The organism is Streptomyces sp. NPDC088553 (assembly GCF_044752965.1).
In the GTDB taxonomy this organism is placed as follows: Bacteria; Actinomycetota; Actinomycetes; order Streptomycetales; family Streptomycetaceae; genus Streptomyces.
Window position 1 is genome coordinate 155,239 of the sequence record NZ_JBIVMG010000009.1, and the last position, 57,221, is coordinate 212,459.

The following is a 57,221-nucleotide window of genomic DNA, read 5'->3' on the forward strand; positions in this document are numbered from 1 at the left end:
AGGCGCGGGAGGCGCGGGAGGCGCGGGAGGCGCGGGAGGCGCGGGAGGCGCGGGAGGCGCGGGAGGCGCGGGAGGCGCGGGAGGCGCGGGAGGCGCCGAGGCGGCCTACCGGGACTATCTGTTCGCCCTGGACTCCTGGCGCCGGCTGCCGTACGCGGACCCGGTGCTCCCGCCCGAACTCCTGCCCGACGACTGGCCGGGCCGGCGCTCGGCCGAGGTCTTCACGGCCCTGCACGAGCTGCTGCGGGACCGTGGCGCGGAATTCGTCCGCCCGTTCGTGTCCGGGGCGGCGTCGGGGGACTAACCCCGAGGCCGGGACCGTACCGCCAGGGCCCGGAGCAGGCAGGCGAAGCCCACCGTGGTGAGGATCGCGCGGACCAGGTTCCACGCCACCCAGGGGCCCTCGAAGGCCGCCCGGGCGGCCGTGGGGTCCTCGGCCGCGGCGAGCGCGTCGTTGAGGGGCACGTTCGCCGCCGAGGTGACCAGGAAGACCGCCACGGAGAGCACGAGCGCCGCGAGCGTCCAGATCCGCGCCCGGCCGGCGCGGTGCTGCCAGGCGGCCACCGCCGCGAGGATCGTCGCGCCGAAGAACGAGGTGAAGAAGAGCGGGTTCTGGATCACCTCGTTGATGTCCCGCATCACGTCGACATAGACCCGGTCGTCGCTGCGCGCCAGTGCCGGCATCACCGAGCACACGTACGCGAACCACACCCCCGCGACCAGTCCGGTCGCCACCGTCGCCGCGCCGAGGACCGCCCCGGCACCCTTCCCACCCCGCTGCTCTGTCATGTCCCCATTCAAGAGCAGGGGGTGGTGCGCCGACCATGCTCGCGCGTCGCCCCCGCATGCGCGGGCGTCCACGGACACCGCCCCGGGGCGCCCCTCATCCCCGACGGCCGGTCGGGGGCGGGCGGTTGCCCGCGCGGTACGGGGCGGGCCAGGGGGCGGCCGGGCCCTCGTAGCCCTGTTCGGCGGCGGCGTGCAGGGTCCAGTTCGGGTCGTAGAGGTGCGGGCGGGCGAGTGCGCACAGGTCGGCGCGGCCCGCCAGGAGCAGGGAGTTGACGTCGTCCCAGGAGGAGATCGCGCCGACCGCGATCACGGGGACGCCGGTCGCGTTGCGGATCCGGTCGGCGTACGGGGTCTGGTACGAGCGGCCGTAGGCGGGGGTCTCGTCGGGGACGACCTGGCCGGTGGAGACGTCGATCGCGTCGGCGCCGTGCTCCGCGAAGGCGCGGGCGACGGCGATCGCGTCCTCGTCGCTGGTCCCGCCCTCGGCCCAGTCGGTGGCCGAGACGCGGACGGTCATGGGGCGGTCCTCGGGCCACACCTCCCGTACGGCGTCGAAGACTTCGAGCGGGAAGCGGAGCCGGCCGGTCAGGTCGCCGCCGTAGCCGTCGGTGCGGTGGTTGGTGAGCGGGGAGAGGAAGCCGGAGAGCAGGTAGCCGTGGGCGCAGTGCAGTTCGAGGAGGTCGAAGCCGGCGCCCGCGGCGCGGCGGGCGGCGGCCGTGAACTCCTCGCGCACGGCGGTGAGTCCGGCGCGGTCGAGGGCGTGTGGGGTCTGGTTGACGCCGGGGCGGTACGGGAGGGGCGAGGCGGCGACGAGCGGCCAGTTGCCCTCGGGCAGGGGCTGGTCGATGCCCTCCCACATGCGCCGGGTGGAGCCCTTGCGGCCGGAGTGGCCGAGCTGGACACCGATCGCGGCCCCGGGTGCCCGCCCGTGGACGAAGGCCGTGATCCGGCTCCAGGCGGCGGCCTGTTCGTCGGTCCACAGACCGGTGCAGCCGGGGGTGATCCGGCCCTCCGGGCTCACGCAGACCATCTCGGTCATGACGAGTCCGGGGCCGCCGAGGGCCCTGGACCCCAGGTGGACGAGGTGGAAGTCGCCGGGGACGCCGTCCTCGGCGACGTACATGTCCATCGGGGAGACGACGATCCGGTTGCGCAGGGTCAGTCCGCGGAGCCGGAAGGGCGTGAACATCGGCGGGGTGCCGGGCGGGCAGCCGAAGTCGCGTTCGACGGTGGCGGTGAAGGCCGGGTCGCGGAGCCGCAGGTTGGCGTGGGTGACGCGGCGGCTGCGGGTGAGCAGGTCGAAGGCGAAGCGGCGGGGCGGCCGGTCGACGTGGCCCGCGAGCTCCTCGAACCACTGGAGGCTGGCGGTGGCCGCGCGCTGGGTGGACTCGACGACGGGCCGGCGCTCGGCCTCGTAGGCGGCGAGGGCCTCGGCGGGGGTGGGGTGGTCGCGGAGGCTGTGGGCCAGGGTCAGGGCGTCCTCGACGGCCAGTTTGGTGCCGGAGCCGATGGAGAAGTGCGCGGTGTGGGCGGCGTCGCCGATGAGCACGGTGGAGCCGTACGACCAGCGCTCGTTGACGACGGTACGGAAGGCGGTCCAGGCGGAGCGGTGGGAGCGCAGCTCCCGGCCGCCGAGCGCCTCGGCGAAGATCTTCGCGCAGCGGACGGTGGACTCCGCCTCGTCGAGTTCGTCGAAGCCGGCGGCCCGCCACACCTCCTCGCGCATCTCGACGATGGCGGTGGAGGCGCCGGCCTCGTAGGGGTAGGCGTGCAGCTGCATCACGCCGTACTCGGTCTCGGCGGTCTCGAAGCGGAAGGCGTCGAAGGCGAAGTCGGCGGCGAGCCAGATGTAGCGGCAGCGGTGGGTGGTGATCCGGGGACGGAAGTGGGCGGCGTGGGCCTCGCGGGTGCGGCTGTGGACGCCGTCGGCGGCGATGACCAGGTCGTGGCCGGCGGCGAGGACGTCGGCGGGCGGGGCCTCGGTGCGGAAGCGGAGCCGTACGCCCAGGTCGGTGCAGCGGGCGTGCAGGATCTCCAGGAGCCGGCGGCGGCCGAGGGCGGCGAAGCCGTGGCCGGTGGAGGTGGTGCGGTGGCCCCGGTGGACGACGACGATGTCGTCCCAGCGGACCATGTCGCGGCCGAGGGCCTCATGGACGACGGGGTCGGCCTCCCGGATGCCGCCGAGGGTCTCGTCGGAGAGGACGACGCCGAAGCCGAAGGTGTCGGAGGGAGCGTTCCGCTCCCAGACGGTGACCTCACGGGCGGGGTCGAGCCGCTTGAGGAGCGCGGCGGCGTAGAGCCCGCCGGGCCCGCCACCGACGACGGCGATACGGGAGAGGGCGGGGCCGCCGCGGGCGGGGCGGGGGCCGGGGCTCGGGCTCGCGGCGGGGCCCGGGTCCCGCCCGGGAGCCGGGTCCCGCCCGGGAGCCGGCATCTTCAGCACCCCCGCCATTGGGGAGGGCGTTTCTCCGTGAAGGCGGCGTGGAACTCGGCGTAGTCCTCGCCGGTCATCAGGAGGGCCTGGGTGGCCGCGTCCAGTTCGATCGAGGCGGCCAGGGGCATGTCGAGTTCCGAGGTGAGCAGCGCCTTCGTCTGGGCGAGGGCCAGTGCCGGGCCGTCGGCCAGGCGGCGGGCGAGTTCGGCGGCCCGCTCCCCCGCCCCGCCCTCCTCGGTGAGCTCGGAGAGCAGGCCGATGCGCTCGGCCTCGGGGGCCAGGACGGGCTCGCCCAGCATGAGGAGCCGGGTGGCGTGGCCGAGGCCGACGACCCGGGGCAGCAGATACGCCGCGCCCATGTCGCCGCCGGAGAGCCCGACCCGGGTGAAGAGGAAGGAGAAACGGGTCGTGGGGTCGGCGATCCGGAAGTCGGCGGCGAGGGCGAGGACGGCCCCGGCGCCCGCCGCGACGCCGTGGAGGGCGGCGACGACCGGGAAGGGGCACTCGCGGAGGGCCCGGACGACCTGGCCGGTCATCCGGTTGAAGTCGAGGAGCTGGGCGGTGTCGAGCGCGAGCGTGGCGCCGATGATCTCGTCGACGTCACCGCCGGAGCAGAAGCCGCGGCCCTCGCCGTCGAGGACGAGCGCGCGGACGGACCGCTCGCGGGAGAGCTCGGCGAGGAGGTCGCGCAGATCGGCGTAGGCGCCGAAGGTGAGGGCGTTGAGTTTCGCGGGTCGGGCCAGCGTGACGGTGGCGACACCCCGGTCGATGTCGACGCGCAGATGGTGCCAGCGTGCCGTGCGGGGCGTGGAGCCGATAAAGGGGCTCATCCGGAACGGCCTCCTTCCTCCGTTCGGAGGGTATCACTCTCCTGTGACCATCGTCACGAGTACGCGATAAAGGAGGGATGAGGATGCCCCGCAGAAGGTCCTCGGCAGCCGATGACGGAGGTCCCCGCCCATCAGGGAGGGGCGCCTCTGGAGAAATAAATTGCGCCTCGTAAGGTTGAAACCAGGACGTCTCGGGATGCCTCCACCCCACTCGCCCACCCCCACTCGGTGAAGGGAGCCTGCCCCCATGCCCGAAGCCACCGGACCCCCAGCCGGCCCACCCGCCGGACCGACCGGGCCCGCCAGAACCGCCGGACCCAGCGGACCCACCGGACCCACCGGACACGGACCCGCCGTCTCCTGGCGTGTCCGGCTGCCCCACACCACCGCCGCCGTGCCGATCGCCCGTGCCCTGATCCGTACCGTTCTCACCGACGTCGACCCCGAGACCGCCGGCCGCCCCGACAGCGACACCGCCGAGCTGCTCACCGCCGAGCTCGTCGCCAACGCCGTCGAGCACACCGCCGGCCTCGGCCCCATCGAGCTGGTCGTCGAGCTGCTCGCCACACCCGGCGGCTGTCAGATCGAGGTCCACGACGCCGAGCCCGCCCGTCCGGACGAGCTCGTCTGTCCCGCGCCGGGGGAGGTGGACCCCTGGCAGGAGCACGGCCGGGGCCTGCTCCTCATCCGGGCCCTCAGCAGCGACTGCGGCCACCGCCCCACCGCGCAGGGCAAGGCGGTCTGGTTCACCCTGCCGGGGATACCGGCGCAGCGCCCCCGCTCGGAGCGGTGACAAGACGCGAGTGGCGGCGCCCGTAGACCGCGTACACCAGCGTCCCGACGACCAGGAATCCGGCGAACTGCAGCCAGGTCGTCCAGCCCGTGCCCCACATCAGGTAGAGGCAGAACCCGATGCCGAGGATCGGGCTCAGGGGGAAGAGCGGCACCCGGAACGAGCGCGGCAGCTCGGGGTTCCGGCGCCGCAGCACCATCACCGCGAGGTTGACGACCGCCATGACGGCGAGCGTGCCGATGGTGGTCAGGTTGACGACCACGTCGAGCGAGGCGAACGCCGCCGGTACGGCGAAGACCGCTGCCACGATCCACGTGTTGGCCACCGGAGTGGCGGACTTCGGCGAGACCCGCTCGAAGACGCGGGGCACGAGACCGTCGCGGGACATCGACATCAGGACGCGGGTCTGCCCGTACATCACCGCGAGGACGACGGACGCGATGGCGACGACCGCGCCGAACGCGATGACCCCGCCGCCGACCGACGATCCGGTGACCTGGTCGACGACCAGCGAGAGCGCCGCCGGCTGACCGGCCACGGCGTCGGCGCCGAGGGCGCCGATCGCGGAGAGCGCGACGGCGCAGTAGAGCAGCGTGACGAGCCCGATGCAGATGAGGATGGCGACCGGGATGTTCCGGCGGGGGTTCTTGACCTCCTCGCCGGCCGTGGTGATCGCGTCGAAGCCGATGTACGAGAAGAAGGCCACCGAGGCGCCCGCGGTGATCCCGCTCATGCCGTGCTCGGCGAACGGCGAGAGGTGACCGGCCTGGAAGGCCGAGAAACCGATGGCGCAGAAGACGACCAGGATCCCGATCTTGAGGATCGCCATGGCGGCGGTCGCCCGCGCGCTCTCCCGGACCCCGCGCACCAGCAGGGTGGCGGCGAGCGCGATCACGACCACGGCGGGCACGTTGACGACCCCGCCCTCGCCGGGCCCGGCGGACAGCGCGGCCGGCAGCTGCCAGCCGGTGAGGCTCTCCAGCAGTTCGTTGAGGTACTGGCTCCAGCCGACGGCGACCGCGGAGACCGAGACGCCGTACTCCAGGAGCAGGCACCAGCCGACGAGGAAGGCGGCCCGCTCGCCGAGGCTCGCGTACGCGAAGGAGTACGAGGAGCCCGAGACCGGGATCGCGCCGCCCAGCTCCGCGAAGGAGAAGGCGGTGAAGATGCAGGTGATCGCGGCGAGGACGAAGGAGATCACCACCGCGGGCCCCGCCTCGGCGACGCTGTCGGAGAGGCCGACGAAGATTCCGGTGCCGACGATCGCGCCGACGCCGAAGCACACGAGCTGGAAGAGGCCCATGGTGCGCTTGAGGCCGTGACCTTCGAGGTCGGCGCCGGACTCGGCGAGGAGCTGCTGCGGGGTCTTGATCCGCGAGGCGGACGGGGTCATGCGGTGGTTCTCATCTCTCATGGGCACGCGTCAGGGGGTTCGGACACGTATGCCCGAACCCCCTGTAAGGGTGCGATCGTAAACCGCACCACGCATATTGACCCAATCGGGCGTAAAGCTATGCCTTCGGGAGCACCGCGGGGATCACCGTGGGGATCGCCGTGGGAAGCGGGCCGCCGGCCATCGTCGCGACCAGGACCGCCTTGATCGTGTGCATCCGGTTCTCCGCCTCGTCGAAGACGACCGAGTGCGCCGACTCGAAGACCTCGTCGGAGACCTCCAGCTCGGTGAGGCCGTGCCGGGCGTGGATGTCGCGCCCCACGTCCGTACCCAGGTCGTGGAAGGCCGGCAGACAGTGCAGGAACCTGACGTCGGGGTTCCCGGTGGCGCGGAGCACGTCCATCGTCACGGAGTACGGGGCGAGGGCGGCGATCCGCTCGTCCCAGACCTCCTTGGGCTCGCCCATGGAGACCCAGACGTCGGTGGCGACGAAGTCGGCGCCCCGGACCCCCTCGGCCACGTCCTCGGTGAGGGTGACCGTGGCCCCACTGGTCTCGGCGAGCTCGCGGGCGGCGGCGACGACCTCCTCGGCCGGCCAGTACGCCCGCGGGGCGACGATCCGGACGTCCATGCCGAGCAGGGCGCCGGTGACCAGGTAGGAGTTGCCCATGTTGAAGCGGGCGTCGCCGAGGTAGGCGAAGGAGACCGCGTCCAGCGGCTTGTCCGTGTGCTCGGTCATGGTGAGCACGTCGGCGAGCATCTGGGTGGGGTGCCAGTCGTCGGTGAGGCCGTTGAAGACGGGGACGCCGGCGAAGGCGGCGAGCTCCTCGACGACGTCCTGGCCGTCACCCCGGTACTCGATGCCGTCGAACATCCGGCCGAGGACGCGGGCGGTGTCCTTGACCGACTCCTTGTGGCCCATCTGGGAGCCGGCCGGGTCCAGGTAGGTGGTGGCGGCGCCCTGGTCGGCGGCGGCGACCTCGAAGGCGCAGCGGGTGCGGGTCGAGGTCTTCTCGAAGATCAGCGCGATGTTCCGGCCGCGCAGCCGCTGGACCTCGGCGCCGGCCTTCTTGGCGGCCTTGAGTTCGGCGGAGAGCGCGATCAGGCCGCGGAACTCCTCGGCGGTGAAGTCCAGCTCCTTGAGGAAGTGGCGGCCGATGAGGTCAGTGGCCATGGGACGCGCTCCTGTGGGTACGGTCGAGGGGTCGGCGATCGGGGACGACGATCAGGGACCCTGGAAGTGTATACGCACTTCAACATTTATATACAGCCCGGCCCTGCCTGTTCATATGCAGACCCAACCGGTTCCGGGGCCGGCGCTGGGAGACGTCAGGCGGCGTCCCGCTCCACCGGGCAGCTCATGCAGCGCGGGCCGCCCCGCCCCCGGCCCAGTTCGCTGCCGGGGATCTCGATCACCTCGATGCCCTGCTTCCGCAGGTGCGTGTTGGTCGTGACGTTCCGCTCGTACGCCACGACCACCCCCGGCTCCACCGCGAGCACGTTGCAGCCGTCGTCCCACTGCTCGCGCTCGGCCGCGTGCACGTCCTGCGTGGCCGTCAGGACCCGGATGTCCTGGAGGCCGAGCGCCGCGGCGATGGCGCTGTGCATCTGCTCCGGCGGATGGTCGGTCACCCGCAGGGACTGCCCCGCGTCCCCCGGTTCGATGGTGTACGAGCGGAGCATCCCGAGCCCCGCGTACTGCGTGAACGTGTCCTGGTCGACCATCGTCATCACCGTGTCCAGGTGCATGAACGCGCGCCGCTTCGGCATGTCGAGCGCGATGATCGTGCGCGCCGAACCCGCCGCGAACATGCCCCGGGCCAGCATCTCCACCGCCTGCGGCGTCGTCCGCTCGCTCATCCCGATCAGCACGGCGCCGTTGCCGATGACGAGCACGTCCCCGCCCTCGATCGTCGAGGGGTAGTCGGTCTGCCCCTCCGACCAGTGGTGGAAGGCGCCCGCGTCGGCCCCCGTGAACAGGGGATGGTGCTTGTAGATCGCCTCGAAGTGCACGGTCTCGCGCTGCCGGGCTGGCCAGCGCATCGCGTTGATCGAGACGCCGTCGTAGATCCAGGCCGAGGTGTCCCGGGTGAAGATGTGGTTCGGCAGCGGGCCGAGGACGAAGTCGTCCAGGTCCATGGCGTGGAAACGGACCGAGGTCGGCTCCCGGTGCGCCGCCAGGAACTCCCGCTTCGTCATCCCGCCGATGAGCGCCTCGGCCAGCGCGCCCGCGTCCAGCGAGTCGAACGCGGCACGGAGGTGGTCGGCGGCGAGCGGACCGTACTCCTTCTCGTCGAAGACCCGGTCGAGCACCAGCGCGCGTGCGGTGGGCACGTCGAGGGACTCGCTCAGGAGGTCCCCGAAGAGGTGCACCTCCACGCCCCGGTCGCGCAGTACGTCCGCGAAGCCGTCGTGCTCCTGACGGGCCCTGCGCACCCAGAGCACGTCGTCGAAGAGCAGGGCGTCCTTGTTGGTCGGGGTGAGCCGCTTCAGCTCCAGATCGGGCCGGTGCAGGATGACGCGGCGCAGCCGCCCGGTCTCGGAATCGACGTGGAATCCCATGCGCCCATCCTGACGGAGCGGGGCGCCCGTGGCCTGTGTTTCGGGACAGGCGGGGCCGGGACGCGTCGCGTGGCGGGCGGAGTTCCCGCGCCTCGCGGCGGTCCCGGCCTCGGTCCCGGCCCTGTTCTCGGTCCCGGCCTTGTTCTCGGTCCCGGTCTTGGCCTCGGTCAGCCGAACCACCCCCGCACGCCGACGAGCAGGAGGATCGCCGCCACCATGCCGCCGATCAGCAGCCCGGCGCGGCGCAGGAAGCGACGGGTGTAGCCGTTGCCGGGATCGTCCGGGTCGCCGGTGACCGCCCCGGGTGCGGGCGGCCCCGGGCGGCGCGCCGTACGCGGCAGGCCGTACGCGTCCTTGAGGAGGGTGAGCCAGACGGCTTCCGGCAGGCCGGGGCGCTCGTCGTCGACGATCAGCCAGAAGGTCTCGCGGGCGGACGGCACCGGGCTCATGCGGAGCCGGGCGAGCAGCTCCCCCACGGTGCCGACCGGGGCGTCGCCGCCGGCGAGGAGCGGGCGGACGGCCCAGCGGTGCAGCTCGGCGGCGTTCGCCGCGCGCTGCTCCTCCGGCGGGTCGGACGGGTCGGCGGAGGCGCCCGCCGGTGCGACGGCCCAGAACTCCTGGCCGATGGCCACCTCGCACAGCTCCCGGCGCAGCGGATGCTCCCAGGACGGCAGGCGCCGGGCGGCCTCGCCGAGGAGGAGGGTGAGGACGACGTACGCCTGCGGGCGGCGCAGCGAGTCGAGCAGCTCGCGGTTGCCACCGCGCTCGACGAGCTCGCGCGCCTCGTCCACGGTGCGCGCGGCGGGCAGCTTGTGCACGAGTCCGGTCTCCGCCTCCCGCTCCCGCCCACGGCCCCGGACGGCACCCCAGGCCCGCCCCGAGGCCGCCCCCGGCCCGGTCCACGCGGGCGCGACGACGGGGAGAACGGGACGGGGGTACGCGTCGGCACCCGCGGCCGGGGACGGGCGGACGCCGGACTCGAAGGGCCCCTTGGAGAGATCGTGGCGGTACGGGGGGAAGTCGGGGGGCCGGGACTGCTCCTGGGCCGGTGGGGCGGTGGAGGAGACGGGGCGGGGCTCACGATCGGCGGCGTCGCGGCCGTCCGGGCCCGGCTCCGGGGTCGGGTGGGACGGGCGGGGCGGGGCGGGCTGTTGCTCCACCGAGGGTCGGCGGTACGGGTCGGCCTCGGCCGCCGGACGGGAGGAGCGGTACGGGTCGGGGCCAGGGTCCGGTTCGGACGAACGGCGGTACGGGTCGGGGCCAGGGTCCGGTTCGGACGAACGGCGGTACGCGTCGGGCTCGGGGGTCGGGTGAGACGGGCGGTACGCGTCGGGCTCGGGGGTCGGCTGGGACGAACGGCGGTACGCGTCGGGCTCGGGGGTCGGCTGGGACGAACGGCGGTACGCGTCGGGCTCCGGGGTCGGCTGAGGCGGGCGGTACGCGTCGGGCTCCGGAGCAGGGCGCGGTGGGTTGTACGGGGTGGGATCCGGGGCCGGGTGAGGCTGGTCGTTCTGGGTGGGCGGGTGGGAAGGGTCCGGGCGGCGGGGCGGTCCTGTCCGCGGGCCGTCCTGGGGTGTCGCCAGGGCGCCGGGGCGGGCCGGCTCCGGCCGGTCCGGGCGGAACCAGTCGTCCGGGCTCTCGTACGGACCGGGGCCGCCCGCCCCTCGGGGGTCTCCCCCGGCGGGGGCCGCGTCACGGGCCCCCTGGCGGTCGGCCGTGGTGTCGTCCCTCGGCGGTGGGGCGTCGTCGCCGGTCCGGCCCCCCAGGCCCCATCCCCGGTTCCGGCCCGACGTCCTCCGGGTCTCCGGTGCCGACGGCGCCGGCGGCGCCGGGGTGCGGGACTCCATCGGGGCCGGGGGCCGTGACGCCTGGCCCGTGGGCGCCGGGGCGGGCGCCGCGTACCCGCCGGGGTGGCGGCGGTCGAGGACGTCCAGTGCCCGCGCGGCCGTGTCCAGGAGGGAGCCGCCACGCGCGGAGGAGGCCCCGTGCAGGGCGCTGCCGACCGCGTACTCCTGGCCCTCCCCCTCCGCGACGCCCGTCAGGTGGTGGCGGACGAGCCGGGCCGCGATCTCCTCCGCCCGGTCGCCGAAGCGCTCGCGCGGGTCGACGCGGCGCCGGTCGGTGTTGCGGCTCGCCGCGCCCGACCACCGGCCGACGAACACGAAGCGGAGCGCGGTGAGTTCGACGGTGTCATGGGTGGCGAAGGTCCACCGGCGGCCGGTGAGCGCGCCGAACATGCTGTGCAGCCCCCAGAGCACGGGCCCCGCGGTGTCGCCGCTTTCGTCCAGGACGGTGAAGCGCTCGTCCGGGTGGCGCAGCAACTCCGCGACCATCCCGGTGAGTTCATCGACCGCGTGCTCCAGGGCGCTGTCGAGTTCCCCCTGCCCGCGGCCGGTCGCGGGGACGAGGACCCGTTCCGGGATCACCGGCAGCTGCCCGCGCACCCGGGCGCCGTCCATGGCCGCGCCCTCCCAGTTCCAGGCGTGGAGCCCGAGGCAGGTGGCGGGTTCGAGGAGTTCGGGCGAGCCGACGAGGGCGTGGCAGAGCACGGACGTCCCGCCGTCGGCGTCGGTGAACGGCGTGCGGTGGATCAGCATCACCTCCGAGCGTCGCTGGAGCCGGATCAGCGCGGGCCGGGTCTCCTCGCCGCTGGCGCGCAGCACGGGCCCGGAGGTCCGGAAGAGGTTCTCGGCCTCTTCGCGGGGCCCGGACCAGGCCACCGGTCCGAAGCCGGTGCTGCCGGTGAGGTTCTCGCTGTCCCACCGGAACACGATCTGGTCGACCTCGTTCTCCGACCGTGTCATCGGCCGATCCCCTCCATAGGTCCCGCGGGTTCCGCCCCGGGCAGCAGCCCGCACAGGGCGAAGAGCGACAGCAGTGGCGCGAGGACCCGGCGTGGCCGGGCCCCGTGCGGAAATCGGTCGCCGCGCGCCTGCCCACCGGTGGCGGCGACGAAGTGCAGGGTGCAGTCGGCGCAGTCGTCGAACGGCTTGAGCCAGGCGGGGCTGGCCCCCTGGGCCAGGAAGGCGTACGCGTCCCGGCTCTCGGCCCGTACCGCGGCGGGGTCGTGGCGGCCCGGCAGGGCGCGGCCGAGCCAGCGGTCGACGACCGGTTCGAAGCGCACCAGGTCGCTCTTGTTGACGGCGAGCGCGGCGGGGGCGGCGACGAGTCCGCCGCGCTGCCGGGGGATCCGGTTGAGCACGGTGGCGAAGGCCTCGTCGCCGAGTTCGCGCAACCGCAGTCCGCTCTGTTCCCGTACCGGTTCGAGGGAGGGCAGCCGGAGCGCGCGCAGCGGGTCGAGGACGAAGATGAAGGCGTCGACGCCCATGAGGAAGCGGCCGACCTCGCTGTCCTGGGCGAGGTCCTCGCCCGCGAGGTCGAAGAAGACGACGGGCCGGGGTGTGGCGCCGCCCGCCGAGACGAGCAGGCCGTCGGCGAAGCGGGCGAACGTCTGCTGTCCTGTGCGCCCCAACTGCCGTCCCTGCTGCAGGCTCTGGACGCGTTCGCGCAGATAGGCGCGGTGTGCCTCGGGGTTGAGCGGCAGGCACTTCAGTCCGTACGGTTCGAGGCCGCCGAGTTCGACCTCGCCCAGCATGGCGGCGAGCAGGTGGGTCTTGCCGACGGAGGAGCTGCCGACCAGGGCGATGGAGAGCGGCTCGCCGTTGACGAGGTAGGGCAGGGGCAGTTCGTGCCCCTCGTCGCCGTCCACCGTGTGCGGACACAGGTGGTAGGCCTTGCGCAGGGCGTCCGCGCGGTGGGCGGGCCGGCGTTCGGCGCTGAGGTCCAGCGGGATGCGGTTGCCCTTGGGGTCGATGGTGACGAGCAGGCGTTCGTCGTACTCGACGGGGAGCAGGCAGTGCGGGCACATCCGGCTGCGTGACGGCGGGGCCTGGACGAGTTCGGAGGGCGGGGCGGACGCGCGGGGGGGTTCGGCGGCGCGGGGTGCGGCGGGGCGGGGTGGTTCCCCGCCGCCGAAGATCTTGCTGATCAGGGAGGGGCGGGACGGGCGGGAATCCCGGGCGGGAGCCTCCGGGGCCTCACCGGCCGGACCCGAACCGGGTCGGCTCCGCCCGGACAGTGCGTGTTTCCGGGCGAGCTGGGCGTCGTACTGGGCGCGGAACGGTTCGAGCACATCGGCCGCGTCGGCCCCGGCCGCCGCGAGCGGGTCGGGCACGTACAGGAGCCTCAACAGCTCGGCCGGGTGAGGTCGTTCCGCCGCGATCGGGGAGAAGAGACCGCTGTGCTGGAGAGCGGCGAGGCGCCGGTAGTCGGCGAGGTCCGCGGGAGGGCCCTCCCCACGGTCGGGGCGGCCGGAAAGCAGGTAGTAGGCGAGTTCGGCGACGGACCACAGGTCGTCGCGGGGGTCGACGGTGCCGCGCCCCGCGCGCTGCTCGGGCGAGGCCCAGGGGGCCGCCCCGAAGGGTTCGCGCGCCTCTCCCGCGCGCAGCGACGCGTACGGCTCGCAGAGCCGCACGCGGGCACCGTCCCACCGGACGTTCTCGGGTGTGATCGCCCGGTGGACGAGGCCGAGATCACCCAGGAGGCGTACGGCCATGGCGAGTTGGCCGGTGATCCGCTCCTGGTCCTCGGCGCCGAGCCGGCCCGCCCAGTCGGAGAGCGGACGCCCGCTCGGCGGTCGGTAGAGCACGAAGGGTTCGGCGGCGGTCAGGTCGAAGCCGACGATCCGGGTGAGGATGCCGACGAACTTGTCGCCGCCGTACCGCCGTTCGATGGCGACGGAGGCCGCCACCTCCCGTTCCAGGAGGCCGTACGCCTGGGGGTCGCCCTGCGCGGACGAGGCGAGCCGGTACTGCACGACGGGCACGCCGCCGGACCCGAGGTCCGCCCGGCGGGCGAGGAACCCGGGGCGCCCGGGAGGCCTGTGGTCCTCCCCGTACCGCACGACGAAGCGGCTCAGTGCCTCCCTCGGCGTGAGGAACTCCAGTTCCTGGTAGTACGGATGGGGCGGCGGGCTCGGTTCGCTCAGGTGGTCGGGATGGTCCGGGCCGATGGGCCCGCTCGGGCCGGCGGCGTGGTTCCGGTCGTCGGGACGGCCCGGGTCGCGCCGGTCGCCCGGATGGTCCGCGTGGTTCGGGTCGCGCCGGTCGTTCGGATGGTTCGGGTCGGTCACGGTTCTCCCGCCTCCTCGGCGCGGACGGTGTGCACGACGTCCGCGCGCAGTGGTACGAGGCGGAGGATTCCGGCGTGGCGTCCCGCGCCGGTCCATACGACGTCCTCGGCGATGCCCCGCCAGATGTCGTCCCCGGCGGCCCCGCGCCGCATCGCCTCCGGCACGAACCGGACCTGCCGGGCGGCGACCGGGTCGTGGGAGAGCAGGCGCATGTGCTCCGGGCCGCAGAGCGCGACCGTGCGGGCGGGGTCGTCCTCGGCCAGGACCAGCCGGGCCACCGCGTCCGGCGCGACGCCGGTGAGCCGGGCGGCGTCGGGCCGGTCGGAACGGTCGGTGAAGGCGGCGAGGCCGGAGAGCGCGTCCTGGTCACGGAGGCCGTCGTACCGGGGCGGCGGCGAGGCGGCGACGTCACGCTCCAGACGCACCCGGGTCTCGTCCAGGAGCTCCGCGATGCGCTCCTCATGGACCGCGGGCACCACGGCTCCGGGATCACGCTCGATGCCCGCCCAGCACCGGTCGAGGATCAGGAGGGTCCCGGCGACGAGGTCGCCGACGAGCGTGTCGACGAGGAGGGGGCCGCCGTCGCCGTACCGCCGCTCCAGCCAGGCGGGCGCGGGCTCGGGGCCGACGTCCGGTCCGGCCCATGCCGCCCCGCCGCGGGCGACGGCGGGGTCCCGGTCGGAGGGGACGGACGTCCCGAACGGCCCTGAGGGGCCGAACGGGTCGGCCGCGTACGGAGACCCGTTCGCCGGCGGTGCGGGCGCCCGTACCGGCGGCGGGGGTTCCTCGTCCATGTCCGACCAGACGTCGTCCGCGCCGCCGTCCCCCCAGTCCTCCCAACTCCACGACGAGGTAACGCCGTCCGCCTCCGGCGGCCCGGCGGCCCGCTTCCGGGATCCCCCCTCCCCCGTGTCGGCGGAGTCGGCCGACGGCACGTACGCGTACCCCGGCCCGTTCGCGTGGGACGGCCCCCGGCCGTGCGCGTCGGCGGTGTCCGCGAGGCCGCGGAGCAGCCGGGCCACCGCGCCGGCGCCCGCCGAGCAGTGGTGCCGTACCTCGGCGAAGAGCCAGTCGTGCACGGCGGTGGTGACCACCAGGCCCTGGACCTCGCGCAGGATCCGCCAGGCGTCCTCCGGGTCCGCCCGCGCCCACCAGTCGTCCACGGCACGGCTCCAGTCGCGCAGCGCCAGGAGGACGACCACCGCGACGGACACCACGAGGGCCACCGCCCCCGCCCACAGCGGCGGGCCGAGGAACTGCCCGAGGCCCGCCCCGACGAGACCGCCGAGCACGCCGCCGAAGAGCCGGGGCGCCGCCCCCGTGGCACCGCCGCCGTCGATCCGCCCGTCCGGTGAACGGTTGGGCCTGCGGCGCAGCATCAGATGGGCGAGCCCGGCGGCGAGCACACCGACGGCCGGGCCGAGGAACCAGCCGAGGACCGGCCAGACCCCCGCGAGCAGGGCCAGGAGGCCGGTCACGGCGAAGGCGACCGGCCGCGAACCGCCGGCCGTGAACGGGTACCGGCCGCCGAGCCGCCGCAGCCGCTCAGGGCCGCAGATCGCGTCCAGCCGGGCGAGCCGGGAGGCGCTGCCGACGGGCGCGGTGCGTGCGGAGAGCGCGGCGAGCCGGGCCGCCACGGAGCGCAACGGCAGTCCCTTGCCGATCAGTTCGTGGGTGTGGTCGCGCAGGGCGGGGACGATTCCGGCCCGCGAGATCTCCCGTGGCATCTCGGGCAGTTCGATGCCCCGTTCCCGCAGTACTCCCCGGTGCTCGACGGTGAGCCTGCTGCCGCCCGCGGCGGCGAACGCGTCCGCTACGGCGATCCGGAACCGCTCCAGCTCCCCCGCCACCCGCTCGATGTCCCCGGGCAGGTCGACCGTACGGCCGGCGCCGGTGAGGAGTCCGGCCGCGCCGCGCACCCGTCGGTAGCCGTCGACGGCGTCCTGGACGGCGTCGTCGCAGGTGGCGAGCCGGAGCCCCGCCCGGCCCTGGGCGGGCAGCCAGCGGTGGTCGGCGAGCGAGCGCGGCAGGCCCTCGTCGAGCAGCAGCGCGAGGGCGGGCGGCACCTGCTCGGCCGAGGCGGCGCCGGCCGGGACCTCCGGGCCGGTGAGCCCCTCCACCGCCTGCCGCCAGGCGCGCGCCCGGGCCTCCTCGGTGAGGTCGTGCTCCAGGACGCGCACGGCGGGCACGGCGACGCCGTGCACCACCTCGCCGAGCGCGCGCAGCACCGCGTCGAAGACCTCGGGAGTGGACAGGACGTCGACGAGCGGACGCAGCACCGCCTCGGCCGGGACGCCTTCCTCCGTCGTGTCGAACACCCACAGGACACCGGCGGCGGGCGGGCGGAGCGTGAGCGTGCGGCGCACGGTCCGCTCGCCCCTGACCCCGACGGCCAGGCAGACGATGTGGGCGGGCCCGTAGGAGGAGAGCCGCTCGTACAGCAGCTGGTGGGAGACGAGCCGGTCGGCCTCGTCGAGGACGAGGAAGCGGCGCTCGCCACCGGGCTGCGGGGCGTCGAGGGCGGCGCGTACGACGGCGTCGGGGTCGTACGCCCCCGCCGTCCGCAGGTCGAGGCAGACGGCGTGGCCGGGCAGCGGCCGTTCGGGCAGGACGCGCGCGGTCACTCCGCCTCCCCGGCTCGGCCGCGGCGGTAGGGCTCGTCGCCGAAGTCGGGTCCGGCGTCGTCTCCGAACTCGTCGCCGAACTCGTTGCCGAAGGCGGGTCCGAAATCGGGACCGAAGTCGGGGCCGTCTTCGTCGCCGAAGACGGGTCCGAAATCGGGGCCGAAGTCCGGCTCGGGTTCCCTCTCCCATTCGCCCTCGAAGGCGGAGTGCCGCCGGGGCGGCTGCGCCTCCGGGCCAGGGCCGGGGGCGTCTCCGTTCCCGTAGGCGGTACGGGGGTCGGGCGCGGTGCCGTTCCCGTAGGCCGTACGGGAACGGTTCTCGTGCGCGGGACGGGCGCCGTTCTCGTACGCCCGGGGCCGCCGCACCCCCTGCGGGCCGCCGCCCTCGCCCTGGCCCTGGCCCTGTCCCTGGCCCTGTCCCTGGCTCTGTCCCTGGCCCCGGCTCTGACCCGGCACCGTGCCGGCCCGTGGCGCGTGCCGTTCGAACAGCGCCCGCAGGCTCTTCCGGGTCGGCCGGGCCGACCTCGGGAAGCGCATGTCGAGGGCGCCGGGGAAGGTGACCTCCCAGAAGTGGCGCAACGGAGCGAGCCATTCGATCTCCGAATCGCCGTACTCCCCGTACTCCGCGACGAGTTGGTCGATCAGGGCGAGCTGGCGTGGCGCGACCTGCTCCACGAAGTGGGTGAAGAGCGGTGACGGCGGCGCCGGGACCTGCGCGAGGCCCTTGGGCAGGGCCTGCATGAGGCGTTCGCAGAACTGCTCGATGATCTGCCCCTCGTCGAGCAGCGCCCACCGCTCGTACGCGCGCAGCAGCCCCGCCCAGCTGGTGAGCGAGCCGTCGAAGTCCTCGAGCCGCAGGGACATGGCCGCGGACTCGCCGTCCTGCAGCCGGATGCGGACGCGGTGGGGCGAGCCGGCCGGACCCTCGGTGTCGATGTGCCCGTTCCACATGGCGCAGAGCAGCCGGTGCAGGATGCGCTGCCGGTCGTGTTCGGTGGAGACCAGCCAGTCGTCCTCGTAGCCGAGCCGCTGGCGCCAGTGCAGGAAGTCCTCCTCGCCGGCCGAGTCGCGGGCCTCGGACCAGAGGCTGAGGACGTTGCGGACCTCGGAGATGTCGGTGAGGTTCATGCCGCTGCGGAAGAAGACGACGGTGATGGAGTCGGTGTCACCGGCCCGGCTCTCCGGGGCCACCCGGGAGGGCAGGTTGAGCGCCTGCTCCAGGTACTCGCGGGCGCGGCCGTCGGACTCGCTCGCCGGATGCACGATGAGGATCTTGAGCGGTCCGCTGCCGTCCGGGACGAAGCCCACCGGGATGAGTCCGGCGAGGCGGGAGCGGAACTGGTCGAGCCAGCGCGCGTCGACCTTCGCCTCGGCGGTCTCGTCGCCCGCGGCGGCGCGGAGCAGCAGTTCCATGGAGGGCAGCAGGGGGCGGGCGAACGCGTCCTCGTTGGCCTCGCCGAAGAGCCGCTTGACCCGTCGTTCGACGACCTGCTTGATCTCCTTCACCGCCGCGCCGGAGGACCGGCGGACCGCGTCGAGGGCCCGTCGCCAGTCCTCGGGGCCGACGATCCGGCCGAGCAGGTTCGCCGCGTCGGAGGACTCGGGCAGGCCCTCGCTCTGGGCGAGCCGCTCGACGACGTCGTCGTAGAAGGCGCGCAGGGTGTTCTGCGGGGGCAGCAGATAGGCGATGCCGGCGCGGTCGTCGCGGTAGAGGTCGCGGCGGCTGTCGGCGAAGGCCTTGCCCTCGTCCTGCTCGTGGTCGCGGAGCGCCTTGACGAGTTCGGCGACCTCGGAGCTCGCCTTGTTCAGGGAGGGCCGCCACTGGGCCTCGCCGTTCTGCCAGCCGTGGTGCCAGAGGGTGCGGGCCCGCCACTGGTACCAGGCCTGCTGGGCGGCGAGCGCGTCCTGGACGTCGGGGTCGCTCCACCGGGCCGGCACGACCCCCCCGACCGGGCCCTTGATCGGAGGGATGTTGGGGGCGGCGGTGTGGACGTTCGGGGGCCGTTCGGGTTCGTTCCGCCGGTTGTCGATCATGCCGGTGAAGCCTTCCCTCGCCACCCGGTCGGGGTGGCCGGGCAGACCTGACAGGATCACCTTGATCTGGAACGGGTCCATGGAGCCGAGGAGTTCGCGGACCCCCGCGCTCGGCCTGAAGTCCTCGGTGAGGCGCGGGATCTCGCGGGCCAGACCGGTGTCGAGGCGGCGCAGGGACTCCTCCATGTCCCCGAGCCGGTTCCGCAGCTCCTGGGTGATCCTCGTCTTCCCCCGGGGGAGCTGTTCGGGCAGGGGGACGTCCGGGGCGTCCCGGGTCCAGAGGCGGCCGACGCCGGAGCGGTTGAACAGCTCCCTGACGTGGTTCTGTCCCTCCCGGTCGGGGCGCCGGGCCCGTTCGGTCATGCCGCGCACGGCCTGGGCGAGGAGCCGGGCGGCGACGATCTCGGCGAGGTCGTCGACGGGCACGGTGAGGGCGGCGGCGAGGCTGGTGGACATGCCCCGGTAGCCGATGCCGGTACGGGCCGGGGTGGAGCGTTCCACGGCCTTGTTGATGAAGCTGGCGGCGAAGGACTGGTAGTCCTCCTCGGCGCGGGTCGCCGAGCCGTTGTCCTGGCCGAGGTCGGTGCCGATCAGCGACATCACCATGGCGGCGATGGAGCGCCGCAGGTCCTCGCTGTTGATGACGGAGGGCTTGGAGAAGAGGAAGGCGGTCTGCATGGTGGCGGGACGCAGCGCCACGACGCCGTCGCCGGGGTACGTGACGCTGAGCCGCCCCCGGTCCTCGACGTCCCCGACCTGGTCGACGGCGTCGGGCACGTTCTGGTCGTCGACGAGCCGCGAGAGGTCCACGAGGGCGCGGGCGGAGTTGAGTTCGGCCTCGCGTCCGCCGCCGGCCTCGGGCGGGAAGGCGGAGGGCATGACGACGAGCGGGTAGATCTTCACCCCGGGCACCCGGGCGTTGCGGAACTCGTGCCCGATGAGGTGGATGAAGTCGTAGAAGATGCCGGCCCCGGTGCCGCCGGCGACGGAGAAGGCGACGAACACGTCGCAGCCCCGGATCTTGCCGCCACCGACCCGCCGCAGGTCGCCCGCGGCCTGCCCGATGGACCCGATCGCCTCGCGGAGCTGCCGGAGGACGGGTTCGAGCCCGGAGCGGAGGGTCGCGAAGAGCGCGGAGCGTCCGACGGTCGGCAGCTGTCCCGCCCCGTTGTTGAGCGGGGCGACGCGCGGCTCACGGGCCTTCGGCGGCAGCCAGAGCCGGGTCTCCTCGGGGACGGAGACGCGCAGCATGCGCGTCACCTCGGGCGAGGAGTCGAAGTCGGTGGGCAGCAGGTCGCGGACGATCCGGGAGGTACGGGCGAAGGCGGCGCCCTCGGCGCCCTTCGCCTTGAACTGCGGGTAGTTGAGCAGCTCGGCCTCGCTGAAGTCCGCGTAGACGAACTGGAGACAGTCGGGCAGCTGGAAGGGCATGCGGCGGCCGCCGTCGACCAGGTCGGTGCCGTCGGGGCCGCACAGCTCCCGGCGCAGGCTGCGTTCGAGCTCGGTGCCGATGCGTCCGCCGGTGCCGCCGAGTCCGACGAAGAGCATGGGCTGGTAGATCTTCATGTCGTTCTCCTCGGAACCCGTTCAGAAGTTGACGTCGTATGCGCTCGCGTCGGAAGAGCCGTCCGCGCCCGGGCCGGTGAGGCGGCCGGAACCCTCGCCCGTGTCGCCGCCTCCGGTACGGCGGGGGCGACGGGACCACGGTGTGCCCCGGCCGCGGGCCGGCGCCGGGCGGCCGCCCCGTACCACCAGCTCGTGGTCGCCGAGCCCGGCCGGCTCGCCGGTCCGCACGGGAACCTGCGCGCCGCCGCGGGGGCGCAGCAGCAGCTCGCCCGCGCCGGTGCTGCGCAGCACATGGGCGGAGGATCCGCCGCCGCCGGGGACGCGCCGGAGGGTGGCCGGGGCCCCGTACGGTTCGTCGACGGTGAAGGCGAAGACGCCGCCGGGGCTCTGCCCGCGGCGGACGGTCAGCGTGTCGAGCGACCGCCCGTCCTGGCAGAGTTCGAGCGTGACGCCGGTGAGGTCGCGGCGGCGGCGCCGGAAGAAGAGCCGGATGCCGACGAAGGTGCCCACGAGGAGGACGAGCACGACCCCGCCGATCACCGCCTTCCACCAGCGTTCCCACCAGGTCGGCGGCTCCACCACCCGGACGTTCAGGAGCGCGCCGCGCAGGGTGCGGTCGCCGTGCGCGGTGTCCACCACGGTGATCTGGCCGCCGAGCGCGCCGAAGGGCGTGCTCTTCCCGACGGCGACGGTGAAGGGGATCCGGGTGCTGCCGTTCGGCGGGGCCGTGACGGTCGCCGGGGCGACGACGAGCTCGGCGCCCGGCGTCTGGTCCGCGAGTCCCAGCCGCAGGGTGTGCGGCGCGGAGTCGTTGTTGGTGACGTCGAGGGTGCCGCGCACGGTGGCACCGGGGTGCACGGTGGCACTGTCGACGGTGAGGGCGGCGGTCACGAGCGGCGCGCCCTTGGCCACGACGGCGTGCAGCGGGCGCCGGTCGGAGGTGATCCCGGGCGCCTCCATGCGGGTGACGAGCTCCAGGGCGCCGGTGGCGCCCGCGGGGACGGTGAGCGTGCCGGTGAACCGGACGTCGCCGGCCTTGGCGTCGGGGGCCTTGCCGTCGTCGCCGAGCCGGAAGCTGACGGGTTCGAATCCCTCGCCGCTCAGGTCGGCCGCGACCGAGAGGCCGGCCAGCTGGCGCGGGTCGGTGATGACGACGCCGCGCCGGGTCTGCATCTGCACCTCGACCTTGACCTGCTCCCCGGCGCGCGGGGACGCCGGATCGAGGACGACGGCGGAACGCAGCCGGCCCTGCCAGATCGCCCGGACGGCGACCTCGCGGTCGCCGTGGCCGGGCGGGGCCTCGATGTGCACCCGCCAGGCGCCGGGCAGCGGGTTCTTCACCCGCAGGGCCTCGACCGGGCCGTTCGCTCCGCTGACCTCGAAGGAGGAGCCGTCGAACTCGCCCCGGACGGGCACCTTGCGGCCGGCCGGGTCGAAGTAGGTGACCTGCACCTTGGGGTCGTGCTTGGCGACCGTGAGGGAGCCGTCGGTGGCGATGGGCGGGATGGTGACGGTCAGGTCGGCGGGCGGCTTGCCCGCGGTGCCGTGCGCGATCTGGGCGCAGCGGGCGGCGGCGAAGGTCTCCTGGAGCGCCTTGTCGATCTCGGCGGAGGTGTCGACGACCCGCATGCGCGGGGCGGAGCCGGGGATCTCGGAGCAGGCGCCGCGGTAGCCGCCCTCGGCCATCGCGGTGAGGGCGGCACGGTCGAGCTCGCCGCCGAAGCCGAGGGGCCAGATCTGGACGCCGGCCGCCCGGGCGCGGGCGAGCTCCTCGACGAGCCGCTTCTCCCCGTTGGACTGGCGGCTCTCCCGGTCGGTGCCGTACTCGGGGCTGTCGGCGACGTCGAGCTTGCCGTCGGTGAGCAGGAAGACGACCTTGGGGGTACCGGGCTTCTTGGCTCCGCCGGTGCCGGTGCCGGTTCCGGTTCCGGTGCCAGTTCCGGTGCCTGTGCCGGGTCCGGCCGCGGCTCCGGTGAGGCGGGTGACGGCCTGCCGGACGGCGGCCGGGAAGTCGGTGCCGGGGCCCATCCGGGCCGTGTCGCGGCGCCCCAGCTCCTGGACGCAGTCGCTGAGTCGCTCACGGCCCGCCGCGTCGGCGACGGTGAGCTGGCACACGTCCTGTACGGGCGACTGGCCGCGCTTCTCCGAGCTGCCGAAGCCGATGACGGCCGCCCGGGAACGCTCCGAAATCTCGCCCTGGACGAGCAGCGCCGCCGCCTCGGTCTCCCGCGCCAGGTCCTTGTCGGCGAGGCTCGCCGACTGGTCGACGACGACCGCGAAGTCGATGGGGTCGGGTCCTTCCGCGGGGTCGGCGGGAGCGGCGGGAGCGGTACGGGGGACCCCCCGCGCCCCGGAGACGCCGGGCGCTCCCGTGGCGGTGGTCGCCGCGAGCGGGCCGGCGAGCGCGAGGAGCGCTCCGGCGAGGAGCAGGGCGCCCCTCTTGTTGGTCCACTGCATGTTCTCTCTCACCACAGTTCACTGAAGAGGGCCAGAAGGGCGCCGAGCGCGAGCGCGGACACGCCCAGACGCAGCCACCGGTACTTCGCCGCGAGCACGAGGCCGTGCACGCTGGCCTGTTCGAGGAGCCAGCCGGTGGCGTCCGCGCCGGGTGCGGCGAGCCGCTCGCGCAGCGCGGTCACCGACGGTCCGCCCGTCAGCTCGCGCAGGAAGGTGCGGTCGGCGCCGATCCTGGTGCGGGGCAGCACCACCGAGACGAGCATCAGGACACCGGATGTCCAGAGCGCGCCCGCGAGGAGCAGGAGGACGAGCCCGGGTCCGGAGTCGGGCAGGAGGGCGCGGTCTCCGGAGAAGACGACCGCCAGGAAGGCGAGGGCGCCGGAGAGCAGGATCGCGGCCTTGGTGTCGGCCCTGCCGATGTCCTCCCGGACGGTGGCGAGCAGCCGTTCGGCCATGAACCTGAGCTCCTCGGCGGGTACGGGGAGGGGCGCGGGCACGGGTACGGGTACGGACGTGGGGCCCGGCACGGGCGGGGGTACGGGCGTGGGCCCCGGCGCGGGTACGGGCGTGGGCCCCGGCGCCGCGGTCCGGGCCGGGTCCTGGCTCGGCGCGGAGTCCGGCGCGGGGTCCGGCACAGGTCCCGGCGCCGAGTCCTGCGCGGTGGGCGCCGTCGCCCGTGTCGGGTCCTGCCCGCGCCCCGGCGCGGTCGTCACTCGTCGTCCCAGTCGTTGAACTCGGAACTGGGCCGGGCCGGCCGGGCCGGCCGCCGGGCGCGGTCGCGCCCGTCCCTGTCGTAGGGGTCGTCGCGGTCGTACCGGTCGTTGCGCTCGTAGGCGTCGCTCCGCCGGTACGGGTCACCGTCCTCGTACCGGTCGTGTCCGTCGTCGTAGCCGTCGTCGTGCCGGTCCCGCGAGCGGGCGCGCTCGCGGTCGTCGTCGCGGCCCCTCTCCCGCGCCCTGCCCCGCTCCCGTTCGCGCTCGGAGCCGGACTCGACGCGGGTCGGCTCGTAGACGCGGGGCCCGCCGGGGGGCGGGGCGTCCCCGTGGTCCTGTTCCTCGTACCAGTCGGGGCGGTTCGGCTCCGGCGCCGCGTCCTCCAGGGCGAGGCGGTGCGGCGGGGGGTTGCCCGAGGGGTTGAGCACCCGGTCGGTGATGCCGCCGAGGACGGTGCCGGTCTGCGTCCGCAGGTACATGAGCACCTGGTACATCTGCTCGCCGATGTCGTGCCGTTCCAGGACTCCGGTGTCGAGGAGCCGGTTGAAGACGGCCAGGTAGTCCTCCTGGCTCTCGCGCCGCTCGCGCTGGAGCTGGGTGCGGATCTCCCACTGCTTGTCGGGGTGCATCGCCATGTGGTGGGCGATCTGGGCGAGGTCGCCGCGCCGGAAGAGGGCCTCCATCTCGCGGGCCCGGTCGGCGACCAGGGCCCGCTCGGCGGCCTCCCTGCGCCGCTCGGCCTCGGCGACGCGCTCGTCGGCCTCCATGGTGACGCCGACCCGGTCCCGGCGCGAGACCTCGGCCTTGACGGAGTCGTCGAGGTCGACGAAGACATGGACGCGGGTCCGCAGCCCGATGTCCGCGCCGAACCTGAGGCGTCCGGTGCTCAGTTCCTCGCGTACGGCCTCGTCGGCGCGCTGCGCCTCGGTGATCCGGAACCGCCGGGAGATCCTGCGCAGCCCGTCGAGCAGCTCGTCGTGCAGCAACTCGGCGACGTCCTCGACCTGTTCGCGGACGACGAGGTGGGGGTCGGTCACCACCCACTGGACCCTGGCGACGGCCTCGAAGAAGACGCCGTCGCCGGCGGCGGGCAACTGGAGCCTGAACTCGGTCACGTTGCGCCCGAGTTGTACTTCGAAGACGGTGTAGGCGGAGCCGAGCATCGGCTTGTTGACGTCCTCCACGCGGTCCGGCCAGACCACCCGGTGGCCGCCGTTGCGGTAGAGGAGCACCGCCGCGACCTTGCCGCTCCTGCGGCGGTACGGGGGTGCGTACTCGGCGATCAGCGGACCGCGCGGGCGCTCGCCGGAGCGGGACCCCGCACCGGACCCGCCGCCGTCCCCGCTCCAGCGCCCGCCCTGTCCCCGGACGCGCCCCCCGCCCTGCCGCTGCTGCCGCTCTCGGTCCAGCTCCTCGTCCGGGTCCATGTCCAGGTCCTCGTCCTCGTCCCGGCCGCCGGCGTGCCGGCCGCCGCCGTTCTGTCCGCCGTACCGCTGCCCGCCGTGCTGCTGTCCGCCGCCCCGCCGCCCGTCGCCTCGCTGCCCCGTGTACCCCTGACGCTCCCGATCGTCCCGGTCGCGGGCGGGACGGGCCCGCTCGTCACGGGCCTGCTCGGCCCCGACCCGCTCGTCGCGCGCCCGCTCGTCCCGTCCCCCGCCTTCGCGGCCGCGGCCGTCGCGGTCCCTATCGACCCAGCGCGTCCGCTCGTCGGGCCGGGGGTTCCTGTCCTGCTCGGGCCCGGTCATCGGTTCGCTCCTTCCGTCACGGCGTCCCACATCCGGCGCGCCGCGCCTCTGTCCAGGGGCCGGTCACGGTCCCGGACCAGTTCGTTCAGCAGGCCCCTGAGCCGGTCCCGGTCGCGCCGGTCCACCGCGAGGCGCGGCAGGAAGGCGCAGACGAGCCCGAGCGACTCCGGGTCCTTCGCGGCCCGCCGGAGCATCCCGCCGAGCGCTTCGAGGGCCGACTCCCCCGAGCGGGCGGTGGTGAGCGTGGACCGCAGCAGCGCGGCCAGTTCGGGGGCGAGCCCGGGCCGGGTCGCGAGCAGCGCGAGCAGCAGCGGGCGGGCCGCGTGCCCGTCCAGCTCCGGGACCTCCCGCAGCCCCCACAGATGGGTGGTCCGGGTGCTCAGGGCACGGATGACGGCGAGGTGGACGAGGTTGGCGAGGTTGAGCCGGCCGTCCTCCAGCCACTGCCGGAGCCGTCGGAGCACGGGCGCGGGTTCGCCGCAGGCGAGCAGCCGCGCCACGCTGAACGCGGCGGGCACGAGGACCTCGACGTCGGTCGCCTCACGGGCCCTGACGACCCGGGCGATCGCGTCGAGCGAACCGGAGACGCCGCCGGCGGCCAGCACATAGCCGTGGGCGAGCAGGGCGGTCCTGACGAGCATCTCGTCGTCGGACGCGGCCCAGTTCTTGAGGACGTCGGCGACGGCGGGCCGGACGCGCGGGTCGCGCGCGGACTCGGCGAGCGCGGTGGCGGCGGCCATGCGGGCGACCGGATCGTCGGTCACGGCGAGCGGCACCACCAGCTCGCGGAAGCCGTGGATCCAGTCCCAGGAGCAGAGGACCCCGGCCGCGATGGAGGCCCGCACCCATACCTCGGGGCGCGGGTCGTCGCACAGCGCGCGCAGCCAACGGGCGACCGGGCCGCGGACGTTGTGGTAGCCGTGCCAGATCTCACCGAGTACGGCTCCGGCGAGCGCCTCGCCCTGGAAGCGCACGGCCCGCACGGGCACCTTGGCCGGGCCGAGGTCCAGTTCGCCGTCCTCCAGGACGGCCCGCGCCTGCACTGGCCGGTGCTCGGCGTGCGTCCCGAACAGGCGTCGCCCCGGAGGGTGTTCGGGGTCGAGGGTGACCGCGAGTTCCCAGGCGAGGAGTTCGGCGGCCTCGGCGGCGAGGCTGTACGCGGAGCCGTTGAACACGGCGACGGCGATACGGAACGCGCCGGCGTTCAGAGCCGGGAGGGCCTCGGGGACGGCGCCCGGACGGTCGGCGCCCGCGAACCACTCGCGCGCCTGGGAGCGTACGAAGGAGGAGCATTCGGCCAGGAGTTCCTCGTCGGTCACCTCGCCGCGCCAGTGCCGGGCGAGGTGGTCGGCGAGCCGAGCCGCCTCGCGGGGCCGCAGCTCCTCAAGGCCGAGGGCCTCGACCACGTCCCGCCGCGCGCCGCGTGCCCGGGCGGCACCGAGGGCCTGGTCGGACTCGGTGCGCAGCTCGTTCCAGAGGTGGCGGTGGAGGACCTCGTCGGCCGGCGGCGGCGCGCAGTACATCCCGTACCGGCCGCGCAGCAGCCGGTCGGCGAGCTCCCCGTTCTCGACGAGGACGACCCCGTAGGCGTCCCGGCCGCGCAACAGGTCGCCGAAGCGGTCCAGGTGCAGTTCGGAGAGCCGGGTGGCGGGACGGCGGGCGACGGCGGTGTGTTCGCCGCGGCCGGAGCGCGCGGCGCGCGGTTCGCCCTCGGCCTCGCGCACGTCCTCGGTGGGCAGTTCCAGGAGGTGGCCGCCGCTCTCCTGGAGGACCTCCTCGGTGATCTCGTCGACGCCGTGGCGCGGGTCGAGCCGGAAGACCTTGCCGCCGGTCAGTTCGTCGAGGAGGGCGAGCGCGGTGGCCTTGCGGCCGCTGCCGGGTTCGCCGCACAGGACGAGGACCCGGTGGTCGCGGAGCCGGTCCCGCATCCGCCGGTAGCCGGAGGTGGCGCAGTAGACCCGGCCCAGGTGGTCGAGCGTCTCGGGCGGGACGGGTCCCTGGACGAAGTGGGCGGTGCGCTCGGAGCCGTAGAGGGCGAAGATCTGGTTGCCCTCGAAGACGGTGCCGTCGCCGTGGATGGTGGTGAGGCGGTCGGCGGCGCCGCCCGCCCAGGTGCGCACGGCCCGGCGTGCCGTGGCGGCCCCGCCGGTGTCGCTCTCGCCGCCGAGGGGCCCCCGGTCGGCGGCCGCGAAGACGCTCGGCTCGCGGGGCTGCTCGGTACCGTCACCCCGCTCGGACCCGCCGTCCCGGTCGCGGTCCCCCCGGTCGCGGTCGCCGCCGCGGTCCGAGCCCCGGTCGGAACCCCGGTCGGACCCCCGGCCGCCACCGCGGTCGGAGCCCCGGTCGCCGCGATCGCCGCCCCGGTCCGGCCCGTCGGCCCGGTCGCCGTGGCCGTGCCCGGCGTCCGAGGAGTCGCCCTGCGGCGCGTCGTCCTCGTCGCTCACTCCGGCTCACCCGCCCCGGAGGCCGTGCCGGAACCGGAACCGGAACCTGAACCCGAACCGGAGCCGGCACCGGAACCGGATCGCGGGCCCGAGTCCTTGCGGATTCCGGTGAACCCGCCGTGGATGGTGTTGCCGTGGATGTCGAGGAGGTCGCCCCCGACGTGGTACTCACGGTTCCCGCCCACGGGCCGGGGCGTTGGGCCGTCCCCCCGCGACGGCCCAACGCCGGTCCGTGCCGCCCCCGCCGGCGGCCGCTCCCCCGCGACCGCCGGCTCCCCCTCGGGCGCCGGCTCCCCCTCCGGCGGCAGCTCCCCGTCGCGCCCGATCAGCGGCGGCGCGGGCCTGCGCGGTACGTGGAACCAGGCCGCCTCGTCGGTCTCCTTGGACCGGATGCGCGCCGACCGGTAGTGGTCCGGCTCGACGTACCGCCCGCCCTCGGCGACCACGTTCCCGTACAGCCAGTCGGAGACGACGACCACGAGGTCGATCTCCGGGGTCTCGTTCATGATCCGCTTGGCCGGGGGGCTGTCGCAGAGCCGGGCCGCGAGGTCCACCGCGCGTCCGACGAGCCCGTGCCGGTCCTGGCTCACGAGCCCCGCGTTCATCCCGATCCGCAGCCGCAGCGGCCTCGCCCGGCCCTGGTTGTGGGCGCGCAGACTCTCGTACAGCGTGTCGATCCACCGGCCGACCATGAGGGTCGGCGGCACGTCGGGGCGCAGGGCGGCGAGGATGCCGTCCCCCCGGTCCTCCTGGTGGAAGGTGCCGGGCTCGACGCCGACGGAGCTGTACGCGTCGTCGAAGGCGGCGTACATCGCCGCCCGCTGGTGTTTCTTCTCGGCCAGGTCGAGCGTCCCGGAGCCGCAGATGTCGCCGAAGACGACGAACCGGTGGATGCCACCCGCCTCTCCGACCACGTCTCCGCCCACTTCCCCGTTCACTCCCGCACTGCTCACTCTCGGACTCCCTGTGTGCTGCCCCGGTGCCGTTGGTGCCGTGGTGATGCGTGTCCAGACTGGCCGCGTTCCGCGACCGGCGATGTAGCCGTTTACACACCCGGCGGAGATTCGTCCGCCGGTTCTCCGCCGGGGCGCGCACGCCCCTCGGCGAGCAGCACCAGGACCCGCATGTCGATCACGACGACGGTGCGGTTCGCGGTGCGGACCACGTCCTGCTCCCGCAGCAGGCGCAGCGCCTTGGCCACCGCCTCCCGGGTCGCTCCGATGGCCGCCGCCAGGTCGTGCTGCGGCAGCGGAAGTTCGAGTACGGTCCCGGCCTCGGCCCGCCGCCCGGCGCGCTCGGCCAGCTCGACGAGGCGGGCCGCCAGGCGCTGGAGGACGGTCTCGGAGGCGAGCGCGCGGCGCTCGACGTCGGCGCTCCGCAGCCGGGTCGCGAGCTGGCGCATGATCAGCGAGGTGGCGTGCGGCCGGGCGGCGAGGAAGCGCCGGAACCGGTCGCCGGAGATCGCCACCGCCTCGACCCTGCCGAGCGCGGTGACGCTGGCGCTGCGCGGGCGCCGGTCGACTGCGGCGAGGTCGCCCACGACCTCGCCGGCGCCCCGGAGGGCGAGGATGAGCCGCGAGCCGCGCTCGGTGCCCACGGAGACGACGGACCAGCCGGAGAGGAGCGCGAGGACGAAGGCGGTGGTGTCGCGTTCGCGGATCATCACCTCCCCGGGTTCGTAGACGCGCCGGGCGCCCTCGGCGATCAGGGAGCGCCGGTCGGCCGCCGGGAGGGCGTGGAGGAAGGAGCGGTCCTGGCCGAAGAGACTCACCGCGCGCTCACCCCCGTACCGTCCTCGGGCCCTCCGGGGAAGACCGATCCGCCGATGGTCGACCGGCGTATTCGTGTGCGTGTTCCCACCTCAAGTGACGTGTGACGTCACACTGTTGACGCTGTGTCACGTCATGGGGTGAAGAACGCTAGAGGGTGCGGAAGAAATGCGTCAACGGGCACGGGGGGCGCAGGGGAGCGCCGCGCCCGGCGCCCCTGCGCCCCCCTTCGGGGCCGGGCGAAGACCTCGCGAAGACCGTGCGAAGGCACTGCGGAGCCGAGGCGAACGCACGCGGAAGCCCTCGCGGAGCCCCACCCGTCCGAGGGGGTGGCGATCTCCGCGAGGGCTTCTGGGAGCCGAGGCCGCACTGCCGCGAGGCCCCACGGCGTCACCGGCGCACCGCGCGGGGGCGCCCCTCGCCGGCGCACCGGCGCAAGGCCCCACGGCGTCACCGCCGCAGGGCCTCACCGCCCGTCAGAGCCTCGGGTCCACCGGCTCCGATTCCAGGGCCAGGACCGCGAACACGGCCTCGTGGACCCGCCACAGCGGCTCCCCGTCCGCGAGGCGGTCGAGGGCTTCGAGGCCCAGCGCGTACTCGCGCAGGGCCAGCGACCGCTTGTGGCCGAGGAAGCGCTGTCGCAGCCGCTCCAGGTTCTCCGGCCGGGTGTACTCGGGGCCGTAGATGATCCGCAGGTACTCCCGGCCGCGCACCTTGACGCCCGGCTGCCCGAGCCGACCCTTGCCGTCGCGGACGAGTGCGGCCAGCGGCTTGACGACCATGCCCTCGCCACCGGCGTCGGTCATGTCCAGCCACCAGTCGACCCCGGCCCGGACCGAGGCCTCGTCGCCCGTGTCGACGACGAGCCGCCGGGTGACCTGGAGCAGCCCCGTCGGATCGTGCTCCACGAGCCGGTCGAGCCAGGCGAGCTGCTCGTCGTGCGGGACGGCCGCGAGCGAGCGCCCGCGCGCCCCCAGGAGCTGGAACGGCGCGAACCGCACCCCCTCCAGGCCCTCGGTCGGCCAGCAGTACCTGCGGTAGGCCTCAGTGAACGCCTCCGCGTCCACCGCCCGCTCCCGCTGCTTCGCGAGCAGCCCGTCGATGCCCTCGACCCCGCGCGCCACCGCCTGTTCGAGCGCGGAGATCGCACCGGGGAAGACCGCGCCCGAGGCCGCGCCGACCGCCGCGTACTGCGCGCGGAGCAGCCCGGCCGACTTCAGCGACCACGGCATCAGCTCGCCGTCGAGCAGCAGCCAGTCCGTGTCGAGCTCGTCCCAGAGCCCGGCGGCTCCGATCGCCCTCCGCAGCCGGCCGAGCACCTGCTCGGTGACGGCGGGATCGTCGAAGAAGGGCCGTCCGGTACGGGTGTGCAGCGCGCCGGTGACCCCTTCGGCGTCCACGCCGAAGCGCTCGCGGGCCGCGTCGGCGTCCCGGCAGACCAGGGCCACCGCCCGGGAGCCCATGTGCTTCTCCTCGCACACGACCCGCTCGACGCCGTCCGCCCGGTACTGGGCGAAGGCCTCGGCCGGGTGCTCCAGATAGCCCTCCTCCTTCGACGTGGCGGTGGGCGCCATCGTCGGCGGCAGATAGGTGAGCAGCCGCGGGTCGACCGCGAACCGGCTCATCACCTCCAGGGCGGCCGCCGCGTTCTCCTCGCGCACGGCGACGTTGCCCAGATGCCGGGTCTCCACGATCCGCCGGCCGTGCACGTCCGCCAGGTCCAGGGGGCGTCCCTGGTGCCCGCCGGGCGCCTCGGTCGCGAGCGGCCGGGCAGGCTCGTACCAGACGCGCTCGGCGGGTACGTCGACGAGTTCGCGCTCGGGCCAGCGCAGCGCGGTCATCTTCCCGCCGAAGACGGCTCCGGTGTCGAGGCAGAGGGTGTTGTTGATCCAGGAGGTGTTCGGCACGGGGGTGTGGCCGTACACGACGGTGGCCCGGCCCCGGTACTCCTCGGCCCACGGATAGCGCACCGGCAGCCCGAACTCGTCGGTCTCACCGGTGGTGTCGCCGTACAGGGCGTGCGAGCGCACCCGCCCCGACGTCCGGCCGTGGTACTTCTCCGGCAGGCCGGCATGGCAGACGACGAGGTTGCCGCCGTCGAGGACGTAGTGGCTGACGAGCCCGTCGATGAACCGGCCGACCTCGGCCCGGAACTCCTCGCTCTCGTGCCCCAGCTGCTCGATGGTCTCGGCGAGGCCGTGCGTCTCCTGGACCTTCCGGCCCTTGAGCCAGCGGCCCAGCTTGTTCTCGTGGTTGCCGGGGACGCAGAGGGCGTCGCCCGCGGCGACCATCGCCATCACCCGGCGCAGGACGCCCGGCGAGTCGGGGCCCCGGTCGACGAGGTCGCCGACGAAGACCGCCGTACGGCCCTCGGGGTGGTGCCCGTCGACGTAACCGAGCTTCGCGAGCAGGGTCTCCAGCTCGGAGCGGCAGCCATGGACGTCACCGATGATGTCGAAGGGGCCGGTGACGTGACGCAGGTCGTTGAAGCGGCGCTCCAGGACGACCTGGGCGGCGTCGACCTCCTCGACGGACTTCAGCACGTGCACCTTGCGGAAGCCCTCGCGCTCCAGGCCGCGCAGCGAGCGGCGCAGCTCGCGGCGGTGGCGCTGGATGACGTGCGCCGGCATGTCGGCGCGGTCGGGGCGTGCGGCGTTCCGGCCGCGGCACACCTCCTCGGGCAGGTCGAGGACGATCGCGATGGGCAGCACGTCGTACGAGCGGGCCAGCTGGACGAGCTGACGCCGCGCCTCCTGCTGCACGTTGGTCGCGTCGACGACGGCGAGCCGCCCGGCCGCGAGGCGCTTGCCCACGATGTAGTGCAGGACGTCGAAGGCGTCCTTGCTCGCGGACTGGTCGTTCTCGTCGTCGGCGACGAGCCCCCGGCAGAAGTCGGAGGACACGATCTCGGTCGGCTTGAAGTGGCGCCGGGCGAAGGTGGACTTGCCGGAGCCGGTGGCACCGACGAGGACAACGAGGGACAGGTCGGTGACGGGCAAGGTGCGGGCCGGGGTGGTGTCGGCCGGGTTCACGGTCTCGGTGGTCATGCCTGTTCCTCCTTCGCGGCGGTCGGGGTCGGGGTCCGCTTCTGGTCCTGGGCCCGGTCCTGGTTCTGGGCCCGGTCCTGGGCCTGGGCCTGGGCCCGGTCCTGGGCCCGGTCCTGCTCCTGGGCCCGGGTGAAGACGGCCATCTGGGTGGGCGGTCCGACCTCGGGGTCGTCCGGGCCGACGGCGGTGAACCCGACGTCGTACCCGTACCGCTCGGCGACCGAGGCCGCCCAGCCGCGGAACTCCTCCCGGGTCCATTCGAAACGGTGGTCGCTGTGCCGGACGTGCCCGGCCGGCAGCGACTCCCAGCGCACGTTGTACTCGACGTTCGGCGTGGTCACGAGGACCGTGCGCGGCCGGGCCGAGCCGAACACCGCGTACTCCAGGGCCGGCAGCCTCGGCAGGTCCAGGTGCTCGATGACCTCGCTGAGCACCGCCGCGTCGTAGCCGGTCAGCCGCTTGTCGGTGTACGCGAGGGAGCCCTGCAACAGCTTCACGCGGGCCGCCTGCCGCTCCCCCATCCGCTCCAGCCGCAGCCGCCGCGCGGCGACGGTCAGGGCACGGACGGACACGTCGACTCCGACGACCTCCGTGAACCGGGTGTCCTTGAGCAGCGCCTGCACCAACTGGCCCTGACCACACCCGAGATCGAGCACCCGGCTCGCCTCGGCCCGCTCCAGGGCGGCGAGGATGGCCGCCCGGCGCTGCTCGGCGAGCGGCACGGGCCGCTCCTCGGTGTCCGTCGACTCGTCGACCGCGTTGTCGACGTCGTCGACGTCCAGGCCGTCGGCCTCGGCGAGCCGCACGAGTTCGAGCCGCTCGTCCGCCTCACGCGTCAGGCCCCGGCGGCGGGACAGATAGCGTGCCGTGATCAGCGTCCGCTCGGGGTGACCGGCGAGCCAGCCGTCACCGGCGCGCAGCAGCTTGTCGACCTCGTCGGGCGCGACCCAGTAGTGCTTGGCGTCGTCGAGCACGGGCAGCAGGACGTAGAGGTGGTTGAGGGCGTCCGCGAGCCGCAGCTCACCTTCGAGCACCAGGCGCACATAGCGGGAGGCACCCCACTCGGGGAACCGTCCGTCCAGGGCCACCGGCTCGGCGTCCACCGTGTCCCAGCCCAGCGGGCCGAACAGCCTGCGCACCAGCTCGGCACCGCCCCGCGCGGGCAGCGCGGGCACCTCGACGCGCAGCGGCAGCGCCGCCGCGGCCCGCTCGGGCATCGCCTGGCAGACGCCGTGCAGCGCCGTCTTGAAGACCTTCGCGAGCGCGACGGCGAGCAGCGAGGACGCCGCGTAGGGCCGGTCGTTCACGTACTGGGCGAGTGCGGAGTCCGGGGCGCCGCCCCGGCCCTTGCCCTTGCCGCGGCGCACCAGCGCCACGGGGTCCACCTCCAGGAGAAGTGCCGCCGTGCACCGCTCGGCGCTCGCCTCGGGGTAGAGGACGTGCGCCGTGCCGTGCGAGGTCGAGAACGTCTGCGCCCGCTCGGGATGCTTGTGCAACAGAAAGCCGAGATCGGTCGCGGGACGCTCCGGGTTGCCGGTCGTACTGATCGTCAGGAACACGCTTCCGAGTATGGTTCGCCGTTCCCCTCCCGACCAGGCATTTTCCCGTGGCCGGACCCCGCGGCGGCGCCGGTGCCGGGGTCCGGGCCGACGGCGGACCCGGCGGGGGCGCGGTCAGCCCTCGCCCTCGCCGGTGACCAGGGACGTGCCGAGGGCGGAGATCGTCGCCGGGCCGACCCGGCAGCACCCGCCGATGAGCCGGGCGCCGGACGCGGCCCAGTCGGTGGCCCGGGCCGGATCGAAGGCGATGTCGCCGCGCCAGCCCCGCGCGCGGGCGTCCCAACGCTCCCCGCTGTTGGGGTAGACCACGGCCGGCTTCCCGGTCACGGCGACGGCGAGCTCCACGGCGGGTCCGGCCTCCGCCGGGTCGCAGCAGTTGACCCCGACGGCGACGACCCGGTCGTTCCCCTCGGCGACCGCGAAGGCCTCCGCCAGGTCCTGCCCGGCCCGGGTCCGCCCGCCCTCGACCGTGTACGAGAGCCACACCGGCACCCCACACCCCTCGGCCGCCCGCAGCAGCGCCTCCGCCTCGGTCACGTCCGGAACGGTCTCCAGCGCCAGCACGTCCGGCTCCGCCGCCGCCAGCGCCTCGATCCGGGGCCGGTGGAACGCCTCCAGTTCCCGCACGGACAGCCCGTACCGTCCCCGGTACTCGCTCCCGTCCGCGAGCATCGCGCCGTACGGCCCCACGGACCCGGCGACCCACACCCCCGCCCCCGCCCCCGCCGCCGCGGCCCGGGCGAGCTCCACGCTCCGCGCGATCAGCCGCGCCGCCTCCTCCCGGTCCACGCCCCGCCGGGCGAAGCCCTCGAAGGTGGCCTGGTAGCTGGAGGTGATGAGCACCCGGGCGCCGGCCCGTACGTACGCCGCGTGGGCCGCCTCGATCTGCTCGGGTCCGTCGGCCAGGAGCCGCGCGGACCAGAGCGCGTCCGACAGGTCGCAGCCCTGTGCCTCCAGCTGGTTGGACAGCCCGCCGTCGAGGACGAGGACCCCCGCCCCGAGGGCTTCGGCGAGCGTACGGACCGGCTTCATCGGATCACCCCGCTCATCCCAGCTGCGACTGGACCCGCGCCGAGATCAGCTCCAGGTGGTCCAGATCGTCCAGGTCGAGGACCTGGAGGTAGACCCGGGAGGATCCGATCGCCGCGTACCGCCCGATCTTGTCGACGACCTCGGCGGGCGAACCCGCCAGACCGTTCGCCTTCAGCTCGTCAACGTCCCGCCCGATCGCGGCGGCCCGCCGGGCGACCTCCGCGTCGTCCTTGCCGACACAGACGACCAGGGCGTTGGAGTACACCAGGTCGTCGGGTGCCCGCCCTGCCTCCTCGGCCGCGGCCCTGACCCGGCCGAACTGCCGCTCGCTGTCCCCGATCGAGGCGAACGGGATGTTGAACTCGTCCGCGTACCGCGCGGCCAGCCGCGGCGTACGGCTCGCGCCGTGACCGCCGATCAGGACCGGGATCCTGTCCTGCGCGGGCTTGGGCAGCGCCGGGGAGTCGCTGAGCCGGTAGAACTCTCCCTCGTAGCTGAAGGTCTTGCCGATCTCGGTCTCCCACAGACCGGTGACGATCGCCAGCTGCTCCTCGAGCCGGCCGAACTTCTCCTTCGGGAACGGAATGCCGTAGGCCTTGTGCTCCTCCTCGAACCAGCCCGCGCCGAGCCCGAGTTCGACGCGTCCGCCGGACATCCGGTCCACCTGGGCGACCTGGATGGCGAGCACGCCGGGGAGCCGGAAGGTCCCGGCCGTCATCAGGGTGCCGAGGCGGATCCGCTTGGTCTCCCGGGCGAGCCCGGCCAGGGTGATCCAGGCGTCGGTCGGTCCGGGCAGTCCGTCGGCGGAGCCCATGCTGAGGTAGTGGTCGGAGCGGAAGAAGGCGTCGAATCCGAGCTCCTCGGTGGCCCTGGCCACCGTGAGGAGGGTGCCGTAGTCGGCCCCCTGCTGGGGTTCGGTGAAGATACGGAGATCCATGCCTCCATCCTGCACCGTCGGGTGCGTGTCAACCTCTCCGTCAGCTCCTTGCGCGCCCCGGCTCGGTCGGGTGAATATCCCGCCCTCCGGCGGGCCGCGTCCGCCCCGGCCAGTGACCGGGGCCCGGCACCCGTCGTTGGCTCGGGCGGAGCCGGACCGCCCGGCCCGCGTGCCGGCGGCCGCTGCCGGTGCGTCGCTCTCTCTCGTGGCCCCGTCCTCGGCGGCGGGGTCCGGGCCGAGGAGGCCCCCATGTCCCAGGAAGCCGCGCCGGAGCAGGCCGTGCCCGAACACCCGGCGCCGCGGTCCGTGCCCGAGCAGAAGGGCGCCGGCGCCCCCAAGGGCCTGCTCCAGCAGATGGAAGAACTGATGGCGGCGCTCTCGGCCGACCTCAACCAGCTGGACGCCGACCTCCAGTCCACGTCCGACCGCCTCGCTCCGGACCCGTCCCCGTCCGACCGCCCCGCTCCGGACCGGGCCGCCCACCACAAGACCGATCCCCACCAACCCCAGCCCTAGCACCAGACACCAGCCCCAGCAGCCCAGCCGTACGCCGTTCACCACCGGCCCCGTCCGGGGCCCGCGCGGCCCCGGGCGGCGTCGGGCGGGCGGGCCCGCTCCCCGTCCCGCACGGCGAGGCGCCGCAGCATCCCGCGGACCCGGTCGCTCGACTCGTCGGCGGCGTCGATGGCCTCGATGCACTGCCAGTAGAGCCCCTCCTCGTCGGTGGCGCAGGCCACGCCGACCAGCGCGATGCCCACCTCCCCGAGCAGCTCCCCGAGCGCGGTCAACGCCCCGCGCGGGTCCGCCACCTCCGACAACCGGGCCGCACGCGGCCCACCGGCACCCCACGCCGGGTACTCCCCGATCTCGCTCAGTCCCCGCGCCTCGCCGCGCAGTTCCTGCGGTCCGCAGAGCGCGAGATGATTCCCTATCGCCTGGGCGAGCGCCTGTGCCTGCCAGGCCTCCGCCACGATGTCCTGCGCCGATCCGCTCTCCGCCAGCGCGTGCCGGCCAAGCGCGACGAGTCGTTCCGCTTCCATCAACGCCGCCCCCGTTCGTACGACTTATCTGCCCACTGAGTCCACTACCCAGAGTGAGGCGGCCTGAGCCCCAACACCAGGGGAATTCGGAAATCTGTGGACAGGAGGCTCGACGGGGAAAAGTCGATCACTCCGAAGAGTGACGATCTCTGCTCGAATCCCCTTCCTCACCCCCTTCCCCCCGCCCTCCGCCCCGCCTCCGGACGGGAAATCGGACCTCGTTCCGGTCGATCTTGGCCGCGAGCGCGGCCAGCGGATCGACCCCGAGCACGTCACAGAACTGGAGGAGGTAGGCGAGGACGTCCGCCACCTCGTCGGCGACCCGGTGCGCCGACTCCGGGTCGTCCATCACCCGCTCCGCCTGCTCGGGGGTCAACCACTGGAAGATCTCCAGGAGTTCGGCCGCCTCCACGCTGAGCGCCGCCGCCAGGTTCTTGGGCGTGTGGTAAGGCCGCCAGTCGCGGGCCGCCGCGAACTCGGCCAGCCTGCGCTGCAGTCCCGCTACGTCGTTGTCCGTCACCCGCCCAGGTCTACCACCGAGCCCGTCACCTCGGCCGTGCCACGAGGCCCGGTCTCGGCCGTGCCACCAGTCCCGTCACTCGCCGAGCTCCACCACCGTCGCCCCGGGCGTCCGGCGGGCCTGCGCCGCCGCCCGCTCCCCGACCGTGCCGGCCACCCGGATGTGCCCGTCGGCGGCGATGCCCGTGGCGAGGCCGAGCAGTTCGCCGACCTGCCGCTCGTCGAGCCCGCGGTCGAGGCCGTCGGCGAGCAGCGCGAGGGACTGCATGGCCTCGGGCACCTCGGCGATCCGGTCCATCTCCAGGATGCCGGGGCCCGTGAGCAGCGTCAGCGCGAGCGCGAGATAGCGCAGTTCCCCGTCCCCGAGCCGGGCGAGCGGGGTCGCGGGCCGGCCGCCCCGTTCGAGTACGGCCCGAACGGTGCCCTCCGGGAGTTCCCGCACCCCGAGTCCGGTGACGGGTCCCACGCAGCCCGCCGCCGCCACGGCCGCGAGGCGGTGGTGCCGGCGCGGGCAGTCCGTGTGGGTGCGGTGCAGGACCTCGGCGAGGTTGCCGCAGTCGCGCCGCAGCCGCCCCTCGCCCGGCGGTACGGGAGCACGCATCCGCTCGGGCCGGGGGTCGCAGGCGAACGCGGACCGCAGCCCGACCACCACCTGCTCGGCGGCGGCGAGCACTTCGAGCTGTCCGGGGGTCTTGCCGGCGACCCGCAGCGGCAGCAGGGCCGTACCGAGGAGGTCGTCGGGGAAGGGGGCCCGGGTGACGGGCGTGGTGCCGGCGGTGTGCCACTCGGCCTGGACGGTGGGGCGGCCCGGGTCGCGCAGGGCGGTGGCGAGGAGGGTGCGGCCCCGGCCGGTGAGCCGTTCGCCGACGATACGGAGCCGTGGTTCGGCCTGGACGGCGAGGTCCAGGTGGACCGGGCCCTCGGGTCCGTCGACCGTGCACCCGATGCGGAAGCCGCGTCGGCCCTGGGCGTCGGGCCGGGCCCGCTCGGGGACGCAGTGGGCCGCGTCGGGGAACACCTCGTCGAGGGTGTCACCCGCGCTGAGCCGGGCCAGTGCCTCGTACGCCCGCAGGGTGGTGGACTTTCCGCTGCCGCTGGGCCCGGTGAAGAGGGTGACCGGCCCCAGGGCGTGCACGGCGGAGCGGTGACCGGCGAACGCGGACAACCGCAGCTCGGTGACGGCGGGCCGCGCCCGGAGTCCCCCGCCGCCTCCCCCACGGGCGGACCCCTTCTCGGCCCTCCGCCCGGCCCCGCCCTGCGGCGGCAGCCGCGGCGCGGCCCCCGCGGAGGAAGTGCCGCCGGACGGTGCCTCCACGGAGGACGCGCCACCGGACGGTACGCCCAGGGAAGGGGCGCGGGAGGAAGGGGCAGTCGTGGAGGAGGAGTGGTCGAGCGTGAAGCCACCGGTGAGGTCCATGCCCGGACCGTACGCAGTCCGTTCCCTGACGAACCGTTACGGCTAGATGACCTTCCTACGATCGGGGGACGCCGGCGGTCCGGCCGCCCACGACACCCTCCTCGTCCTCGCCTTCCGCACCCTCGACCTCCGTACCGGCCGGGGCGAGGAGAAAGACGTTCCGGTCGACGCGGTGCATCCCGCTGCCGAGACCGAAGACCACACCACTGCTGAAGTCGAGGATGCGCTTGGCGACCTCGGTGTCGGCGCTCGTCAGGTCGAGGAGCACCGGGATCTGTGCGATGAGGTACTCGGCGACCTCGCGGGCGTCGGCGAACACCTGCACGCGGAGCACGACCATGCGGCGCTGCTCGGCGGATTCGTACTGCTCGGGGATCGTGCGGTGGTCGACCCTGGACGGCCATTCGTCACGGCCGCGCAGGGGCACGACCTGGGCGAGGCCCTCCCACTGCTCGTCGGTGACGTCGTACCTCTCGTACCTACTCATGGGGACATCCTCCCGCTCCTCACCCGTTCGGCCCAACAACGACACGAGGTGATGGCCAGGTGGGGGTGGCGGGCCCGATGGCCGGGTGAGGGCGCCGGGTCTCGTCTCTCGGGGAGCCGGGTCCTTCTAGGCCATGAACCGTCCTATATCGGGGCTAGCGTCGTCATCCCGTCGAGGCACGCGCGTCCCAGGAGGCAGTCAGATGTCCGTCGATCCCGTTCCCCAGGGCTACCACACGGTGACGCCGTGGATCATCTCGCGCGACACCGTGCGGCTCATCGACTTCCTGAAGCGGGCCTTCGGCGCGGCGGAGCTCGCGTGCCTGACCGGCGAGGACGGGAGCGTCCAGCACGCCGAGGTCCGGATCGGCGACTCGGTGGTGATGATGTTCGACGCGCGACCGGAGTGGCCGGCGACCCCCGGCTTCCTCCGTCTGTACGTGGACGACGCCGACGCCGCGCACCGGCGGGCCGTCGCGGCCGGCGGCACCTCGGTCACCGAGGTCACCCATCTGTTCTTCGGCGACCGGGTCGGACGCGTACGTGACCCGCTGGGCAACCTGTACTGGATCCAGACCCGTGTGGAGGACGTGAGCCCTGAGGAGATGGAACGTCGTCTCGGCGACCCGGAGTTCACCGAGGCCATGGAGTACGTCCAGAGCGCCGACTTCTTCCCCGGCGACTGAGAGCCGCGGGACGGAGCACGGCTCGCGGCCGCCCCGCGGCTCAGGACCGACCGGCCGGCTCCCGCGCCCGCCATGCGGCTCAGGACCGACCGGCCGGCTCCTCGATGGGACGGGGCTTCGGGAGGGCTTCGCGCAGGCGGTCGAGGAGGACTCTGGCCGCGGGGCTCGAAGGGCCGGTGGCCTGCCAGGCGAGCGCGAGGCGGCCGCGCATCTCGGGCTCGACGATCCGCAGGGTGCGGAGCCGCCCGTCGGAGGGTGGTCCGTCCTCTCCGGCAGGTAGTACGGCGACGCCGAGGCCCCGCGCGGCGAGCCGCGCCGGCACGTCCGGTGCCGCCGCCTCGAAGGTGACCCGGGGCCGGAACCCCGCCTGCGCACAGCCTCGTTCGAGCGCGGCGCGCACCCCGGTGCCGCGCGGCAGGCAGATCAGCGGCCGGTCGCGCAGGGCGGCGAGCGGCACGGTCGTGCCGTCGACGTGGGCGAGCAGCGGATCGCCGGGCGCGACGAGGGCGACCAGGGGGACGTCGATCACCAGCTGGAAGGCGGCTCCCGGCGGTGGCTCCGCCACCGCGGTCCCGAGGAAGGCGATGTCGAGCTCGCCGGCGAGGAGCGCGGCCCGCATGCGTTCCGTGGTGTCCTCGGTGAGGGCCACCTCCACCGAGGGGTGGTCCTCGTGGAAGTCCGCGAGGAAGCCGGCGATGTCGAAGGCGTGCCCGGCGCCGCCGGACACCAGGCCGAGGGTGACCCGGCCGCGCAGCAGTCCCGTGTACGCGTCCACCGTCTGCCGCACGGCGTCCGCGGCGGCCAGTGCGGCGCGGGCGTAGGGCAGGACGGCCCGGCCGACCTCGGTCGGCGTCACCGAACGGCCGGAGCGGTCGAGCAGCGGCTGCCCCAACTCCTTCTCCAGCTGCCGGATCTGGGCGCTGAGGCCGGGCTGGGCCAGGTGGAGCCGGGCCGCGGCCCGGGTGAATCCGCCCTCCTCGACGACGGAGACGAAGTAGCGCAGCTGACGAAGCTCCATAAGCGTCGATTCTAGGTGGCAGCAGAACCATCTATTGGCGTTGTCGTCTGGCGGGCCTCAGGGTGGGTCCCATGGAGAAGGCCACAGCCCGCAAGGGGAACAGCACCGAGGTCAGGGCCGCGATCGCGGCCGAACGCCGGGAACTGGCGGACCTGTTCGACGATCTGCCGTGCGCGCGCTGGAACGAGCGGAGTCTGTGCGCGGGTTGGCGTGTCCGTGAGGTCGCGGCGCACATGTCGATGGGGTTCCGGCTCTCCCTGCCCGCGACGCTGGGCGCCTTGGTCAGGGCTCGCGGGAACCTCCACCGCATGACCGACCGGGTGGCGCGCAGGGACGCGGCCGCCCATTCCACCACCGCGCTCGCCGCGTTCCTGCGGGAGAACGCCGACCACCCGTGGACGCCACCGGTCGGCGGGTTCGCGGCGGCACTCGGCCATGACGTGGTGCACGGCCTGGACATCACCGTCGCTCTCGGCCTCGACCGGCGTGTCCCCGAGGACCGGCTGCGCATCCTGCTGGACCAGATCCGGCCCAGCGGCCTGAGGTTCTTCGGCGCCCGCCTCGACGGGGTGCGGCTGTGCGCCGAGGACCTCGACTGGTCGTACGGCGCCGGCACCCCCGTGTTCGGCAGCGCCCAGGACCTCCTGCTGCTGGCCTACGGCCGCAGGCTTCCGGCCGGCCGGCTCCGCGGGGAGCCGAGCGGCCGCTTCACCCGGCCCGCCGACGAGGCGTGATCCGGGCGGGGGGGGGAACAGCTACTTGCCGAAGCTCTTGGCGAGCCTGTGCAGGCCCTCCCTGATCTCGTCGGCCGAATGCGTGGTGAACGAGAGCCGCATCGCGCCCGGGTCCGGCTCGCCGCAGAAGAACGGTGCCCCCGGCACGTACGCCACCTCATGGCCGACCGCGGTCTTCAGGAGCGCCGTCGCGTCGTGGCCGGCGGGCAGCGTCGCCCAGATGAACATGCCGCCGTCCGGCCGGTTCCACCGGCTGCCCTCGGGCAGCGCGGCCGGCAGGCCTTCGAGCATGGCGTCCCTGCGCTCCTGGTACGCGGCCCGTATCACCGCGACGTGCGCGTCGAGATCGCTGTCGCGCAGATAACGCGCGGCCGCGGCCTGGTCGATGGTCGAGGTGTGCAGGTCGGCGGCCTGCTTGGCGATCACGCAGGCGCGCCGGAGGCCGGCGGGGGCGCGCAGGTAGCCGAGCCGGAGGCCGGGGGCCATCACCTTGGAGAAGGAGCCGAGCAGCACGGTGCGGTCGGCGGCCGCGGGGTCGGCGGCGATCCAGGGGACGCGCTCACCGTCGTACCGCAGCTCGCCGTACGGATCGTCCTCGACGATCCAGAACCCGGTCCGCGCGGCGGCCCTGGCGACGGCGGTACGGCGCTCGGCGGGGAGGGTACGGCCCGTGGGGTTCTGGAAGGTGGGCACGAGATAGAGGAGGGCCGGCTTCTCTCGGGCCGCGATCTCCTCCAGGGCCTCCGGGATGATGCCGTCGTCGTCGGTGGGTACGGGAACGACCCGCGCGCCGGCGAAGCCGAAGGTCTGGAGGGCGGCGAGGTAGCAGGGGTCCTCGACGAGCACCACGGCGCCCGGTTCGACGAGGGCGGTGGTGAGGAGGGTGAGTGCCTGCTGCGAGCCCGTCGTGACGAGCAGGTCGTCGGGGCCGGTGGGGAGTGCACGTGCGGCCAGCCGGGCGGCGATGGCGGCACGCAGCTCCGGGTCGCCCTCGGTGGTCGAGTACTGGAGCGCGTACTCCGGGTTCTCCGTGAGGACCTTGTCGTACGCCGACCGGATGCCCGCGACGTCGAACAGCTCGGGGGCGGGCAGGCCGCCGGCGAACGAGATCACCTCGGCCGCGCGGTCAGCGCCAGGATCTCGCGTACCGGCGAGGCGCCGACGCCGGCCAGCCGGGAGGCGGTGGCCGGCGCGGGAGCGGCGGAGACGGAGGCGGGGGCGTGCGCGGACTCGGCGGCGGCAGGGAGCATGCCGTCAGCATATAGAGACCGCCGATACTGTCCAGGCTGTCCGAACTCCGGTCACCACATGGCCGGTTGAGGCTGCGGGAGGATGGCGGGCGCGCCCGTCGGCTACCCCCGCCGTCCGACCGGTTCGTCGCGGCCCTCGGCCCACAGCGACCGTACGTGCCCGAGGTGACGCCGCATGCACGCCTCGGCGCCACGCGCGTCTCCGGCGATCATCAGGTCGAGGAGTTCGAGGTGCTCCTCGGCGGAGGAGACGAGCTTGCCCGCCTCGTCCAGACCGGTCAGACCGTAGAGCCGGGAGCGCTTGCGCAGGTCCCCCACCGTCTCGACCAGCCGGTCGTTGCCGGAGAGCGCGAGCAGCGCGAGGTGGAAGCGGCGGTCCGCCTCCAGATAGCCGATGAGGTCGTGCCCCCGGGCGCACGAGACGATCTCCTCGGCGATCGGGCGCAGCGCCTCCAGCTGCTCGCGGTCCGCCTTCCTCGTGACCCGCCCGACGGTGGGCACCTCGATGAGGGTGCGCAGTTCGGTGAACTGGTCGAGGTCCCGCTCGCTGACCTCGGTGATGCGGAATCCCTTGTTGCGGACGGGTTCGACCAGGCCCTCCCGCGCCAGGTCGAGCATGGCCTCGCGGACCGGGGTCGCGGAGACGCCGAGGTCGCTCGCGAGTCCGGGGGCCGAGTAGACCTGGCCGGGGCGCAGTTCGCCGGCGATGAGGGCCGCGCGGAGGGCGTGCCCGACCTGGTCGCGGAGCCGCTCCTGGGCTCTGACGAGACCGTACTGTTTCAGGTCACCCATCGTGCGTCCTCCGAGAAGTCACGGGGGTGCATCGTACAATGTCACGTTTCTCCGGGGCCCAGGAAGTACGCCGAGGAAGTACGGGGCGAAGGAACGCGGCGGCAGCACGGGGCGGGGAGTCCCGTCGCGCACCCCCCTGCGGAGCCGCTCCGGCCGACCCGGATCATCGAACGCATGCTCGCTCCGTCCGTTTCCGTGCTCGCCCTGGCCGTGGTGCTGATCTGCGCCGTCGTCCGCCCGTTCCGCCTGCCCGAGGCGGTCTTCGCCGTACCCGCCGCCGGCGCCGTGCTCGCCGTGGGCGCGGTCACCCCCGAGGCCGTACGCGAGGAGGCGGAGCGCCTCGGGCCGGTGATCGGATTCCTGGCGGCCGTCCTCGTCCTCGCCAAGCTCTGCGACGACGAAGGGCTCTTCCACGCCTGCGGCACCTGGATGGCCCGCTGGTCCCGCCGGCGCCCGCAGCGACTGCTCGGCGCCGTCTTCGCCCTCGCCTCGCTGATCACCGCCGTCCTGAGCCTCGACGCGACGGTGGTCCTGCTCACCCCGGTGGTCTTCGCGACGGCCGCCCGGATGGGGGCCCGGCCCGGGCCCCACGCCTACGCGAGCGCCCATCTGTCCAACACGGCCTCGCTGCTCCTGCCGGTCTCGAACCTCACGAACCTGCTGGCGTTCACGGCCACCGGGCTCGGCTTCACCCGGTTCGCGCTGCTGATGCTGCTCCCCTGGCTCGCCGCGATCGCCGTCGAGTACGGCGTCTTCCGCCGCTTCTTCGCGCGCGACCTGGCTGCCGCGGCCGCCCCCACCGACCCTCCGGCCCCCGTGGCCGTCCCCCTCTTCGCCCTGCTCACCGTGGCCGGAACCCTGGGCGGCTTCGCCCTCGCCTCGGCGACGGGGGTGGATCCGGCGTGGGCGGCCGCGGCGGGCGCCACCGTGCTCGCCGTACGGGCGCTGGCCCGCCGCAGCACCTCTCCACGCGCGCTCGTGGGCTCGGCGGCGCTGCCGTTCCTGGCGTTCGTCCTGGCGCTGGGGATCGTCGTCCGGGCCGTCGTCGACAACGGGCTCGGCACCGCCCTCTCCCATGTCCTCCCCGACGGCACCTCGCTGCCGGCCCTGCTCGGTACCGCCGCCGTGGCCGCGATCCTGGCCAACCTCATCAACAACCTCCCGGCGACCCTCGCCCTGGTCCCGCTCGCGGCGGCCTCGGGCCCCGGCGCGGTGCTCGCCGTGCTGCTGGGGGTGAACATCGGCCCCAACCTCACGTACGCGGGCTCCCTCGCCACGCTCCTCTGGCGCCGCATCGCCCACGAGCACGACCACCCAGTCGGCCTCGGGGAGTTCACCCGCCTCGGCCTCCTGACGGTGCCGGCCACCCTCACCGCGTCGACGGTGGCGCTGTGGGCCTCGCTCCAGCTTCTCGGCGTCTGACGGTCCCCGGGAACTCCACATCCCGCCGCTACGTTCTACAAGACCGTAGAAGTTATCGACGTCTGGAGTGCTCATGGCCCTGTGGGACCGCATCAAGGAATCCGCATCGACGATGCAGACCCAGCTGGTGGCGAAGAAGAACGACCTGAAGAGCGGCGCGTTCCGGGACGCGAGCATGGCCATGTGCGCGCTGGTCGCCGCCGCCGACGGGACGATCGACCCCGCCGAGCGCCGCCGGGTCGCCCAGCTCATCTCGACCAACGAGGTGCTGCAGAACTTCGACGCGCTCGACCTTCAGCGGCGCTTCGACGACAACCTGAACAAGCTGACGGCCGACTTCGACTTCGGCAAGGTGAGCGTGCTCCAGGAGATCGCCAAGGCGAAGAAGAAGCCTGCCGAGGCCCGCGCCGTCATCCAGATCGGCATCGTCATCGGCGGCGCCGACGGCGACTTCGACAAGACGGAGCAGGCCGTGGTCCGCGAGGCCTGCTTCACGCTGGACCTGCCGCCGCACGAGTTCGACCTCTGACGGGGACTCCCGCGGCTACATCGGCGAGGCGGCCCCGCGCAGCACCAGGTAGAGCGTGACCGCCGAGTTCGCCGAGGACAGCGCCGACACGGTCGCGCCGAAGGCGGCGCACCAGGCGGCGAGGCCGACGGCCGTGCCGGCCGGTGGCCACGCGCGGCCGGCCGGGGCCGGGCGCATCAGGGCAGCGACCCGTCGGGGCACCGGTCCGGCGTCGCCGCCCGTCAGTGCGGGGAGGCCGGCGGCCGGAGCGCGGGGCGCGAGGAGGGCCGCCTTGCCGATCGCTCGGGCGACGGAGCGGCGGCTGCCGACCTCGGCGGCCGCCTCCTCGTCGGCCCAGCGCTCGGCGGTGAAGGAGACGGCGGTACGCAGCGGCCGCAGGAACGGGTTGGCGCGGGCCGCGAGATGGACCGTCAGGAGGTGCCGGTGGTGCCGCCCGGCCAGATGGGCCCGCTCGTGGGCGAAGAGCGCCCGCCGTTCGGCGGGGGCGAGGCCCGCGAGCATCCCGGTGCTGACCACGACCCGGCCACGGCCCTTGCCTCTGCCTCTCCCCCCGCCCCGCACCTGACGGCGGCCGTGGTCCCGCCCCCCGCCCCGTACCGGGCCGCCGGCCACCGCGTAGGCGTACGGCGTACGGTCCGGCAGCACGGCGACGGGTGTCGGCGGCAGCCCACCGAGGGCCGCCGCGACCCGGCGCCTTACCCGCACCTGACGCCAGGCCGCCGCACCGCACGAGACCAGGACGGCGAGCAGCGCCGGGATGGCCGCGCGGCCGGCGATCTCGTCGTACGGGACGGCCGCGCGCACATCGGGGTCCGACCAGCTGTCGGGGAGCGGGTTGCCGGGGAGTTGTGCGGTGCCCACGATCATGAGCAGGCCCAGGCAGAGGGTGCTGCACACGGCGGAGACACCGGCGACGGCGGCCAGCAGCCGCGTCGCGGTACGGGGGTGGAGCCGCTGCTCGGCGAGGCGGGCGACCGGCCAGGCGGTGAGCGGAAGGACCAGGGGAAGGAAGACGAAGACTCCCATGGCGGCTAGCCTTCCTCCTCCTCGGCGGCCTTGGAGAGCAGTTCACGAAGGAGTCGCTCCTCGTTCGGCGAGAGGCCGGTGACGAAGCTGGCGAGAACCGCCTGGCGGTCCGCCTCCGCGTCGAGCACCTTCCGCATCCGCAGCGCAGCGAGCCCGGCCTCGTCGGCGACCGCCGTCCACCGGAAGGAACGGCCGGCGCGCTCGCGTTCGACGGCGCCCTTCGCCCGGAGGCGGGTGAGGATGGTGATGACGGTGGTGTAGGCGAGACCGCCGCCGAGGCGTTCGCGAACCCATGCCACGGGCACGGGTTCGGACGCCTCGCGCAGCACGGCGAGCACCTGGGACTCCAGTTCGCCCTGCCCGCGCCTGCGCGCGGAGGGCTCCGCTCCGCCCTCGCCCCGGTCCGTCACGACGCCCTCCTCCACGTAAGAACAACAGCCCATCGTACTGAACGGCCGGGCCGCTCCCGGGAATCATTGGGTGCTGGCACCCATGTCCTACGCGCTCCTTACATGGAACAATTCAGGAATAGCGGAGGATCGCGGGGAATCAAGGGGGATCGGCGCGTGGAATGGTTTCTGGGATTCGGTATCGCGGGGCTGATCGTCCTGGCACTCTCCCTCGTCTTCGACGGCGTCCTGGAAAGCATCGGCGGCGGCCTCGACGGATTTCTCTCGCTCCCGGTGATCGCCGGATTCGTGTCGGCGCTCGGATTCACGGGCGCGATCACGACGGGCGCGGCCGGAGCCGGGGCGGTCGTCGCGACCCTCGCCGGCATCGCCGCGGGCGCCCTGGCGGGCTGGGCGACCTGGCGGTTCAGCCGGGCGCTGCTCCGGGACGGCGACGCGCGCGCACCGCGGGGCGAGGACCTGACGGGCACGTCGGGAGCGGTCGTCACGGCGATTCCGGCCGGGGGCTACGGCGAGGTGCTGCTGTATCTGGCGGGCCAGCCGGTGAAGTACGCGGCGAAGGCGGCCGCGCCGGTCGAGCGGGGCGCCGAGGTGTGGGTGGAGTCGGTGCTGTCGGCGACGTCGGTCACGGTCCGCCCTGTGGAGCGCTGACCTCCGCGTCCGCGCCGCGCCCCGATGCACGGCCCTTTTCATCGAGTTCATCCATCTCATTCATCTCATTCATTCATTCGGTTCGCTCACCTCATTCGAAGGGATTTCTGCATGAGTCCTGTCCTGACCGCTGTCGTGGGAATAGTCGTCCTCGTCGTCCTGCTCGGCCTCGTCGTCGTCACGCGCTACAAGGTGGCCGGCCCCAGCGAGGCCTTCATCATCACCGGTCGGCGCGGCAAGAAAGCCACCGACCCGGCCACCGGGCGGGTGTTCACCGACAACAGCGGCCAGAAGGTCGTGGTCGGTGGCGGTGTGTTCGTCGTCCCGTTCGTGCAGCAGAAGTTCACGCTCGACCTGTCGAGCCGGCACATCCCGGTCGCGGTACGCGGCGCGGTCACCCTGCGCGGTGTGAAGGCCAACCTGGAGGGTGTCGCGATCGTCAAGGTCGGCGGCACCGAGGACTCGATCCGCGCGGCCGCGCAGCGGTTCCTGATGCAGCAGGACGGCATCGTCGGCTTCACCCAGGAGGTGCTGTCGGGCGCCCTGCGGTCCATCGTGGGCCGGATGTCGGTCGAGGACATCATCCGGGACCGGGCCGCGTTCGCCGGTCAGGTCGCCGAGGAGGCGGAGGCCAGCCTCTCCGGCCAGGGCCTGGTCCTCGACGCCTTCCAGATCCAGGACATCACCACCGAGGGCTCGTACCTGGAGGACCTCGGCCGCCCCGAGGCCGCCCGCGCCAAGCAGGAGGCGGACATCGCCGAGGCCGTCGCGCGGCGCGCCGCCGAGCAGGCCAGGCTGAAGGCGGAGGAGGAGATCGCCATCGCGCAGCGGACCCTCTACCTGAAGCAGGCCGAGATCAAGGCCCAGACGGACGAGGCCGCCGCCCAGGCGAACGCCGCGGGCCCGCTCGCCGAGGCCGCCCGCCAGCAGGACATCCTGACCGAGCAGGAGAAGGTCGCCGCGCGTCAGGCCGAGCTGACCGACCGCCAGCTCGACACCCAGGTCCGCAAGCCCGCCGACGCCGCCCGCTACCAGGCCGAGCAGGAGGCCGAGGCCCGCCGTATCGCCCTGGTCAAGGAGGCCGAGGCGGACGCCCAGCGGGCCAGGCTCACCGGTGAGGGCGAGAAGGCGCACCGCGCGGCCCTCGCCGACGCCGTACGCATCGAGGGCGAGGCCCAGGCCGCGGCGATCGCCGCGAAGGGCTCCGCCGAGGCCGAGGCCATGCAGAAGAAGGCCGACGCCTACGCCCGGTACGGGGACGCGGCCGTCCTCCAGATGCTCGTCGAGGTCCTGCCCCAGGTCGTGGCCAAGGCGTCCGAGCCGCTGTCGGCCGTCGAGAAGATGACGGTCATCTCCACGGACGGGGCGAGCCAGTTGTCCCGCACGGTCGCGGACAACGTCGCCCAGGGCATGGAACTCCTCTCCTCCACGACCGGGGTGGACCTCGCGCAGCTGCTCCAGGGCATCACGCGGAAGCAGCCGACCAGTCAGCCGGTGGAGCGGACCGCGCCGCAGGGGGAAGCGATCGAGATCGCGGGCTGAGCGGTCCGGGCGGACGCAGCGGACTCAGCAGTCGTGGCAGTCGCGGCGGACTCAGCTGTCGCAGCTGTCGCGGCCGAACGGTCCTGCTGCGACAGGCCTCCCGCGTTCACACGCGGTCGGAGGCGGACCCGGGCTCGGGTACGCGTACGGGCTCGGATCCTGTCTCCGGCTCCGATGCCGGCGCCGACTCCCGTACGGTCACGCCCTCCGGGGCCGACGGCTTTCGTCGTCCTCGGAGGAGGTACGCGGCGATCGGCTCCGTGTAGCGGGCGGTGAGCGGCCCGATCACCACGAGGATCAGCACGTACGCCGTGGCGAACGGCCCGAGCTGCGGTTGCACCCCCGCGGTGACGGCGAGGCCCGCTATGACGATGGAGAACTCGCCGCGCGCCACCAGCGTGCCGCCCGCCCGCCAGCGCCCCTTGACCCCGATGCCGGCGCGCCGCGCGGCCCAGTGACCGGTGGCGATCTTGGTCAGTGCGGTGACGACGGCCAGGGCGAACGCCGGGAGGAGCACCGGCGGGATGCTGGCGGGGTCGGTGTGCAGTCCGAAGAAGACGAAGAACACCGCGGCGAAGAGGTCGCGCAGGGGGCTCAGCAGGGCGTGGGCCCCGTCGGCGACCTCCCCGGAGAGGGCGATGCCGACGAGGAACGCGCCGACGGCCGCGGAGACCTGGAGCTGCTGGGCGACACCGGCGACGAGCAGCGTCAGGCCGAGGACGACGAGGAGCAGCTTCTCCGGGTCGTCGCTGGACACGAACCGCGAGATCAGCCGTCCGTAGCGGACGGCGACGAACAGCACGGCGCCGGCCACCCCCAGGGCGATGGCGAGCGTGGCGCTGCCCGCCGCGAGCCCCACCCCGGCGAGCAGGGCCGTGATGATGGGAAGGTAGACGGCCATGGCGAGGTCTTCGAGGACCAGGATGCTGAGGATGACCGGTGTCTCGCGGTTGCCGAGGCGTCCGAGGTCCCCGAGGACCTTGGCGATGACGCCGGACGACGAGATCCAGGTGACGCCCGCCAGGACGACGGCGGCGACCGGCCCCCAGCCGAGGAGCAGCGCGGCGGCGGCGCCGGGCAGGGCGTTGAGGGCGAAGTCGACGAGCCCGGCCGGGTACTGGGTCTTGAGGTTGGAGACGAGGTCGCTCGCCGTGTACTCCAGGCCGAGCATCAGGAGCAGGAGGATCACCCCGATCTCGGCGCCGATGGCGACGAACTCCTCGCTGGTGCCGAGCGGCAGCAGGCCGCCCTTGCCGAAGGCGAGCCCGGCGAGGAGGTAGAGGGGGATCGGGGAGAAGCTGAACCGGCCGGCGAGCCGCCCGAGCAGGCCGAGACCGAGGATGATGGCGCCGAATTCGATCAGGAAGACCGCGGAGTGCACGCCGCCCTCACTCCCGACCGAGGATCGCGGCGGCCGCGTCGACGCCCTCGCGGGTGCCGATGACGATGAGGGTGTCGCCGCCGGCGAACCGGAAGGCGGGCGTCGGGGACGGTACGGCCCCGGAGCGGCGCAGTACGGCGACGATCGAGGCGCCGGCGTCGGTGCGCATCCGCGTCTCGCCGAGCAGCCGCCCGTTCCAGTACGAGTGGGCGGACAGCTCGATGCGTTCGGCGACGAGCCCCAGGTCGGTGGTGTGCAGGACGTTGGGGCTGTGGTGCGCGGGGAGCAGCGCGTCGATCAGCGAGGCGGTCTCGGCCTCGGTGAGGTGGAGCGACTGCGCGCAGGCGTCGGGGTCGTCGCCCCGGTAGACGTTCACGGTCCGGGTTCCGTCGCGGTGCGCGATGACCGACAGTTGGCGGTGCTCCCGGGTGGTGAGGTCGTACTGGACGCCTATGCCGGGCAGGGGTGTCGTTCTCATCCGCGGAGCAGGCAAGGGCCCGTCCCTTCCATTGTCATGTCAAAGGGTGATCAGGTCGGTGGTCGGGGGCCATCGTGCCACCCGTCGGGAGGCCCGGAACATGGGTGTCGGCACGGATGGACAAGGCACCGGAAACTGGTCAGGATGAGGCGGGGACATGGATCCCGCCGCAGGTCAGAGCCCCGGAGCAGGCAAAGGGAGAGAGTCGCAACCGTGTCGCTGTACTGGCGCATCTTCCTTCTCGACGCCTCGGTGCTTGTCGTCGCCGTCCTGCTGTTGCTGGGCCCGGTCACCGTCTCCACGCCCGTTCTCCTGGGTGAGGCGATCGTGCTCGTGGCGGGTCTCGTCGGGATGCTCCTCGCGAACGCGTTCCTGCTGCGGCTCGGCCTGGCGCCGCTCCAGCGCCTCACCCGGGCGATGCGGACCGCGGACCTGCTGAGGCCGGGGCGGCGGGCGGCGGTGGCGGGGCGCGGCGAGCTCGCCGACCTGACGCGTACGTTCAACACGATGCTCGACCGGCTGGAGGCCGAGCGAGCCGTGAGCACCGCCCGGGTCCTCTCCGCGCAGGAGGAGGAGCGGCGGCGGATCGCGCAGGAGCTGCACGACGAGGTGGGGCAGACCCTCACGGCGGTACTGCTCCAGCTGAAGCACGCCGCGAACCACGCTCCGGAGGAGCTGCGCACCGAACTCCACCAGGCGCAGGAGACGACCCGGACGAGCCTGGACGAGATCCGCCGCATCGCGCGCCGACTGCGCCCGGGGGTGCTGGAGGAGCTGGGGCTGCACAGCGCGCTCAGATCGCTGGCCTCGGAGTTCTCGACGCCGGGCCTGACGGTACGGGCCCACATCGAGTCGGGCCTGCCGAAGCTCGACCACGCGACGGAGCTGGTGCTCTACCGCGTGGCGCAGGAGGGGCTCACCAACACGGCCCGGCACGCGGGCGCGGCCCGGGTGGATCTGCGGCTGCGCCGGCTGCCCCACGGCGGGGTCGGCCTCCTGGTCAAGGACGACGGCCGGGGAATCGGCCGGGCGCCGGACGGCGCGGGCCTCAGCGGCATGCGGGAACGAGCCCTGCTGATCGGCGCGGAGCTGACGATCCGCGAAGGCGAGGACGGCGGTACGGAAGTCCACTTGAGCACACCGAGCGCTGAGGCGACGCCATGACGGACCCCACACCCCCCGCGGCCCCGGCAGTCCCGCCCCCCACCCGGATCCTCCTCGCGGACGACCACGCGCTGGTCCGCGGCGGAGTACGCCTGATCCTGGACGCGGAGCCCGACCTGACGGTCGTCGCGGAGGCGGCGGACGGCGCGGAGGCGGTGGCCCTGGCCCGCTCCGAGTCCGTCGACCTGGCTGTCCTGGACATCTCGATGCCCCGTATGACGGGCCTGCAGGCGGCCCGCGAACTGAGCCGCCTCCAGCCGGAGCTGAGGATCCTGATCCTCACGATGTACGACAACGAGCAGTACTTCTTCGAGGCCCTGAAGGCAGGCGCGAGCGGCTACGTCCTGAAGTCGGTGGCGGACCGCGACCTGGTGGAGGCCTGCCGGGCGGCGGTCCGCGACGAGCCCTTCATCTACCCCGGCGCGGAGACGGCCCTGATCCGCACCTACCTCGACCGCGCCGAGCAGGGCAGGCCCCTGCCGGACAAGGCCGTGACGGAGCGCGAGGAGGAGATCCTCAAGCTGGTCGCGGAGGGCCACAGCTCCAAGGAGATCGGCGATCTCCTCGTCATCAGCCCGAAGACGGTGGAACGCCACCGCGCCAACCTCCTCCAGAAGCTCGGCATGCGTGACCGCCTGGAGCTGACCCGGTACGCGATCCGGGTGGGCCTGATCGAACCCTGACGCACAAGGGTCACCGGGGCCGGGCGTCTTCAGGCGCCGGGGACTCCGGGGCCCGGTGCCTTCAGGCGCCGGGGGCTCGTGGGCCGGGTGTCTTCAGGCGCCGGGGACTCCGGGGCCCGGTGCCTTCAGGCGCCGGGGGCTCGTGGGCCGGGTGTCTTCAGGTGCCGGACCTTCCTCGGCGAGGTGCTCGGCGGTCCGACGCACTACACCGAGCGGCACGGCGGCTACCCCCACATGGTCTCCCGGCATCGGGGCCGGGCCATCAAGCCCGAGCAGCGGGCCCGCCGGGTGGAGCTGATGCTGACGGCGATGGACGAAGTGGGGCTGTCCGAGGACGCCCAGTTCCGCCCGCCTTCGTCGGTGACATCGAGTTCGGCTCGCGCCGCGCGATGGCCAACTCCCAGCCGGACGTCGGCCCCACCCGTCCTACCACCATCAAGAAGTGGGGCTGGGGCGGGGGCGTACCCGGTGAGGAGTGATCCACCGGCCGGCGGGGCCCCTCCGCGTCCCGGTATCGGCAACAAATGTTGTCCTTCCGCGCAGCCCGGTTCCAGCATGGGCGTCACTGGTGATCACCACGATCCGGCGGACCGCCGAGGCCGGCAGACCGGCGCGCACCCGCCCTGATCCGTATGCCCGAACCGTCAGAACGAGGAGTCCGCTCATGCGTTTGGCCACCCCCGGGGCCGTGCGACGTGTCCCCCCGCGCCCCACCGCCACCCCGCGCCCCACCGCCGTCCCACACCTCGCCCCGAGCCCCAACCTCGCCGTCACCCAGCCGGAGGGTGGCCACCGATGAGCGTCCGGACCGAACCGCACGAGGCCACCGTCCCGAAGGCCAACGGCAGGCTGCCGCTCGCCGTCTATCTGCTCGCGTTCAGCCTGTTCGCGATGGGCAGCGCCGAGTTCCTGCTCGCCGGTGTCCTCCCGGACATCGCCGACGACCTCGACATCTCGCTGTCGTCCGCCGGTGCCCTCATCTCGGCCTTCGCCATCGGCGTGGTGATCGGCGGCCCGCCGCTCGCGGTGCTGACCCTGCGCTGGCCGCGCCGTACGACCCTGGTGATCTCGCAGGCCGTGTTCGCGGCCGGGGTGGCCGTCGGTCTGCTGACCGACGACTTCACCGTGCTGCTCGTCACCCGCTTCCTGATCGGCCTGGCGTACGCCGGGTTCTGGGCGGTCGCCGCGGTCACCGCGATCTCCCTCGTGACCCCCGACCGCACCGCCCGGGCCTCCGGCGTGGTGGTCAGCGGCCTCAGCATCGCGATGGTCGCGGGTGGCCCGGCCGGCGCCTTCCTCAGCCACTTCACCGGCTGGCAGGGCGGTTTCTGGGCGGTGGTCGCGCTCACCGCGCTGGGCGCGATCGCCACGATCGTCGCCGTGCCGGCCACCAAGGCGGCCCAGGAGCCCAGCGTGAAGCGTGAGCTGCGGACGATGCGACAGCCGCAGCTGTGGGTGGTGTACGCCGCGACCCTGCTCAGCACCGCCGCGTACATGATCTCGTACAACTACCTCACGGCCTTCCTCACGGACGTCACCGGTGTCGACTCCGTGTGGGTGCCCGGCGTCCTCGTCCTCTTCGGCGTCGGGGCCTTCATCGGGCTCTCCATCGGCGGTCGGATCGCCGACGGGCGCCCCCACCACGCCCTGCTCGTCGGGGCCGGCGGGATCCTCGTCTGCTCCGTGCTGCTCGCGCTCCTCGCCGACCACGCCGTGGCCGTCGTCCCCCTGGTCCTGCTCCTGGGCGTCGCCGGCTTCGTCCTCAACCCGGCGGTCTACGGGCGGGTGTTCACCGTGGCGGCGGGGGCGCCGACGCTCGCCGGTGCCACCGCCGTCTCCATGTTCCAGCTCGGCATCAGCGTGGTCCCCGTCCTCGCGGGCGTGGCGCTCGGCGCCGGTGCCGGTCTGACCTCGATCCCGTGGCTGGGTGCGGGACTCGCCGTCCTCACGATCCCGGTCGTGCTGGTCGAGCGCACGATGGCCCGCAACCGGGCCGCCCGCGACACCGGGCCCGCGAGCGCGACAGCGAGCGCGAGCGCCACCGCGAACGCCCGGGCGGTCGCGGACAACTGATTCACCGTCATCACCGACGGCGAGAACGCCGACGTCGTCGTGGTCGCCGCGAAGACCGCCCCCGACCGCGGCGCCCAGGGCTTCAGCCTGCTGGCGGTGGAGCGCGGCACGCCCGGCCTGACCCGCGGCCGGCGCATGGAGAAGCTCGGCCGGCACGCCGGCGACACCTGCGAGCTGTTCTTCGACGCCTGCCGGGGCCGGCCGAGAACCTGATCGGCAAGGAGAACACGGGCCTCGCCTACATGATGGCCGGACTGCCCCGGGAACGGCTCAGCGTCGCGACGGTGGCGGTGGGAGCGGCGGGACGGATGCTCGCCGACACGCTGGAGTACGCGAAGACCCGCGAGGCCTTCGGCCGGCCGATCGACACGTTCCAGCACAGCCGCTTCCAACTGGGCACGATGAAAGCCGAACTGACGATCGCCCTGGTCTTTCACGACCACTGCGTCACCGAACTCGACGCGGGCAGCCTGTCGGTGACGGACGCCGCGAAGGTGAAGTGGTGGACGACCGAACTCCAGGGTGGACATCGCCCACCGCTGCCTCCAGATCCACGGCGGTTTCGGCTACCTCAAGGAGAGCACGATCTCCCCGCGAGTGGGCCAACAGCCGGGTGCAGACCATCCACGGCGGGACGACGGAGGTGATGAAGGAGCTGATCGGCCGCTCGCTGGGCCTGTGAGACAGGTCCTCCGACGCAAGGCGCTCTGAGGCAAGGCCTACGACGCAGGTCCTCTGCCGCGAACTCCTGCCCGCAAGACCCGCCCCGTCCGCCGCGCGCCCCACCCCCGCCGCGCGACGGACGGGGCGCACACGTGGGGACCGGGATGGGGGTGCGTCCGAAAACAGCACCTCTCGTTGCGAATTCCGGAACAAGTGCATGTAATGACGACGTGGAGCAGCCCTCGTCCATCGCCCAGGCCCTGTCCGCCGTAGGTCCCCGACTGAAGCGGTTGCGTACCGCCCGCGGTGTCACCCTCGCCGCCCTGTCGGAGGTCACCGGAATCTCCAAGAGCACCCTCTCGCGCCTGGAGGCCGGCCAGCGCCGCCCCAGCCTGGAACTGCTGCTGCCCATCGCCCAGGCCCACCAGGTCCCGATCGACGAACTGGTCGGCGCCCCCGAGGTGGGCGACCCGAGGGTCCGGCTCAAGCCGCACGCGGTGAACGGCAACACGGTGCTGCCGCTGACCCGGCAGCCCGGCCCGCTGCAGAGCTACAAGATGGTCCTCCCGGCGAGCCGCGACACCCCGGAGCTGTGCACCCACGAGGGATACGAGTGGCTGTACGTGCTCTCCGGGCGGCTCCGGCTCGTCCTGGCCGACCACGACATCGTCCTGGATCCGGGCGAGGTGGCCGAGTTCGACACCCGGCTGCCGCACTGGTTCGGCAGCACGGGACAGGGCTCGGTCGAGGTGCTCAGCCTGTTCGGACGCCAGGGCGAGCGCATGCACATCCGCGCCAGGCCGACAGGCCGAACGCCCGCCTCCGGCGACTGAGCCGGAGACGGGCGAGGAGGGGGAGGCAGCGCGGGGACGAACGCCGGAAGGCGGAGAATCAGACGACGGAAACGGCCCCGTCGGCCCGCGAGGTCCGATGGGCGTCGAGATCCCTCTGAATCTCCTCGTCCACGAGGTCGTGGTTGAGCGCGAACGCGGCCGCGGCACCCATGCCGGCCGCGGTGACGGCCTGGGCGCGGGAGTCCACGACGTTGCCGACGGCCCAGAGACCCGGCCGACTCGTGCGCCCGGCGCGGTCGGTGACCAGCCAGCCCTGCTCGTCGCGCTCGCAGCCGAGCCCGTCGAAGGCGGAGTCGTTCGGACTCATCTTCGGGAAGAGGAAGACACCGGCGCAGTCGACGGTGCGCCCGTCGGAGAGCTCGACGGCGTGCAGCCGCCCGTCCTTGCTCAGCAGGGTGGTCACGGATTCCTCGACCACCTGGACCCCGCGGGCGTCCATGAGCTCACGCTCGTCCTCGCTGAGCGGCCGGTCGTGGGAGACGTACACGACGTCGTGCGACCACTGCCGGAGCAGCAGCGCCTGCCCGGCGGAGGCCGGATGGACC

47 protein-coding genes and 1 pseudogene (1 of these 48 running past the window's edge) are annotated in these 57,221 nt (G+C 73.8%); 16 read left to right on the forward strand and 32 right to left on the reverse strand.

The window, feature by feature from the left end; all coding sequences use genetic code 11:
- Positions 1–304, forward strand: a 304-nt coding sequence (locus tag ACIP8Z_RS29170) for a PaaX family transcriptional regulator C-terminal domain-containing protein (RefSeq protein WP_402088649.1), incomplete at its 5' end; no start/stop codon positions are given.
- Here ACIP8Z_RS29170 and ACIP8Z_RS29175 read toward each other — a convergent pair.
- The 3 genes from ACIP8Z_RS29175 to ACIP8Z_RS29185 form a co-directional block, all read right to left on the reverse strand.
- Positions 301–789, reverse strand: coding sequence for a DUF1772 domain-containing protein (locus ACIP8Z_RS29175; protein ID WP_402088652.1), 489 nt, complete (start codon positions 787–789; stop codon positions 301–303). The two genes, ACIP8Z_RS29170 and ACIP8Z_RS29175, sit on opposite strands and share 4 nt — an antisense overlap.
- Before the next feature lie 94 nt (positions 790–883).
- Entirely contained in the window at positions 884–3,223 is a 2,340-nt protein-coding gene (locus ACIP8Z_RS29180) for a bifunctional salicylyl-CoA 5-hydroxylase/oxidoreductase (RefSeq protein ID WP_402088894.1), read from the reverse strand.
- A 2-nt stretch (positions 3,224–3,225) separates the two neighbouring features.
- Positions 3,226–4,053 carry an enoyl-CoA hydratase family protein gene (locus tag ACIP8Z_RS29185; protein WP_402088654.1) on the reverse strand — a complete coding sequence of 276 codons (828 nt, stop codon included), beginning with the start codon at positions 4,051–4,053 and terminating at the stop codon, positions 3,226–3,228.
- 247 nt (positions 4,054–4,300) lie between these two features.
- Between ACIP8Z_RS29185 and ACIP8Z_RS29190 the strand changes: the two genes are divergently transcribed.
- A complete protein-coding gene (locus tag ACIP8Z_RS29190) occupies positions 4,301–4,846 on the forward strand; it encodes an ATP-binding protein (RefSeq protein WP_402088657.1) in 546 nt (181 codons plus the stop codon).
- Here the strand turns inward: ACIP8Z_RS29190 and ACIP8Z_RS29195 are convergent.
- The 17 genes from ACIP8Z_RS29195 to ACIP8Z_RS29275 form a co-directional block, all read right to left on the reverse strand.
- Positions 4,800–6,239 (reverse strand): amino acid permease, encoded by a 1,440-nt coding sequence (locus ACIP8Z_RS29195; RefSeq protein WP_402088659.1) that lies wholly within the window; start codon positions 6,237–6,239, stop codon positions 4,800–4,802. The genes ACIP8Z_RS29190 and ACIP8Z_RS29195 overlap by 47 nt on opposite strands.
- Before the next feature lie 118 nt (positions 6,240–6,357).
- Complete coding sequence (gene argF / locus ACIP8Z_RS29200) at positions 6,358–7,413, reverse strand: ornithine carbamoyltransferase (RefSeq protein ID WP_402088661.1); 1,056 nt, start codon at positions 7,411–7,413, stop codon at positions 6,358–6,360.
- A 155-nt stretch (positions 7,414–7,568) separates the two neighbouring features.
- Positions 7,569–8,801 carry an arginine deiminase gene (locus ACIP8Z_RS29205; protein WP_402088664.1) on the reverse strand — a complete coding sequence of 411 codons (1,233 nt, stop codon included), beginning with the start codon at positions 8,799–8,801 and terminating at the stop codon, positions 7,569–7,571.
- 167 nt (positions 8,802–8,968) lie between these two features.
- Entirely contained in the window at positions 8,969–11,605 is a 2,637-nt protein-coding gene (locus ACIP8Z_RS29210) for a hypothetical protein (RefSeq protein ID WP_402088666.1), read from the reverse strand.
- The gene (locus ACIP8Z_RS29215; RefSeq protein ID WP_402088668.1) at positions 11,602–13,932 is read right to left on the reverse strand and encodes a hypothetical protein; all 2,331 of its coding nucleotides are present in this window, start codon (positions 13,930–13,932) and stop codon (positions 11,602–11,604) included. Before ACIP8Z_RS29215 ends, ACIP8Z_RS29210 begins: the two co-directional genes overlap by 4 nt.
- Positions 13,929–16,556 carry a hypothetical protein gene (locus ACIP8Z_RS29220; protein ID WP_402088670.1) on the reverse strand — a complete coding sequence of 876 codons (2,628 nt, stop codon included), beginning with the start codon at positions 16,554–16,556 and terminating at the stop codon, positions 13,929–13,931. The genes ACIP8Z_RS29215 and ACIP8Z_RS29220 overlap by 4 nt, the downstream gene beginning before the upstream one ends.
- Positions 16,553–20,155, reverse strand: coding sequence for a tubulin-like doman-containing protein (locus tag ACIP8Z_RS29225; RefSeq protein WP_402088672.1), 3,603 nt, complete (start codon positions 20,153–20,155; stop codon positions 16,553–16,555). Before ACIP8Z_RS29225 ends, ACIP8Z_RS29220 begins: the two co-directional genes overlap by 4 nt.
- 21 nt (positions 20,156–20,176) lie before the next feature.
- A complete protein-coding gene (locus ACIP8Z_RS29230) occupies positions 20,177–22,612 on the reverse strand; it encodes a VWA domain-containing protein (RefSeq protein WP_402088674.1) in 2,436 nt (811 codons plus the stop codon).
- A gap of 8 nt (positions 22,613–22,620) precedes the next feature.
- Positions 22,621–23,067: a Pycsar system effector family protein gene (locus ACIP8Z_RS29235; protein WP_402088677.1), complete on the reverse strand. Its 447-nt coding sequence runs from the start codon at positions 23,065–23,067 to the stop codon at positions 22,621–22,623.
- Between the two features lie 254 nt (positions 23,068–23,321).
- Positions 23,322–25,070 (reverse strand): hypothetical protein, encoded by a 1,749-nt coding sequence (locus ACIP8Z_RS29240; protein ID WP_402088680.1) that lies wholly within the window; start codon positions 25,068–25,070, stop codon positions 23,322–23,324.
- A complete protein-coding gene (locus ACIP8Z_RS29245) occupies positions 25,067–27,514 on the reverse strand; it encodes a hypothetical protein (RefSeq protein ID WP_402088683.1) in 2,448 nt (815 codons plus the stop codon). The genes ACIP8Z_RS29240 and ACIP8Z_RS29245 overlap by 4 nt, the downstream gene beginning before the upstream one ends.
- Positions 27,511–28,467, reverse strand: a complete 957-nt coding sequence (locus ACIP8Z_RS29250; protein WP_402088685.1) for a hypothetical protein — start codon at positions 28,465–28,467, stop codon at positions 27,511–27,513. Before ACIP8Z_RS29250 ends, ACIP8Z_RS29245 begins: the two co-directional genes overlap by 4 nt.
- Before the next feature lie 92 nt (positions 28,468–28,559).
- Complete coding sequence (locus tag ACIP8Z_RS29255; RefSeq protein WP_030322889.1) at positions 28,560–29,285, reverse strand: Crp/Fnr family transcriptional regulator; 726 nt, start codon at positions 29,283–29,285, stop codon at positions 28,560–28,562.
- A 474-nt stretch (positions 29,286–29,759) separates the two neighbouring features.
- Positions 29,760–32,330 (reverse strand): polynucleotide kinase-phosphatase, encoded by a 2,571-nt coding sequence (locus ACIP8Z_RS29260; RefSeq protein WP_402088688.1) that lies wholly within the window; start codon positions 32,328–32,330, stop codon positions 29,760–29,762.
- Entirely contained in the window at positions 32,327–33,889 is a 1,563-nt protein-coding gene (locus ACIP8Z_RS29265; RefSeq protein WP_402088691.1) for a 3' terminal RNA ribose 2'-O-methyltransferase Hen1, read from the reverse strand. The genes ACIP8Z_RS29260 and ACIP8Z_RS29265 overlap by 4 nt, the downstream gene beginning before the upstream one ends.
- A gap of 114 nt (positions 33,890–34,003) precedes the next feature.
- Entirely contained in the window at positions 34,004–34,921 is a 918-nt protein-coding gene (gene mmuM / locus ACIP8Z_RS29270; protein ID WP_402088694.1) for a homocysteine S-methyltransferase, read from the reverse strand.
- 13 nt (positions 34,922–34,934) lie between these two features.
- Positions 34,935–35,858 carry an LLM class F420-dependent oxidoreductase gene (locus ACIP8Z_RS29275; RefSeq protein WP_402088697.1) on the reverse strand — a complete coding sequence of 308 codons (924 nt, stop codon included), beginning with the start codon at positions 35,856–35,858 and terminating at the stop codon, positions 34,935–34,937.
- Between the two features lie 249 nt (positions 35,859–36,107).
- Here ACIP8Z_RS29275 and ACIP8Z_RS29280 point away from each other — a divergent pair, with 249 nt between their 5' ends.
- Complete coding sequence (locus tag ACIP8Z_RS29280) at positions 36,108–36,374, forward strand: hypothetical protein (protein WP_402088699.1); 267 nt, start codon at positions 36,108–36,110, stop codon at positions 36,372–36,374.
- 38 nt (positions 36,375–36,412) lie between these two features.
- On the opposite strand, the gene ACIP8Z_RS29285 is transcribed toward ACIP8Z_RS29280, so the two are convergent.
- The 4 genes from ACIP8Z_RS29285 to ACIP8Z_RS29300 form a co-directional block, all read right to left on the reverse strand.
- Positions 36,413–36,898: a DUF6099 family protein gene (locus ACIP8Z_RS29285; protein WP_229312887.1), complete on the reverse strand. Its 486-nt coding sequence runs from the start codon at positions 36,896–36,898 to the stop codon at positions 36,413–36,415.
- Positions 36,899–37,025: 127 nt separating this feature from the next.
- On the reverse strand, positions 37,026–37,418 hold the full coding sequence (locus ACIP8Z_RS29290) for a nucleotide pyrophosphohydrolase (protein WP_402088702.1): 393 nt from the start codon (positions 37,416–37,418) through the stop codon (positions 37,026–37,028).
- Between the two features lie 75 nt (positions 37,419–37,493).
- Positions 37,494–38,834 carry an ATP-binding protein gene (locus tag ACIP8Z_RS29295; protein WP_402088705.1) on the reverse strand — a complete coding sequence of 447 codons (1,341 nt, stop codon included), beginning with the start codon at positions 38,832–38,834 and terminating at the stop codon, positions 37,494–37,496.
- Between the two features lie 55 nt (positions 38,835–38,889).
- The gene (locus ACIP8Z_RS29300; protein ID WP_030322791.1) at positions 38,890–39,321 is read right to left on the reverse strand and encodes a cell division protein SepF; all 432 of its coding nucleotides are present in this window, start codon (positions 39,319–39,321) and stop codon (positions 38,890–38,892) included.
- A 202-nt stretch (positions 39,322–39,523) separates the two neighbouring features.
- On the opposite strand from ACIP8Z_RS29300, the gene ACIP8Z_RS29305 reads away from it, so the two are divergent.
- On the forward strand, positions 39,524–40,006 hold the full coding sequence (locus ACIP8Z_RS29305) for a VOC family protein (protein WP_402088708.1): 483 nt from the start codon (positions 39,524–39,526) through the stop codon (positions 40,004–40,006).
- A 79-nt stretch (positions 40,007–40,085) separates the two neighbouring features.
- Here ACIP8Z_RS29305 and ACIP8Z_RS29310 read toward each other — a convergent pair whose 3' ends face one another.
- Entirely contained in the window at positions 40,086–41,024 is a 939-nt protein-coding gene (locus ACIP8Z_RS29310; protein ID WP_402088711.1) for a LysR family transcriptional regulator, read from the reverse strand.
- 71 nt (positions 41,025–41,095) lie between these two features.
- On the opposite strand from ACIP8Z_RS29310, the gene ACIP8Z_RS29315 reads away from it, so the two are divergent.
- Positions 41,096–41,758, forward strand: a complete 663-nt coding sequence (locus ACIP8Z_RS29315) for a maleylpyruvate isomerase family mycothiol-dependent enzyme (RefSeq protein WP_402088714.1) — start codon at positions 41,096–41,098, stop codon at positions 41,756–41,758.
- Between the two features lie 21 nt (positions 41,759–41,779).
- Here the strand turns inward: ACIP8Z_RS29315 and ACIP8Z_RS29320 are convergent.
- Both ACIP8Z_RS29320 and ACIP8Z_RS29325 read right to left on the reverse strand, forming a co-directional pair.
- Positions 41,780–43,008 (reverse strand): annotated as a pseudogene (locus tag ACIP8Z_RS29320) (PLP-dependent aminotransferase family protein).
- A gap of 102 nt (positions 43,009–43,110) precedes the next feature.
- Complete coding sequence (locus ACIP8Z_RS29325) at positions 43,111–43,800, reverse strand: GntR family transcriptional regulator (RefSeq protein WP_402088716.1); 690 nt, start codon at positions 43,798–43,800, stop codon at positions 43,111–43,113.
- Between the two features lie 174 nt (positions 43,801–43,974).
- Between ACIP8Z_RS29325 and ACIP8Z_RS29330 the strand changes: the two genes are divergently transcribed.
- The gene (locus ACIP8Z_RS29330; protein ID WP_402088719.1) at positions 43,975–45,222 is read left to right on the forward strand and encodes an SLC13 family permease; all 1,248 of its coding nucleotides are present in this window, start codon (positions 43,975–43,977) and stop codon (positions 45,220–45,222) included.
- Between the two features lie 73 nt (positions 45,223–45,295).
- Positions 45,296–45,751, forward strand: coding sequence for a tellurite resistance TerB family protein (locus ACIP8Z_RS29335; RefSeq protein WP_030322780.1), 456 nt, complete (start codon positions 45,296–45,298; stop codon positions 45,749–45,751).
- 15 nt (positions 45,752–45,766) lie between these two features.
- Here the strand turns inward: ACIP8Z_RS29335 and ACIP8Z_RS29340 are convergent, their stop codons facing one another.
- Complete coding sequence (locus ACIP8Z_RS29340) at positions 45,767–46,777, reverse strand: M56 family metallopeptidase (protein ID WP_402088721.1); 1,011 nt, start codon at positions 46,775–46,777, stop codon at positions 45,767–45,769.
- Positions 46,778–46,782: 5 nt separating this feature from the next.
- Positions 46,783–47,187 (reverse strand): BlaI/MecI/CopY family transcriptional regulator, encoded by a 405-nt coding sequence (locus tag ACIP8Z_RS29345; RefSeq protein ID WP_319321300.1) that lies wholly within the window; start codon positions 47,185–47,187, stop codon positions 46,783–46,785.
- 156 nt (positions 47,188–47,343) lie between these two features.
- Here ACIP8Z_RS29345 and ACIP8Z_RS29350 point away from each other — a divergent pair, with 156 nt between their 5' ends.
- Positions 47,344–47,838 carry a hypothetical protein gene (locus ACIP8Z_RS29350; RefSeq protein WP_402088724.1) on the forward strand — a complete coding sequence of 165 codons (495 nt, stop codon included), beginning with the start codon at positions 47,344–47,346 and terminating at the stop codon, positions 47,836–47,838.
- Positions 47,839–47,949: 111 nt separating this feature from the next.
- Positions 47,950–49,380 (forward strand): flotillin family protein, encoded by a 1,431-nt coding sequence (locus ACIP8Z_RS29355; RefSeq protein WP_402088727.1) that lies wholly within the window; start codon positions 47,950–47,952, stop codon positions 49,378–49,380.
- A 106-nt stretch (positions 49,381–49,486) separates the two neighbouring features.
- Here ACIP8Z_RS29355 and ACIP8Z_RS29360 read toward each other — a convergent pair whose 3' ends face one another.
- Together ACIP8Z_RS29360 and ACIP8Z_RS29365 are read right to left on the reverse strand one after the other, a co-directional pair.
- Positions 49,487–50,761, reverse strand: coding sequence for a cation:proton antiporter (locus ACIP8Z_RS29360; RefSeq protein WP_402088729.1), 1,275 nt, complete (start codon positions 50,759–50,761; stop codon positions 49,487–49,489).
- Between the two features lie 7 nt (positions 50,762–50,768).
- A complete protein-coding gene (locus ACIP8Z_RS29365) occupies positions 50,769–51,239 on the reverse strand; it encodes a cation:proton antiporter regulatory subunit (RefSeq protein WP_073906505.1) in 471 nt (156 codons plus the stop codon).
- Positions 51,240–51,452: 213 nt separating this feature from the next.
- On the opposite strand from ACIP8Z_RS29365, the gene ACIP8Z_RS29370 reads away from it, so the two are divergent.
- From ACIP8Z_RS29370 to ACIP8Z_RS29400, 7 genes are all read left to right on the forward strand, one after another.
- Positions 51,453–52,403 carry a histidine kinase gene (locus ACIP8Z_RS29370; RefSeq protein ID WP_402088732.1) on the forward strand — a complete coding sequence of 317 codons (951 nt, stop codon included), beginning with the start codon at positions 51,453–51,455 and terminating at the stop codon, positions 52,401–52,403.
- Positions 52,400–53,086, forward strand: a complete 687-nt coding sequence (locus ACIP8Z_RS29375; protein ID WP_402088735.1) for a response regulator — start codon at positions 52,400–52,402, stop codon at positions 53,084–53,086. Before ACIP8Z_RS29370 ends, ACIP8Z_RS29375 begins: the two co-directional genes overlap by 4 nt.
- A gap of 183 nt (positions 53,087–53,269) precedes the next feature.
- A complete protein-coding gene (locus ACIP8Z_RS29380; protein WP_402088738.1) occupies positions 53,270–53,713 on the forward strand; it encodes a hypothetical protein in 444 nt (147 codons plus the stop codon).
- Positions 53,714–53,881: 168 nt separating this feature from the next.
- Positions 53,882–55,159: a Cmx/CmrA family chloramphenicol efflux MFS transporter gene (locus tag ACIP8Z_RS29385; RefSeq protein WP_402088740.1), complete on the forward strand. Its 1,278-nt coding sequence runs from the start codon at positions 53,882–53,884 to the stop codon at positions 55,157–55,159.
- Positions 55,160–55,198: 39 nt separating this feature from the next.
- A complete protein-coding gene (locus ACIP8Z_RS29390; protein WP_402088743.1) occupies positions 55,199–55,372 on the forward strand; it encodes a hypothetical protein in 174 nt (57 codons plus the stop codon).
- 32 nt (positions 55,373–55,404) lie between these two features.
- Complete coding sequence (locus ACIP8Z_RS29395; protein ID WP_402088896.1) at positions 55,405–55,806, forward strand: acyl-CoA dehydrogenase family protein; 402 nt, start codon at positions 55,405–55,407, stop codon at positions 55,804–55,806.
- A gap of 246 nt (positions 55,807–56,052) precedes the next feature.
- The gene (locus ACIP8Z_RS29400; protein WP_402088745.1) at positions 56,053–56,655 is read left to right on the forward strand and encodes a helix-turn-helix domain-containing protein; all 603 of its coding nucleotides are present in this window, start codon (positions 56,053–56,055) and stop codon (positions 56,653–56,655) included.
- A gap of 58 nt (positions 56,656–56,713) precedes the next feature.
- Here ACIP8Z_RS29400 and ACIP8Z_RS29405 read toward each other — a convergent pair whose 3' ends face one another.
- Positions 56,714–57,221, reverse strand: the final stretch of a protein-coding gene (locus ACIP8Z_RS29405; protein WP_402088747.1) for an NAD(P)/FAD-dependent oxidoreductase. It continues 509 nt past the right edge of the window; the window shows 508 of its 1,017 coding nt (coding positions 510–1,017); its start codon lies off the right edge, out of view — the gene reads right to left on this strand; it ends in the stop codon at positions 56,714–56,716.

Coding starts and splice junctions, on each gene's coding strand:
- ACIP8Z_RS29175 (WP_402088652.1), bottom strand. CDS start 789: ATGACAGAGCAGCGGGGTGGGAAGGGTGCCGGGGCGGTCCTCGGCGCG.
- ACIP8Z_RS29180 (WP_402088894.1), bottom strand. CDS start 3,223: ATGCCGGCTCCCGGGCGGGACCCGGCTCCCGGGCGGGACCCGGGCCCC.
- ACIP8Z_RS29185 (WP_402088654.1), bottom strand. CDS start 4,053: ATGAGCCCCTTTATCGGCTCCACGCCCCGCACGGCACGCTGGCACCAT.
- ACIP8Z_RS29190 (WP_402088657.1), top strand. CDS start 4,301: ATGCCCGAAGCCACCGGACCCCCAGCCGGCCCACCCGCCGGACCGACC.
- ACIP8Z_RS29195 (WP_402088659.1), bottom strand. CDS start 6,239: ATGACCCCGTCCGCCTCGCGGATCAAGACCCCGCAGCAGCTCCTCGCC.
- argF (WP_402088661.1), bottom strand. CDS start 7,413: ATGGCCACTGACCTCATCGGCCGCCACTTCCTCAAGGAGCTGGACTTC.
- ACIP8Z_RS29205 (WP_402088664.1), bottom strand. CDS start 8,801: ATGGGATTCCACGTCGATTCCGAGACCGGGCGGCTGCGCCGCGTCATC.
- ACIP8Z_RS29210 (WP_402088666.1), bottom strand. CDS start 11,605: ATGACACGGTCGGAGAACGAGGTCGACCAGATCGTGTTCCGGTGGGAC.
- ACIP8Z_RS29225 (WP_402088672.1), bottom strand. CDS start 20,155: ATGAAGATCTACCAGCCCATGCTCTTCGTCGGACTCGGCGGCACCGGC.
- ACIP8Z_RS29230 (WP_402088674.1), bottom strand. CDS start 22,612: ATGCAGTGGACCAACAAGAGGGGCGCCCTGCTCCTCGCCGGAGCGCTC.
- ACIP8Z_RS29235 (WP_402088677.1), bottom strand. CDS start 23,067: ATGGCCGAACGGCTGCTCGCCACCGTCCGGGAGGACATCGGCAGGGCC.
- ACIP8Z_RS29240 (WP_402088680.1), bottom strand. CDS start 25,070: ATGACCGGGCCCGAGCAGGACAGGAACCCCCGGCCCGACGAGCGGACG.
- ACIP8Z_RS29260 (WP_402088688.1), bottom strand. CDS start 32,330: ATGACCACCGAGACCGTGAACCCGGCCGACACCACCCCGGCCCGCACC.
- mmuM (WP_402088694.1), bottom strand. CDS start 34,921: ATGAAGCCGGTCCGTACGCTCGCCGAAGCCCTCGGGGCGGGGGTCCTC.
- ACIP8Z_RS29275 (WP_402088697.1), bottom strand. CDS start 35,858: ATGGATCTCCGTATCTTCACCGAACCCCAGCAGGGGGCCGACTACGGC.
- ACIP8Z_RS29280 (WP_402088699.1), top strand. CDS start 36,108: ATGTCCCAGGAAGCCGCGCCGGAGCAGGCCGTGCCCGAACACCCGGCG.
- ACIP8Z_RS29285 (WP_229312887.1), bottom strand. CDS start 36,898: ATGGAAGCGGAACGACTCGTCGCGCTTGGCCGGCACGCGCTGGCGGAG.
- ACIP8Z_RS29295 (WP_402088705.1), bottom strand. CDS start 38,834: ATGGACCTCACCGGTGGCTTCACGCTCGACCACTCCTCCTCCACGACT.
- ACIP8Z_RS29300 (WP_030322791.1), bottom strand. CDS start 39,321: ATGAGTAGGTACGAGAGGTACGACGTCACCGACGAGCAGTGGGAGGGC.
- ACIP8Z_RS29305 (WP_402088708.1), top strand. CDS start 39,524: ATGTCCGTCGATCCCGTTCCCCAGGGCTACCACACGGTGACGCCGTGG.
- ACIP8Z_RS29310 (WP_402088711.1), bottom strand. CDS start 41,024: ATGGAGCTTCGTCAGCTGCGCTACTTCGTCTCCGTCGTCGAGGAGGGC.
- ACIP8Z_RS29315 (WP_402088714.1), top strand. CDS start 41,096: ATGGAGAAGGCCACAGCCCGCAAGGGGAACAGCACCGAGGTCAGGGCC.
- ACIP8Z_RS29325 (WP_402088716.1), bottom strand. CDS start 43,800: ATGGGTGACCTGAAACAGTACGGTCTCGTCAGAGCCCAGGAGCGGCTC.
- ACIP8Z_RS29330 (WP_402088719.1), top strand. CDS start 43,975: ATGCTCGCTCCGTCCGTTTCCGTGCTCGCCCTGGCCGTGGTGCTGATC.
- ACIP8Z_RS29335 (WP_030322780.1), top strand. CDS start 45,296: ATGGCCCTGTGGGACCGCATCAAGGAATCCGCATCGACGATGCAGACC.
- ACIP8Z_RS29340 (WP_402088721.1), bottom strand. CDS start 46,777: ATGGGAGTCTTCGTCTTCCTTCCCCTGGTCCTTCCGCTCACCGCCTGG.
- ACIP8Z_RS29355 (WP_402088727.1), top strand. CDS start 47,950: ATGAGTCCTGTCCTGACCGCTGTCGTGGGAATAGTCGTCCTCGTCGTC.
- ACIP8Z_RS29365 (WP_073906505.1), bottom strand. CDS start 51,239: ATGAGAACGACACCCCTGCCCGGCATAGGCGTCCAGTACGACCTCACC.
- ACIP8Z_RS29375 (WP_402088735.1), top strand. CDS start 52,400: ATGACGGACCCCACACCCCCCGCGGCCCCGGCAGTCCCGCCCCCCACC.
- ACIP8Z_RS29385 (WP_402088740.1), top strand. CDS start 53,882: ATGAGCGTCCGGACCGAACCGCACGAGGCCACCGTCCCGAAGGCCAAC.
- ACIP8Z_RS29395 (WP_402088896.1), top strand. CDS start 55,405: ATGGCCGGACTGCCCCGGGAACGGCTCAGCGTCGCGACGGTGGCGGTG.